Raw genomic sequence first — 41209 nt, forward strand, 5'->3', positions numbered from 1 at the left:
TATGTTAATTGTTTGGTAATATCGTATTGAGCGTGTAAAGTATACCTATTATGGTATCGTTTTGTTATTACTTTAAAGTAATAATGTATACTGTAATTTTGATGTATTAAACAATTTAGGATAAAACCGGTATTAAAACATTTAATGATTTTAATACCGGCTTTTGTTAATCTACAAACTATGTATGTTTAAAGTATTATTTTTTGAGACTGCGTATAAATAAACTCACTTGATGAAGAAGACTTAGCGCCTACTCGTATATACAAGTATTCATTGTCTAATAAATCATCAGGGATGGTTACTTCTACATCTTTTAAATCTCCAAGCGTAATATCTGAAACATCTACAGATATCTTATAATCATAATAATTGTCATCTAATAATATTTTACTTCTCAAATAGATATTTACTTCACTCAGGCTTGATGTAGAAACCACTTGCTTAATTTTAAAGCTTGTATTAACAGTACCAGACTGCACATTAAAGCTTTCATCACTTATAGTAAAATATGGTGTAACCGCTACATCATACTCAGTTGATCCGTTTACATTAATAACAAGCGTATCTGATGACTGAGACACCCATGGTGCTCCATCTATTCGTACCAATTTATATTCTCCTTTGAACAAATTAGCTGAATATGTACCATCTTGGGCAATATATACAGGAATACTTGTATGTAATTCATAACCGTCTTGATACAATGCAAATGTAGCTCCTTGTCCTCTAATACCAAGTGTTTCACCTTCATATACAACACTACCTGAAAGCATTGCATCTGGCTCATCATAATTATCCAATTCGCAGCCTACAAACACTTGTGTAAGCATCATTAAAGCCATTATATATACATATTTTATTTTCATAATCTTCTGTTCTAATTTTAATTAATGGAATGGATTCTTAACTAATAATGGATTATTACTTATATACGATTCGTATATCAAAGAATAATAGTTAGCCATCCGGAAATATCTAGGACTTAAGAAACGAGCAGGTACTACTTTTTTAAAGATATACTTATTGTTATTTTCATGCCCCGGACGAATTACGCGATAAGGGAATAAACCATGAACCACAGCGTCTTCATTATTCCAGTCATTATCCCATAACTGATCTGCAATTCTCCATCTTTTTACATCAAAGTAACGGTGGTTTTCAAATGCCAACTCTACTCTACGCTCATGTTGAATTGTTTCTATAGATAAACTGGTTAAACTATTTGCGGGGAAACCAGCTCTTTCACGTATAGCATTAATATAAGGCAAGGCTACACTTTCTTGTCCTAGCTCATAAGCTGCTTCTGTTGCGTTTAAATAAATTTCTCCTAATCTATAATAAGGCCACCAGTTATCTGCTGAAGTTACTCTAGTACTCGCACCAGATTCTTCACTTACAAATTTTCTAATATAAAAACCTGTATTACTTACATCTGGTTCATTATCCTTTGGTCCGTCAAAACCTGTCAAAATATCCCCATCCGTATAATAATCACCTAAATTGGAGCCATTTGTAAAGTCGTAACCACTTCCATTCCAAATAGCAACACCTGCTTGTATACTTACAGGCGTACTTTTAAAACTCGATCCTGGGTAAATAATGGTACCATATAAACGAGCATCTTTATTTGCAAAAATGTCATCGATATTCGTGTAGGTTATATAATCTCCGTTGGCATCTAAATTTTCTAAAGTTCCTTCTGAACCATCTAAATATTCAAAACTTTCGACCAAATTTAACGATGGCGAAATAGTAGAAGAAGACTCGTTGTCTTCAGTTAAACTCTTAGGAATATTGTCATATGCAAATCGGTGTACTTTTAAAGACAGTTCATAATCTTTAGCAAAAATGATTTCCTGGCTACTTTTAGACATTAACATCTCGTAGAAGTTAATTCCTTTATCAGGGTTTTCATTGTATAAAGCATACCCTCCATTATTAATTAATTCTTGCGATGCCTGTAACGACTTTGTATAATATCCATTTGCCATAGAAGCAGGAATACCTACTTCTTCTCCTGGTAACGTTATAGGAGATGACATTAAATTATTATATTTAGCCAAAGACCCTGCATATAGCATAGATCTACTTTCTAATGCTAATGCAGTATAGTAGTTTGCCCTTGTAGTACTTCCGTTATTCCCTTCTAAAACCGATTTAATATCTTCCATCTCACTATAGATGAAATCATATATCTCATACTCCTTAGATCTGGCTATTTGTAAATTAGAAACATCTCCATCATAATTATAAACAAGCTGTTCTGTTACCAATGGAACTCCTCCCATTCTTTTCACCATTTCAAAATATACAAAGGCTCTTATAAAACGAATCTCAGCATTATATAAGTTTTTTTCATCGTCTCCAAGCTCTGTACTGTATTGCTCTATATTATCTAAAGCAAGGTTTAAATCACGAACAAAATCATAATCCCAGTACGTACCGTAATTATTACTATAATCAAAATTATTTCTCCAGTTGGCATCCCAAGTACCAGACCACATAGCTTCATCTGTTTCACACATACCTCCTGTGTTAAATACTCCGTGCAACGAAGGTAACCTGTTGTAATAATTTGCAAGCAAGGATTTGATAAGTTGTGAATCGTTCCACAACTGATCATCGGTAATTATTGTTTCAGGATTTCTCTCTAACCAATCTTCATCATTACATGAAATTGTAAAAACAGATAAAACAATTGCTATATATATACTTATTTTTTTCATTGCTTATGAGTTTAAAAAGTTAAATTAAAACCAGTTAGTATGGTTCTTTGCTGCGGATAAACTACCGCTGCATTCGCTTCAATTTCAGGGTCAATCTCAAATTGTTTTACATTATCAAAAGATATTAGGTTAGACCCACTTACGTAAAGACGTATCTTTTGAATTTTAAGTTTTTTAGTAAATGAACTTGGTAATGTATAACCGAATTCAAGATTACGTACTCTTAAGTAGCGTACATTGTGTAACCAGAAATCACTATTTCGATCGTTTGGTCCAACGTTTCCTTTTCTAAGTGCAGGATAATATCCAGCCACCCACTCACTATTCGGATCATAAGGATCTTTTCTATGCCAACGGTCGGTTAACAGATATGCAGGTGAATTACCTCCTCCGTGGAATGGATTACGTAACTCATAATTTTGGAACCATGACTGCATTGCCCCTCCTGTAAAGTCTATATTTAAATCGAACCCTTTATAGTCAAGTCCAATGTTACCACCAAACGACATCATTGGAGACCATCCTGTTGGATATCCAATAGGTCTAACATCCATATTGTTAATAACACCATCACCATTTACATCTTTGTAAATAAAATCACCCGGTAATTGAGTGGTATTATTATGCCCATCATTATTAACAGCATGATTATTAATATCTTCCTGACTTTGGAAACGACCAACAACCTGATAACCCCACCAGATACCGCCCCAACGGTCTTCAGAAGAATTTGTATACTCATTATAAGAGTTCCCAAAACGTGGTTTATAAGAAGATATATTTCTATATCTTGAATAAGTAAAATTACCACTAATGGTATAGTTTAACTCTCCTATATTATTTTTATAAGTTAAAATAGCTTCTGCTCCGTTATAACCATTTTCTCCTAAATTTTCATTTGGCAAACTATAACCAACCTCATTTGGTAATAATACATCGTATCTAGATGCAGGTACACCAGTTCTTCTAACCCAGAAAACATCCCCTGTAAATGATAATTTATTATCAAATAAGCTTACATCTATACCAATGTTTGAATTGGTATTTTTAACCCATGTTAAATTATCAACGGGTAAATTTCTTGGTATAACCCCTGTATAGTATGTATCATCTAAAACGGCGCTACCACTACCCCAAGTATAACCACCTAAATAGTCCCATAAACCAATTCCTTGCTCAATACCTGTTTGCCCCATGGAGGCTCTTAATTTCAACTCGTTAACTACACCACTAAATTTTTCAAAAAATGGTTCTTCAGATATTCTCCATCCAGCAGAAGCTCCTGGGAAAAATCCCCAACGGTGTCCTGGTGGATATAAATAAGATCCGTCATAACGTCCTAATAATTCTAAGAAATACTTTTTCTTATAGTTATAATTTATTTTACCAATGTAACCAGCTCTTGCTTCATATTCCCAATAATCATAAAATGAGTTCATCTTATCAAACTCTAATAGCGAACTATAGTTATTTGAAGGATTAGTTCCCATTTGAAGATAGTTCTTATCATAGTCAGAACGTTCATAAGCCCCCATAACAGAGAATGAATGGTCTCCTATTTCTTTAGCATAATCAACTTGTAATTGATAAAACTTAGCTACTACTTCTCTTTCTGTTTGATAACGCCAACCAGAATCAGATCCTCCTGTACGATTATAAGAGTCACTAGCTTCGTTATATGAATACACATCGTACGTGTACTGGAATCCATCAAACTTGTTATTGGTATAATTATATGAAGCTGTTCCTTTAACATTTAAACCAAAATCAAAGCTATATTTGGCATACATGTTAATATTTATATTTCTATTGAGATTATCCTTATACCCTGCAATATCTCTATGGAATAAAGCCGGATTATAACCATAGTCACCTGTATTATTTATGTAATCTGTATTATCATTTGCATAAGGCCCAACCGTAGGTATATTTTTAAACATAGCCAAAATAGCACTAAAATAACCATCTCCTCCAGGAAGACCTACGTCCTCTGTTTTCTCTTGCCTAGCACTTATTTGGGTTCCTAGACTAAGCCTCTCAAGAATTTTCGCCTCTAAATTTACCTGAATGTTGGTACGATCATAACTAAAGTCTTCCATCATAGCGTCTTGTTTGGTATTAGCCAAAGACATATAATAGTTTACTATTTCTGAACCTCCTGTAACACTGGCATTAATATGTGATTGAGGAATATTTTTTCGTATGATCATATCATAGTAATCATATCCTTGATACCCAGGTTCTGTTCCTGCTTGCCATTTTGCTAACTCTTCTGGAGTGTAAACAGACGTAGGATCTTGTCCGCTATTCTGAGCAGCCTCTACAAGTCCACGAGTATATTGCGCCGCATTAGCTAACTTTGGAAAGCGTGTAAAATTTTGCCAGCCATAGTATCCGTTTACATTAATTCTTGCTTTTTTAGTTCCACTTCCTTTTTTTGTGGTTACTAATACAACACCGTTAGAAGCTCTAATACCGTAAACGGCTGCAGAAGCATCTTTTAATATCGTAATACTTTCAATATCTTCAATATTTAGCGAATTAAAGATATCGTTACCAGAAACATTTTGAGATTGTACCCAGTCTGTTCCGGTGGCACCACCATAAGGTATACCATCAATTACATATAAAGGGTTTCCTAAATTTCTAATTTCTACCGAAGCACCTCTACCGGGTCTAGCATCCTTAGCACGCACTGACACCCCTTGCATTTTTCCTGCTAAAGCACCAGCGGTTGTAGTAGATGCAGTTCTTACCAATGCTTCTGACTTCACTTCACTTACCGCACCAGTTACTTCTACTTTTTTCTGAGTACCATAACCAACAACAACCACCTCATCTAACTGAGAAAAATCTTCTTTAAGGGCTACATTTACTTCTACTCTACCTTCTAACGGTATTTCCTGTGTAATAAAACCTAAATAAATTATTTCTAAAGTTGCGTCTGCACTGCTAACTGTAATCGAAAAGTTACCGTCAAAATCTGTTACGGTTCCATTATCTGTTCCTTTTTCAACTATACTAGCCCCCATTAAAGGCATTTGGTCGGTAGCAGAAACAACTGTTCCTGTAATCTCCACCTCCTGAGGAGTTTTGATAATACCTGACTGTGAAACACTTACAACGTTTTCGCTTTTCTTAACAACAATTTGTCTGCCTCCTATTTTATAGCTTAATGGCAAATTTTTAAATGCCTCTTCTAAAACTTTATTAATCGTAGCTTCTTCTACTTTTAAAGAAATTTTATAATCATCTTTAACAATGTCATCACTATAAAAGAAAACGTATTCGCTTTTGTTTTGAATTTCCTCAAACAAAACGGTTAATGAAGCTTCTTTAAGGTCTATATTCAGTTTTTGAGAATATGACTCATTTGCAAAAACGGAACCGAGTCCTAATGTTATTAATATAAAAAATACTCTCATAAATATTATGATATATTTTTTGATACTAAGTTTCTCTTCCCATTTAGGGAAACTAATATCTTTTTTATTCATAAATTTGTTAATTGTTAATTAGTATTACTTATCCAATGTAGTATTAATGTATAGCCGAAAGATGCGCCAACATCTTTCGGTTTTTTATTGCTTACAAAGTATGTGTCATAGGCAAAAAAGTTTTTGGTTTAATTTTAAGTTATTCTATAATTATATTGTTTTCTTGTTTTGTATAAGTAAAGGTTGAAGATTCACTTATTATGTTAAGCACTTCTTCTATATTGGTTTTTAAATCTAAGTATCCTGAAAAAGTTTGCTGAAAACGATCCTTATTTCTAACCTCAATAGGCACATTGTAATATCTTGATAATCGTTTTAGTATGTATTCCATATCATCGTTCTTAAATACGATTAAACCTTTTCTCCATAAAAAATAATTGGAAACATTACCTTCTTTAGTACTTACCTGCTTTTCATCTTTGTTATAAGAAGCAATAGTACCCGGTGTTATAGTTACCGACTTTTTAGTATTTAAAATATTACCAGACTCATAATTAATTCTAACACTACCACTTTCTAACGCTGTTGTAACTGCCTTTTCATCTGAATAACAGCTTACATTAAAAACGGTACCCAAAACTTCAATCTCATGATTTTTAGCTTTTACCGTAAACGGATGTTGCTTATCGTGCGCCACATCAAAGGCAGCCTCCCCTTCTAAGTATACTATACGCTTATCTCCGCTAAAAGATGAAGGATACACTAATTTACTACCAGCGTTAAGCCAAATATGGGTTCCGTCGGCTAACTTAAGCTGTGTATGTCTGCCATATGGTACAACAACAGTATTCATCACTATAGCAGAATTCTTAGCCGTCTTTGAATTTCCTATTAAAACCATATTATCTGAATTATTGTAGACTATAATTGAATCTGATTTTGATACGGTAAGCACATCGTCTGATAAAACCAACTGTACTTCTTTAATGGTTCCTACTTTTGTAGTCTCTAACAATTTTACATACGAATCATCAAAACGCTGTGCATTTTTATAGACAGCGCCCGAAACTATAATTAGCACAGCTATAGCAGCTGCCCAATAAAGACGTTTAATTTTTCGTTTTCGCTTATAACGTTCAACAGAAGACATAATTCGCTTTTTGAGAAGCGTTTTATCTTTCTCCTGAAAATTATTAAGCAACTTTTTTTCAATATCTTTCATAATGAAACTATGTATAATCTCTAGGTCTTTTATATACAAAGTCAGCTTACGGAAATGTATAGACAAAAAAATGATGTTTTTTTAAAAAAACATCACATAAAAATAAAACTACATTAACGATAAGGTTTTCGTTTTACCAAATACTTAAAATAAATCCGATAAAAAGCACACAGATTTCTCGTAACGATTTTATACCTCTATATACTATGGTACGGGAAGTTTCTACTTTTATATCCATTATCTCGGCTATTTCTTCATAGGTTTTATTCTGCATAAATTTTAGAGTAATACCTTGTCGTTGCTTTTTAGGAAGTAATAATATTGCTTTAGACAGCTTATTTAAATTTTCATTAAAGACCTCTTGCTCTATAAGTGATTCTTCTGTAGATGTTTCACTTAAAAAATCGGTTTCAAGTTTAAAGGCAGGCGCTACTTGTAACTTTTTATATTCAGGATGTTTTAAGATTTTATTCTTTAAAGATCGTAACAGATAAAATTTAACATTAGAAGTATCACTTAGATTTGAATGATACTTATACAAGTCTAAAAACATATCGTGTATGCTATCTTGTACAATACTAGACTCACCTGTTACCTTACAACCAAATAAAAATAATTCATCAGCATACTTATCATATAGCTGACCTAGCGCAATGGTAGACCCTTTTTTAAGCTCTTGCCAAATAGTAATTTCTGATGTGTTGGTTGATTTCAATCCTGATTTTTTTTTAGCAATTCAACTTTATGTTATTATCATAAAACGTATTGTTAAAAACCAAATTTAATATTTTTTTAAATACAAAAATAGAAATATCATAATTTGATTGTTTTATTTTAATCTGTACCTAACCATATCTTACACCACAAAAAAACAAAGAGTAAAAGTGTACCCTTCATAAACAACTTACTAAATTATTGATTACCAGCATCATGCGTCGTAAGAAAGAGCCATCACAAGTAAACTACTTAGAGGAAAGCCAACGAAGCATTTAATAAGCATGGCATTTTTATTTAGAGACAAGTCTCGGAGCATTTAATCTCAATTATTGAGTAAAACATCAAATTGTTTTTTTTAAAGAGAAATTTTCCGAAGTATTTATACGTTCTACAATAAAGAAGAATATCATCTCTTTACTATTAAATTCTGGGATTCATGACCTGTTGCATACGCAACATAAAGCTTTTATCACCAACAGGTAATTGTTGTAATATTTTGTCATAGCGAATGGTACCCAAATCCCTTCCTTTCTTTATGTCTTTTATTAATAATCATCTAAAGAAAATATAGTAAGGATTGTAAAAATGGCAACACGAAAAGCAGGAATTCGCAAAAGCGTATCTCCTCATGTACTCCAACATAGTTTTGCTACACATTTATTAGAATCGAGAATTGATTTACGCCAAATTCAAGTAAAACAACAGAAATTTATACACATGTAACTACAAATACTTTTAAAAAAATTAAAAATCCGTTAGATTAGCACTATTACTATATATACGTTAGATGTAATTTCAAAAATAAATGAATGTGTATAAATCAATTTCATTACTGGCTTTAACTGTTTTAAGTTCCTGTCAAATAAATGATAATAAAGAAAAAACTGAACCCATAAATAAATACTCAATATTCAATGGGATTTATCAATCGGAAGCTGGAGTGGAATTTTCTGTAAATGCGAAAGATTCAATGTTGATTATAACTACAGACTCTGTGAATTTATATAAGTACTCTGACAATTGGGCTGATGAACGAATTCAAAAATGTAATTTTAAATCTATTGAACTAATCGAAGCAACCATAAATAATGACAGAAAAAAAATTGCACTTCTTTTTGGTGATTCACCTATTGCAATGGACGATTATGTAGAGCAATACTTAAGCATGCACAAAGAAGTTTTACTTACGTCTCCAAAGCCTGTTGAATGGAAAATAGAAAATACATTTTATGTTGATGAAATTTCAAATCACGGTCACGAATCAAATGGTTGGAGATGGACAACATATTGCAGAATCTATTGGGAGGATGGTAGAAATCAAATAGTGAGATATAATTGGCTACCTAAAACATATTTTATTGACGAGTGGGGCTTAGATAAACCTGTACCATTCAAAAGTCAAATGTTATTTAAACCCAGATTTCCTTTTCGTTCAAGAATTAATGTTTATGACCCTAAAACCAATACAACAAAACTATTGAGAAACATTGATAAACTAGATAGAGAAAGTGCCATTCCTGCAAGGTTTGTTTCATATAATACAGAAATAAATCAAACTGTATCTGTTCGATTTAGGGTTTTGGATAATGGTGAACATTATATGGAAATAGGTCCAATAGATGATAACTTATTAGTAAAAGCAAATAAAAAAACTACACCTAACAATTGTAGGTGTTGCACAACTCTTAAATAACCGTAAAAGATTAATGATACAAGTCGCTTTAGAGCGACTTTGTTGTTTTTAACGGTAGTGGATTTTCTAGTTTTGTGGTAGGCTTACAAGCGGTGTACGAACTTTTAGGAAGGCTTTCATGGCAATTGTAAGCAGGCGTGTGTTTCCCTGATTACTATTGGCTTTTTGGGTGGTGTATTTTAGGTATTTTTTGAGGTTGTAAGCCGTAGCACCAAATAACTACATTAAAAATCACTTTTTGTTTAACCCCGTTGAGTCGTCCTATGAGGGCACAATTGCATCTTACACTTTTAACCATAACCATACCGGATATGATCAGTGGATATATATTGAGCTAGTAATTTTGCTAAAAAATCAGAAAGCTCATATATACATACAGGCTTTCCTCAACACAATTAAGCTAACCAAAACTAATTGCTATATCCCGGATTTTGAACTAGGTTGCTATTAGTTTGTAAAATCGCATACGGAATGGGATATAATTCTTTGGTAGTATCTGACGCATCATGAGAAAACCAAGATTTGGAACTAAATACACCAAAACGAATCAAATCCTGTCTTCGGTGGCCTTCCTGACAAAATTCCCATCCCAATTCGTCTAAAAAACGACCATAGGTAATATCTGATCCGCCTTCATGAGTTTCCGCATAAGAATCTCTTCTTCCGTAATCATAGCTACTTCCTAAAGCCAATTCAGCATCTGTTACTTGTGCATACGCTGCATTGTCAAACGCACGCATTCTTACCTGCGTTACCAAATCTCCTGCACCGGGCTGACCGGAACGTAACAAAGCTTCTGCTTTCATCATCAGAATATCGGCATATCTAAATACCGGAAAATCATTACTAAGCCGGTTAGTAGCCCCAATTTTATATTCAAACTTACCCCATCGGTAGCCATCATCTTTATCAGATTCATCTATGGATGGTACGGCATTCGTGTAGTTAATACTCAGCAAATCCCCCGAAGAGCTGTATTGAGCACCATAGATATAATTTAATTCCAAACGATTATCAGAAGGGTCAAAACTATCAATAAACTGTGGAATGGCACATACTCCCCCCCAAGGAGCATTTGTAAAATCATAGGTAAGCTGGCTCTCCTGTGCAAGAGTCTGCATATGAAAATCAAAGGCATTCCAATCTGTTACATATTTTTCATCCATGGGCAGGGCAAAAATAAGTTCTGAAGAGTTTTCATTATCAGTAATAAAAACATTCTTCTGGGATGCCTCTAAAGCATAGTTCCCTGAGGTAATCACCTCATTGCATTGCTCAATACATTGCGCCCACATCGCGCTTCCTTTCCAAACCTCTGCATTTAAATACATCTTAGCCAAAAGTGTATGCCCTACCCATTTATTCATTCGTCCATAATAGGCTCCTGAAGGCTCTTCTGATAATAGACCTATATTGTCTGTTATTTCACTTACAATGAAATCAAAAACAGCTTCCCTTGTGGCCTGTTGCGGCAAACTGGTATCTGCATAATCGGTAACAATGGGTACATTCCCATACAAGTCCACCAAAATATAGTAATAGGAAGCTCTCAGTACTTTTAATTCTGCTACAACAGCATTTTTGATCTCATCTGTGGTAAAGGTAATAAGGTTGGTATCTATCTGATACAAAATTCTATTGACCGTGTTAATACCGTCAAAGGTACGTGCCCAACCCTGATATACCCCGTCATCATTACTGGTCCAAGTATGCTGATGCCATCTTTTATAAATGTATCCATCAATCCATCCAATCCCTATGCGGGCAGGAATCACATCCTGATCGGCTGATAGTTCTTGGGAACGTACCACCCCATTCCACAAAAGCATCGTTTTTCGCCACGGTACATAAGCGGCATTCACCAAGGCACTAATATCGGTTTCGGAGGTAGGCTGAAACTCTTCACTAACTACACTTCCGTAAGCATCGTCATATAAATCGGTGCATGCAGTAATACTTATTAGCACTACCATGCTTATTATCATATAAACTTTCTTTAGTTTCATCTTTACTAAGTATTACAATTAAAAATTAGCTTGAACTCCCAAAGTAAACGTTCTTACCGTAGGAAATTTTTGTCTGTAATCAATTCCTGGTGACAATCCTGAAGTATTCACTTCCGGATCCATTCCTTTATACCCAGTTATAATCAACGCATTATTGACAGATACGTACAGACGTAAGGAAGAAATAACACTGTCTTTTAAATCCTTAAAATTATATCCCAATACAATATTGTTGATTTTCCAGTAGTCTCCATCTTCCACATAGTAACTGTTAAACTCGGCCTGTACCTCAGTACTCAGGGTAGTTTTCCCAAATATCTTATCATTAACTGATATAAGCCTATTGTCCCGGTAACCATTTTGGGTTCCCTCAAAGTTCATACGAGATTCATTGATTACTTGAAAATTAAATGCTCCACGCATATTCACCGTTAAATCAAAGTTCTTGTACGTAAAGGTGTTATTGAATCCTGCAAACCATTTCGGAAGTCCATTTCCTAGGTAATGTCTGTCTTCTGGTGCATGGGTAAAATCATCATAGGCCACGCGGTTGCCCTCTTTATCTAGGTACACCCATTTTCCATCATCATCCACATCCACAACTTTAAATCCGTAGAAATTACCAATAGATTGTCCCACTTGAACACGATGTGAGGTGGTCCATTGGCCTTCATAAGAAACGGCTCCCGTATCAAAATAATCGTACTCGGTCTGAAAAGCACTACCATTCAGACTCTTTAACTTATTCGAATTGGTCGAATAAGTAAGGGTGGTTGTCCAACTAAAATTATCCGTGGTTACGGGCGTAGCATTAATTAAAACTTCCAATCCTTTGTTCACCATGTTTCCTCCATTAGCCATAATGGTTGGATACAAATATGGGGGGGTAGGTACGTTGTAAGAGTACAAGAGCCCCTTTACATCACGGTTATAAAAATCAATAGATCCTGAAACTTTGCCTCCCAGAGTTACAAAATCCAACCCGATATTGGTTTCCCGTTTCTCTTCCCATTTAAGATCCGGATTGGGATTCGAAGCCGGTATGATGGTTCTAATCCACTGTCCGTCCACATATACATAATCTCCATAGGTAAGTAATGCAGTACCTAAAAAGGAAGCCGAAGGTTGTGAACCGGTAACCCCGTAGCCTACTCTCAGTTTTAAATCATCAAAAACATGTTGATGCTCCATAAAGGCTTCATTGGTTATTTTCCAACCCAAGGAAACTGCCGGAAAGGTACCCCAAGCATTATTGGTTCCCCAGAGTTGGCTGGCTCCCTCATGTCGGACACTGGCCATTAGTAAGTATTTATCGGCATAGGCATAATTGACCCGTCCAAAGAAACTGATTAGATTGGTACGTAATTTACCGGACCCCATACCGGCAAATCCTTCCTGCAAAGCACTTCCAACTCCAATGTTGTTCCAAGTACCAAAGTAATCATCCTGAAAACCATAGTTATTCATATTGTACCACTCGCTTTCATTGGCTATATATCCATAACCTCCAAGCACCGTAAAACTGCTTTTATTCAGGGTTCTATCGTAAGTGGCAGTAAGTTCCATCTGTTTGGTGGTATTAAGATATCCTCCTATATACGAATACCCAGAATAGCCATCACGTATATTTGAAATATGATTTAAGGTTTCGGAATAACCACTGTTTCTAGGTTCTCTGGTTAATGAAAAATTCCCGTTTAGTGTCAAATCCTCTATCGGTTTGTAATTAATGGTACTGGTATACCGCATTTCGGTAGTTTTTACATCTCCGTCTGCTTCTTCAAGTAAGGAAAGTGGATTTACATAATCGAGTTTATTTAGGTTTTGGTACCAAGACCCGTCTTCATTACGTACCGGAGCGGTTGGATTGTACCGCAAGGATTGAAAATAGGCAAACTGATTAAAACTACCTCCCGCTTTGGTGGATGTGTAGCTATCATCGCGCCCCATCAATCCGAATTTAAACAACAGTTTGTCGTTAAACATCCGATGATTGATTTCCAATCGTCCTCGAAAGGTTTTATTATCAGATTTTAAAAACACTCCTTCTTGGATATTGTAGTTTAAATTAGCAATGTAATTGGTTTGCGTATTACCCCCCTGAAAACTTAGGTTATGTACATGGGTTATGGGAGTTCTACTTATTTGATCTAACCAATTGGTACTACTACCTTGATCAGCATCCGTATACAAAGCCCGAAACTGATCCGCATTTAAAAAATCAAGTTGACGAGCAATTTCTGAAGTACTGACAAATCCCGAATATTGCACCCGATTGATTTTACTCCCGGTAGCTTTTTTGGTTGTTATCAGAATCACCCCATTGGTTCCCCTTACTCCATAAATCGCAGCAGCCGATCCGTCTTTTAATACATCAATACTTTCAATATCCTGAGGTGCTAACGTATTGAGACTTCCGGGTACCCCATTGATCAACACCAACGGATCCGTATACGCTCCACTTAAGGTATTGTTACCTCTTAATTTAATAGCCGTAGTGGCTGTGGGATCTCCGCTGGAATTGGTCACCATAAGACCTGCTACTTTTCCCTGAATAAGCTGTCCGGCATCGCGTGACTGTCCCTGATTAAAACTTTCCGATTTCACACTCACTACGGCACTAGTTACATCACCGGCTTTTTGTTTTCCATACCCTACTACCACAACATCATCCAGTGTTTGCAGGTCATCTTCAAGCGCAATGGTTAGCGGATCATCACTATTGATGACGATTTCCTGAGTTTTAAACCCCATATAACTGATTACCAATAAGGAACCCTGAGGTACATCCAAAGAAAAATGACCATCCATATCTGTGGTGGTAGCAAGTTGCGTATCTTTTACATAAACGGATACTCCCGGTAATGGTATTCCGTCGGATTTAGCGGTGACGGTACCCGTAATAGTGATCTGTTGAAAATTCCTATTGATACTGGTATCCGCTGCCCATAGTGGCGGAGTCATACAAAATGCAACTCCCAATACAATAGAAACAACACAATGACATAGCTTCTGTTTGATTGTTAGATATTGTTTGTCCATAAAATTACTGTTTGATTAAAATTTAGTAATTACGAAAACGTATTCGTTATTTGGTAAAAAATTTTCTTCCTATGCTATTTCTTTAAGTTCTGCTCCGAAGCCCAATCGGAGCTTTGGGAGGTCTCTTAACAAATGAATTTCTATTCCATTTTAATGGTTACTTTCTTGCCTTTATAAACGATTTCTTTTTCTTTTCCATTGGGTAATCTAATGGAAAATGTTCGCTTGGTCAGCATCCCTTGGTAGTCCCCCTTTCTTTTGGAAATGGTCAGTTTACCATGCACATCATCCCATGAAAACACAATGGTACTAAAGGCCCCTTGTTCATAATTATAGGTATCAAATTCATCTTCATACAGGGTAAATGTCCCATCCATTCCAGGATACACACACAGGGTTAAATGATCCCAGCTTTTTTCAGTGGCATATTGCACATCAGGACCTATAGGTAGAATCGTTCCTGATTTTACATATACAGGAATAATATCCAAAGGTGTTGTTCGTTCAACCGTTTGCCCTCCCTCAAATTTTTCATTGTTCCAGAAATCATACCAATAGGTTCCTTCAGGCAAATAGGTTTTTTGAGATTGCACTTTACTAAAATCAGCTACCGAATTGCTAGCATCATTCGCTTTCACATACATCGAACGGGTTACAGGATGTATCAAAAGTGATTTCCCAAACATATATTCTTCTGTGTTATCCCAAACCTTTGAATCCTCAGGAAAATCCATAAACAGCGCACGCATCATACTCGAATTATATTCGGTAATGGCATAGGCACAACTATAGATATAAGGCAACAAAGCATAACGCAGTTTGATAAATTTTTCCTGCGTATCAAAAATAGGATCTCCTTTTTTGCCGAATTGATAAATCTCACGTGGTGCATCGGTTCCATGCGAGCGCATCATCGGAGAAAACGTCCCAAACTCCAACCAACGTGTATAAAGTTCACGATAATCCGCATTGTGTAGTGCATCTCTGTAATGGTGCAGAAAAAATCCACCAATATCACTATTCCAATACGGTATTCCGCTTAGTGAGAAGTTAAGCCCTGCCGGAATTTGATTTCTCAGGGTTTCCCAAGAAGCCTGTGTGTCTCCGGACCAAGTATTAGCTCCAAAGCGTTGTTGACCGGCAAAAGCAGAACGTGTTAGAATGAACACTCGTTTATCATCCGTGATAGCTCTTTGGTGGGTATATACACCTCCTACGGCCATCAGCGGAAAGGCATTTCTAACTTTGCGAAACGACCCTAAATAGGTTTCATTGGTATAATCTTCCGGCTTAATTTGAAGGTGATCCGGTTCGGTTGAATCCATCCACCAACCATCGATTCCTAAGGAGAATAGTCCTTTATTTAAATACTTCCAATAGATATCCCTAGCTTTGGGATTGTAAACATCATAGACCAAAACCCCGGAAGGATAGTCGGGATTAGGAGGCCATTTTTCAGACCCCGATTCCGGCCAGGTGGTAAAGTTCAATAACATATTTTCAGCCGCCAACTCCTTGTATTGCTTTGTCATCGGACCAAAGGACGACCATACGGATATCATCAGATGGGCATGTAAATCATGTACTTCCTTCACCATTTGATCCGGTGAGGGAAACCCCGGGTTAAGAAACTCCATGGCATTCCATAAATAATTGTTGCCCCAGTACCGCCAATCCTGTATGATTCCATCCAATGGTACTCCCAGTTTTCGATATTGCTTCACCACATCAATCAATTCATACTGACTTTTATAACGTTCTTTACTCTGCCAAAATCCGTAGGTCCACAAAGGAAATAGAGGTGCCTTTCCAGTAAGGGTACGCATTTGGGAAATCACTCCATCGGCATTTCCTCCATACATAACATAGTAATCTATAGCATCTCCTACATCCGATCTAAACGAAGTCTCTGCAGCATTATCCGTAAAATCTGTAGGCGCATAATTATCCCAGAACACCCCATAGCCTTTGAAAGATTGAAAAAACGGTACTACATCATCCAAATTGCTTTGTTCCAATCGGTAGGATTGGTTACGTTGATTGAGATTGCCTCGTTGATGTTGCCCCAATCCGTAAATAGGTTCATCGGCATCCAAATTAAAAGCTTGATAAACAGCATAGGTATCTTTTCCATTATCCTTCACCGGAGTAAACCCTATACCGGTGTTCTTTTCTGATAGTAAAGATGCTCCTGTACTTTTATAAAAACGTACAGTCCCCTCTGTTTTATTCAACTGTACCTTGAGGGTTTTGGAAGCGATTTCAAGAGCATCGGCACCGTCTGTTACCTTTAAGGTCACAGGCTGTGGCTTTAAAATTACCGAAAGGCTTTCCCTTTCGTACTGGTTTCCTTTTGGATACTTGATAATGCGAACAATTTCATTGGAATAAAATTTAATTTCAACGGTATTTTCCGCTAAAGTAGTGGTCAAACCTAAAGCTGTTTTTTGATACTCCTGAGCATATCCTAATAAGCAGATACACACCCCTAGTAACATGGTAATAAATGTACGTTTCATTTATAAATTGGTTATTTATTTAAGATTACTGAAATACTAAAACGTTATCGAGTATTCCTCTTGGTTTTATTTCCGAGTATAAAACTATGAGATATTACATCAAATCATTTGAACAAATGTTGAAAATAACTATAACATATGTTGCATCCAACTAACACATTGATAACAAGACGCTTACAGACACACAGGTAATCCTTTTAATAGTCTATGGTCAGTTAAACTCTCCATTGGAATGTGCTGAATAAAGGATATGTGATCTACAGGTTAGCCTGTAAACCAATTTTTAAGTGCTCAAAATAGCACAAAGTGCCTCCTTCTATCTATGGAATGCTTCCTGAAAATTTTTAAGAGAGTGGTCTTCCTAAGAAACCATTAAAAGTGCGAATGTTAACTAACCCGTTCCGCTCTAAATTGGCTAGGTGTTTTGCTATAGACCTCATGAAAACATTTGGTAAAATAGGATACCGAATTAAATCCGGTCTCTTCAGCAATTGCAGTAATGGAAGTGGAAGTTTGCAAAAGAAGTTCTGCCGCTTTTTTGAGTCGGATGTTTCGAATAAATGCAGTAGGCGACAAACCGGTCAGTGCTATTAACTTTCTATAGAGACCAGTTCGATCCATAAACATATCAGAGCTAAATTTTTCAACCGAATAGTCGGGATTCTTCAAATTATGATACACATGCACCAATGCCCTGTTCAATATACTTTTATCCAATGAATTGGTCGCTACGCGATCTGTTTCTACGATGGTAGCCTCCACAAAGGCTTTTCTTCTGCTACGGGTAAGCTCCAATAGCTTCTCAATTCGCATTCGAAGGACTTGAATATCGAAAGGCTTTACCAAATAGGCGTCTGCTCCGGATTCGTATCCCTCCAATCGGGCCTGATCAGAGGTTCTTCCGGTCAGTAAAATTACCGGAATATGGCTGATACTTACTTCGTTTCTCAAGGATTTACAAAACTCAGCACCAGTAAGTTCGGGCATCATGACATCACTAATGACTAGGTCCGGAGAATGTAGTAGGGTTTGCTCCAAAGCTTCCTGACCATTGCAACAAACAATCACATTGTAATGCATTCCCAATTCTGATTTCAAATAGTCTCGAAATCCGGCATTATCATCAGCAATCAATAGGGTTTCATTAGCTACAGCTTCCTTTTCAGACAGGTAGTGTTTGGGTGCTTCCTGCCCTACAGAAAGAGTTACGGTAAATGTAGTTCCCTTGCCTACGACACTTTTTATGTGAATCGTTCCGTGGTGTAATAAGGCATATTCTTTTACCATAAATAGTCCCAATCCACTTCCCGGTAAACTTCCTTTTTGATTTTTAGCCTGGTAAAAACGATCAAATATTTTCTGTTGTTCATTTGCATCAATTCCAATTCCCGTATCACTCACTTCCATGGTTAGCAACTTCTGACCTTTGTCCACGATTGCCTTTACGGTAATTTGTCCTCCTGAAGAAGTATATTTAAGCGCATTGGATAGTAAGTTTGCCACTATCCTACATACTTTTTGTCTATCTATAAAAATGGCTATTGCTTCTTGTGATACATCAATCTTGAAGCTGATTCCCTTTTGAAGAGCAAAGTCCCTATATTGTTCGGCCAGTTCTTCAATACACAACAAATTTTCATAAAATTGAAGTTGTAGGGTTTCTTTTCCCGAATCCAGCTTTTTGAAGGCTAATAATTGATTGACTACATCCAACAAAAGTTGTGCATTGTTATTAATCTGCAGCAGCTCTTTCTTCAATACCAGATCGTTTATTTTTAGAATTAAGGCTCTTAAGGGCGTAATCACCAAGGTCAAAGGCGTTCTTAATTCATGACTGATATTGGTAATAAACTCTGATTTTGCCACTTCAATGGCATGGTTCTGGGCATGTTGTCTTCTCAGCGCCATCTTTTTGTTAAAGTATACCACTGTTACCATTATCACTAGACCTCCCAGTAATACATACGCAGTATATGCCCAAGGTGTTTTCCAAAAAGGAGGTGCTATATATAGGTGCAAACTATCGGTAGTATCGGACCAGTTCATCCCATCAGCGCTTGCCTGCAGGTGAAAGTTATAATCTCCCGGAGGAATTCCTGTATAATTAGCCTCCCCATTCCCTAACATGGTTTTTTTCTCTCGCCAATCCTCATCAATACCCTCCAATTTAAAGCGGTAATAGGTTTGAAGCGGATTGATATAATTAAGTCCTGAAAAAGAAATGGTAAAGAAATTTTGATTGTAACGCAGTTCCACACTGTTGGTATAGGTAATTCCTAACTCTTGAATTCCAAGATCCTTGGATTTCCCAAAAATCTTTAGACTTAACAGAATCGGATGTAAATTCAACTGGTCATTTTTCTTACTTGTAGGCAGCATATTCATCCCTTCAATACCTCCGGCATACAAAACTCCCGCTGAGGTCAAAAAAACAGCGCGTTCAGCAAACGCATGATCAATAAGTCCGTTATAGGTATTAAAATTCTGAATTTCAAACACATACCCTGAATCCACTGCTTTTTTGTACAGATGGCTAATACCCATGGAAGTAGTCACCCAAAAGGAATGATCCTGATCTTCAATAATGGCTTTGATACTGTTATTAACCAATCCCTGATCTGTATGTATGGTATATAGCTTTTGCTCTTGCGTACTCCACAAGGTCAATCCATCATAGGTTCCCAACCAAAGATCGTTATCAGAATCGTTCAACAAACAGGTATATTTATGATTTACATACTGAAACATGGGAAAACGCTGAACTGCTTTACCCAATGGAAATTCAGGATGGGATGTATCCTTATCCAATAGAAAGGGGCCCGATTGTGACAATCCCATGAATTGTCCGTTATAAGTTAAGATTTGTTTCACATTCGAAATCTCCTTGGTAAGTTCAGTAATTACTACAACCGCTTCGGTTGGTGTAACCTGCCATATTCCCTGAGTCGCCGTTCCTACATACAGGGCTTGATCATCTCCTGAATACAGGCAGTTTACCGGTTCAGAAAAAACCTTTGTGATTACCGCCTCCGGAGTCATTCGGTATAACCCATCAGAAGTTCCTATCCAAATCATTCCTTTACGGTCTTTATACATACTGTTACACTCCATACCTGCTTTTAAAATCACAGGTTTAAAGAGTTTATGACCATTATGAGCTATTTGATAAAGTCCTTGGGAGGTTCCCACAACAAGGGTATGGCTGTCATATTCCTCAAAACAGTTGACCTGCATCTCCCCTGCCTCCACATCTTCAAAAAAGTCCTTTTCATAACGCTTAAAACGGAAGCGATTCGGATGATAATAAAATAATCCTTTGTTAAGGGTTCCAGCCCAAAACCCATCCTGGTTATCAAAATATATTGTACTGATTTCGGTGCGGATGTATTCTCCCTCTTTCAAGGGCATTTTCTCCATAAGATGTCCTGTGTGATCTCCTGCTTGAAAATACCGCAGCCCCTTACGGCAACTCATATAAAAATCTCCCTTTTTATTGGCTGCAAAACAATTCAGCCAATAGTCATTGGCTTCCAGCAGTACCTCCACCTGATGATTTTGGGTATCAAAACAAACCAGCTGTCCTTTATAATACCCTCCTCGGACAATATACAATTTGTTGTGCACCCAAGTTACATGCACCCAATTATTAAAGCCCATCTCCCTAGATACCAAACTGGTGTAAAATAATTCTTTACCAGACTTGGTATCAAATTCTCGAATCAAGCCGGATTTATAAATCAAATAGGTCTTAGCTGCAGAACTTACTACATCAAACAAGACATCCTGAGGATTACCTAACGGACGAACATCTTCTAAAAACGTAGTTACACCCGAGAGGTCATGAATTTTTCTAACCAAACTAAAGTCATGGGTTAATCCCCAGATATGCTCAGAAGGGTCTATATAAAGATCGATCAGCTCCTCTTCAAACCCTAGTTCTTGTAATAGGGTTGCAGGATCTATCATAGCCCTCTCCTTTTCTAAATTGACAATGGCTAATTTTCCCTGATTTTTAAACCATAGCCGGTTACCTTCCAGATAGGAATGATGAAACCCTGTGTAATTCTTTAACGATATGGTATTCGCATCATCTATGGGAATGGTTTTAAAACCGGAACCGTCATACAAATTAAGCATCCCTTCGGTGAAAACTCCCAGTCGACCATCTTTGAGTTGAATAATATTTCTGATTTTTTCTTCATTGAGCTGTTCGCGCCCTTCCACGGGAGAAAATACCAAGTTTTGCGTAAAGCCCATGGTGGCAATCAGCATCAGCAGTATATACAGCCACCCATACTTCTGATTACTCACCGGTACTTTCAATATTTTCATAACGTTTAAATTAGCCCTCAATTGCAATTATACGAAAAAAAACAACTGTAATTTTACGAATTATGCGATAAAAAACAACACAAAATATGAATTTGCTAACCTATTATAATCAATTTCTGCTGCTGGGGCTTAGAAACTACGATATGCAATTACATCATCAATTGCAAAACGAAAAAGACGCGTCAACTCTTAAAATTACATACGGTCAGTGAAATATCCAACAGTAATGATGCAAGACTGGGCTGATTACATAGATAGTAACCAATAATACAAATACTATTCTCGGTGCTTATCTAGTAATAAATGGATGCCTTCTACCTTCCATGCTGTAATTTTTGAACTCAATTTTACTGGTATAGTATAGCATCCACTTTTTACTCCAGCCCACCATGTGGATTTGCTGACAGGGATATATTTTTAGAATATGGGATAGTCTTACAAAACCGATTTCCGGTACAGTATTATGCTTCATTTGCTAGGTCCTTTATAATGGTTAGGTAGTGATTAGCACAAACATCATTCAGGTTCATTGAACCCATCCTAATTTAGGGGATTGATTTCCCCTGACGTGATGTCTGATGAAATTTTTGAATTTTAGTTGTGGGTCTGAACCACTATTATAGGTTCAACTTTTTGCTATAAAGTTTATTTGAGATTTGAGTTTTAAGCTGATTTGTACTGCTGTATTTTTGTATACAGCAATCCTATCTCAAAACACCAAAACGGTGTAAGAATTTAGATAGTTTAACATTGATGGGATAAGCTGGATGGTAGTATAATACTAGAAAGTTTTTATAACCGTATAGTAATTTTAAGGATTAATTTTATACGGATTGTTTAGAGCTTGGCTTCTTTAAATGCTTAGATGTCTTCTAAAATAGCGTTTCTGATTTTCGCAGCCTTTTGCTTGTTTGGTAAATTTTGACTGGGATTAGAATTCATCAATTACAAAGAAAGGTACAAAAAACGCAATTAATCTATACAATAAAATAAGATTACATGTATCTTTAGACTATAAAACACCCAATATGGTATATTTAAAAACAGCGTAAATCTATTTTTAACCTGTAGCCATATTTCAGGACTAAACATTTGAGAAACCAAAATAATATGAATAAAAAAATAAGTCTAAAAGACGCTATTTCTATCGGAATTGGTGGAATGGTTGGTGGTGGAATATTTGCGGTTTTAGGATTAGCAGTGTCATTGGCTAAAGGTGCAACACCTGTTGCCTTTTTATTCGCAGGCTTAATTGCTTTATTAACAGCATATTCTTACGCTAAACTTTCCAAAAAATATCCAGAAAATGGTGGAACTGTACGATTTGTGCATCAACAATATGGAAACGGAATTTTTGCGGGTGGAATTAATAACCTACTTTGGGTAAGTTATATTGTAATGTTAGCCCTTTATGCTTCGGCTTTTGGGGCTTATGGAGCAGAGATGATTTCTATAACCGGAAATAAAGAAATCGATACTCGGATTTTTCAAAGTGCAATTATACTAATTGCGCTATTCATCAACTACTTGAGTGTAAAACTTGTTGGCGAAATAGAGTCAATAGCTGTTGTTATAAAACTAATTATTTTAATTGGTTTTATTGGAGTTGGGTTTTATGGTTTTTCTTTACACCCAGAAAATCTTGGGCAATTGGCACCAAGTAATTGGGAAAATCCTATGTTAATACTTTCAGGAGGTATGGTTATTTTTGTTGCTTATGAAGGCTTTGAATTGATAGCCAACTCTATTTCCGATTTAAAAAACAAAGAGAAAAATACTGAAAAAGCATATTTTGGTGCAGTCGGTTTTGTTGTTATTTTGTATATCTTAATAGCTATTGTAACAGTAGGTGCGTTACCTTTTAAAGAAATTGCAAATGCCCAAGACTATGTTTTAGCGAAAGTAGCTGAACCAACATTAGGGCAAATCGGATTTACAATTATAACCATTACTGCATTGATTTCTACATTTTCGGCAATTAACGCAACCGTATTAGGAAGTGGAAGAATTAACTACGATATTGCTGAAGATAAAGAATTACCACAATATTTTACTCATAAATTTTGGGGTAAACCAATAGGCTTAATTATAACTGCAATTTTATCTATTACCTTGGTAAACTTATTTAATTTACAGAGTATATCGACTGCTGGAAGTGCTGGATTTCTTTTAATTTTTGCAATAGTCAATTTTATCGGTTTTAAAAGACATCAAGAATTAGAATCAAAAAAATGGATTCATTTATTAGCAACCATACTTTGTTCATTAGCATTTATGACTTTAATAATCCAACAATTTTCTGAAAACAAAATCGGAGTTTTAACTGCATTGGGAATTATTTTATTTTGTTTCTTATTAGAATATGCATACAAAAAAACTGTGCCCAACAATGGGTAGCTGTTGCACAACTCTTAAATAACCGTAAAAGATTAATGATACAAGTCGCTTTAGAGCGACTTTGTTGTTTTTATCGGTAGTGAATGTTTTAAAAGTGACAACTGCATGTAAAATTCAAGGATTACAACTCTTTCGATGATGAATCCATCTTTGTATTTTCTTACTCTTCAAAGCGTTGTTATTCATCATTTTTGACAAATAATTCAAGCCTTCGTATTGTCAAGTTCATCTCCATTTACTCTGAATATTGTCGCATGTTGAACTCCTTTTTCATCATTATAAGAAATTTTCATTTGCAAGCCTTGTATAATGTGAGGGACTTTAGGCTTTATCAATTTATCTGCCTCAGTTGAAACACCTTCAAATAGTTCTTCAAATTTAGCTCTTAAGCTTAAGTTAGCATAAGGCGGTAAATTAGGGAGCTTTTCGATCGAATTAAATTCTGTGCCTGCAATACGTTCTATCTTAATGTTAAATGCCGGGAACTGAGAATTATTATAAATTGCTATGTGAAAGTTCCAAACTAAATCCCACCAAATAATTGGTTGATTTTCTCCCAAAACAATAACATTTCCATACAACTCCCCATTTTTCTGACTATATCCTCTATTCCATCTCTGGCTATTTGACCATATAAGGTCAGCTTCTAAAAAAGGTCTTTCTTTGTTAAGTGTTATTCCTCTTAACTGATTATTCATTTCATCTTCTGCATCCTTTTTCCATTTATTCAAAAGAGCAACAGAAAATGTATTAGGGTCTTTATCTATAAGCGTTGCACAATTTGCACATAACCAAATACCATTATCGATATCTTTTCTTTGTCCTACACTTAAATTAGCATCATATCTAGGTCCACCGACTGATGCCGCTGTTATATGAGCCGCAATTCCTAATATAGAAGCCTTGTCTTTAATTGCATTTGGTCCCACAGTGTGTTTTCTACAGCCAGGGTTTGAACATAAATAGCCTACTCTTTTAGCAAGGATATCAACTGTTTTCTTTGTGAAATTATCTCTATTTAGTGCCATTTATATGTAAAAAATTAATTATAACGTTAATCTTTTACATATGAATATAAAATAAATACTTACAAAAATTTCTTTGTTAAATTTCATTATTTGTTTTGCTTTTAGTTTTTCAGATGCTACCCTACCACTTAGGAAGAATGGGGGACTATAAGTTCTTTTTTGGTATACCCCTACCTGAAATTATAGATCTAAAAACTATAAATGAATAGTTTTATAAATTATAAAAAAATAGATATTCTTACTTTGATTTGTATATCTGAATATTATTCGAGAATAAAAAAGTAAACTCTCTGATTAAGATATATTTGACTTCTTATTTAGTAGCAGGAACTGGACTCGAACCAGTTCGGGTTATGAGTTTAAACCAAAAAGTATGCTTCCATATTTTAATTATTTCAGAAAAAATCGGGCAATTTTCGGGCAATTCAGAAACAAGAAAGGCTTTACATTTCTGTAAAGCCTTGATTCTCTTGTGATCGCGACAGGATTACCTGCTATCTTTTAACCTTCTATTTGTCAGGTGTTTATCTTCTAAAAACTGTAAAAAATTGATGAACTGCACATTACAACCATCGATTAATACAAAATTATTCATTTTAGATTTAAATGAAAGTAATTAATTTGAAAATCTAAGATTAAATCAAGATAGATTTGATGCAGGAACTGTAACAGGAAAAGATGTTTTAGAAGCGCAAGTACTTTGGCAGCAAGCATATTCAGATGTTATAGATGCTAAGGCAAATTATAGAATAAGTGAAGCCAATTATAGAATAAACTATTGGAGATTTAAAATAGATACAATTTTAAAATTGATTGTTATTTAAGCAGCTAATATTAACTATACTAATAATAAAATAACTAGACTTAATTGCTTTTATGTAACCTTATTTAAGCTATTGTAATGATGCCATGTTAAAACTGAAAACAGCCGAGTTAGACTAACAACCTCTTGAGTTACTAATTACAGATTTATCTTCTAAAAAAAGATTACAGAAATCAAGATTATCCTTCTGGAATCAATTTGGTAGAAACGGTTAAAAAGACATTTCTATTTAAAAATTATTGTTTTTCACATAGATGAACGACGCCAAATGGCACGAAAAATAGTTAAGTATTTGGGTGTAAATGCTTTTGTGAGTAAAGGACGAAAAGGAATGAATAAGCTCAAAGAGCCGTTCAATAGTCAAACCTTAAAAATAGGCTGACGTATTGATTTTACTAATATTTCGGGTGATTTTTCAGTTAAAAAGGTGTTCCAAATGACCATATTTTAGTAAATTACGGAGTAAAACCTTGTCAAATGCGTGCAAAAGACAAATCTATATCCCAACTTAATTTTTTAGCTCCGACCTTGGCTGAACAGCTGAATCCCGGGCATCCACTATATCTTTTAGCCCATGAGATCGACTGGGGGTATTTTGAAGATGAGTTTTCCGTTTTGTATTCGGATAAGGGGCGTCCAGCCCATAGTATTCGCTTGATGACCTCGCTGTTATTGCTCAAATCGATCTACAACCTCTCAGATGAAAAGCTGGTGGAAGAACATTGGGAGATGAATGCGTATTTTCAATATTTCAGTGGAGAACAGCAGCAACACTGGGGACAGCCCTGTGCAGCCAGTGACTTGGTACACTTCCGGCAACGTATTGGAGAATCGGGGGTAGAAAAAATCCTGAAGCATTCGATAGATAAGCATGGTAAGGACGGGCAGGATCCTGATGTGAGTGTAGATAGCACTGCTCAGGAGAAGAACATCACCTATCCTACCGATGCCAAGTTGCATAAAAAGATTATAGACAAATGTGTAAAAAAGAAGCTATCGCCCTGCGCAGGAGCTATAAATACACGGCCAAACAACTGCTTCGGGATACCTACAATGGCACTCATCCTAAACGCCTGAAAAAAGCCGATGCGGCCAAGCGGAAGCTCAAGACCGTAGCCGGGCGCTTGGTCAGGGAGTTAGAGCGTAAACTTCCACCGGGAGACTTTGCCCGGGAACTAGAGCTCTTTAAAAAGGTACTGTCCCAACAAAAAGACAGCAAGGATAAGATTTACAGCCTGCACGAACCCCAAGTCTACTGTATGAGCAAAGGCAAAACCCATAAGAAATATGAATATGGCTGCAAGGCCTCTGTGGTATTGACACAAAAGACAGGGATTATTGTAGGAGCCATGACCTTTAAAACCAATGTGTATGATGGACATACCCTGGAAGAAGTGTTGCAACAGGCTCAAACCCTGACCGGGAAGTCCCTTAAAACAGCTACTGTGGACAGGGGATATCAGGGAAAACAACAAGTAGGGAACACCCAGATACTTCTTCCAAAGCCCCCATTAAAAAGGGACAGTGCGTATCAAAAACGAAAAAAACGCAAACATCATCGCAGAAGGGCAGCCATAGAACCCATTATCGGGCATCTGAAAGCAGATCATAGGGTAGCGAGAAACTTCTTGAAAGGACAAATGGGCGACAGTATCAATTTTATCATGGCCGCCGCCGGGTTTAACTTCAAGAAATTGATGGTAAAACTCCAACAGGCTAAAGGTTGGCTCTGTTTAGAAATCGATCTACACAATTACAACGGTTTTTTCTCCGTAGATATTACCAGACACAAACTAATGACCAAACCTATAACCCTTTTTTAAGGGTCAACTCAATAGACTTTTGAAGATCAAACTGATTGGATAGTGAATCATCATCACTTTATACCAGTGAAATAAGTTAAATGTCTTCCAGGTTTTCTCTACGCTTGTTCTTTATCTGTTTATAAAATGTTGGCGTTAGTCCGGTTATTTTCTTAAACTGGCTGGACAAGTGCCCCACACTACTATAATGAAGACGGTACGCAATTTCGGTAAGATTTAGTTCATCATACAACAATAACTCTTTCACCTTTTCTATTTTATGTATGATGATAAACTGCTGTAGGGTAATACCTTTCACTTCTGAAAAAAGGTTCGAAAGATAAATATAATCATATCCTATTTTTTCGCTGATATAATCAGAGTTGTTTACCTGAGGCAGTTCATCGGAAAAATGAATCATGTGTATAATAAGAGCTTTTATTTTCTCAATAAGAATACTTTTTTTATCCTCCATTAATTCAAGACCTGATCCCAGTAGATTACGATCCAGTTCACTACGTTGCATTGGTGTAATGGGTTTCAAAAGTTCTACCATTCCCAAATCTATAGATCGGTATTCTAAGCCTAACTTTTCAAGTTCAGACTTTACCATCATTTTACAACGAAGACTCACCATGTATTTTATATATAAAATCATAAATCATTTTTCCATTTAGGAACGTTTAAAAAGCCTTCATATCTTCTCAACTTCATCTCCTTAAAGATATTCAATCAGAATCATATAATGCTATTAATTAACAATACTATAAGTACTACACTAGCATAACCTAGGGGATTCATATCGGAAAATAAAATAACTCCCTGCTCCTTTAAATATGTAAAGACTATCTTTTTATCTGGAACTTTAAATCCTTTCGAAAGTTTACCTTTCGGTTTATCTCATTAGCTTGAGACTAATGTAATAAGCTATGCAAATCCCTATACTTCGAAAAGATATTCAATTTTTTCCTGATCCATCACGGGTAATTACCCGCTTTTTTTCCAACGGAGAGCTTCACACAAAAAGTTTACTTCAACGGGTGATGATGTTAGACGAGCCACAGGTACGGCTTATTTTAGAGCAAACATTGCGAGAATTTGCCGGACGACATCGCAACCTATTTGAAGTATTTCATAGGCATTGTGAACAAATCAACCCTATTATTGAGCGCTACGGAATACCTTACGACCAACTAACAGATCAGCGTAAAATGTTACTGGGAGCTTACTCCACCATGGAATATGCTGTTGAAGCTGCTGCACTTTTTAATCCTTCGATTGTAGAAGATCCAGATCAAACATTTTTGGAGGCAGGAGAAAAAAGAGTTATTTTATCGTTCCGGGCTACAGGAGAAGGGCATATTTCTTCAGTTGTCTTCCGAAGAGCTATTTTAGATAAAGAAAACAACCTACGAATAGTAAAGGTGGGAAAACATATTGAAATGGCCGAAATTATTCATAAGAATCTATACGATAAAAAACGGTTCATTACTAAAATGTCTGAAATGCATATTCCAGAAAAATACACTGCCGGATTTATGGAAACACTTCCTGAGAAATTCGAATACATGATGTTGTTAAATAGTATGGATCGAATGTTGGAAAAGGAGTTTGTAAGTGCTGAACAAAGAAAAGCCATTGTAGAGATTACCTGGCTTATCGATTCCTATTACGATGTACAATTTCAAGGAGATTCTGACTTAAGTGAGCGTGTTATTTTTCCCTTATCTGCTTCCGAGAAAAATGGTATTGAAGATGCCCGTTTTGTGCGATTGTATGATGAAGACGATCATTCCGTTAAAGTATATGCTACTTATACGGCTTTTAACGGACAGACCATCTTACCCAAATTACTAGCTACAAAAGATTTTTACACTTTCAGAATGATGCCCTTATTAGGAAATGGTGCACAAAATAAAAATTTAGCCTTATTCCCACGGAAAATTAATGGCAACTATGCCATGCTCGCCCGGGTAGATGGAATAAATAATTATATAATGTATTCTTCTAGAATAACGGTCTGGAATAATCCTATTTTACTACAGGAGCCGGAATTCCCTTGGGAACTAAACCATATGGGTAATTGTGGTTCTCCACTATGGACTCCTGAAGGATGGTTACTTATTACCCATGGTGTTGGTCCTATGCGACGTTATTGTATTGGGGTATCACTTTTAAGTCTAAGCGACCCTACTCAGGTCATTGGTCGATTAAAAGAACCTCTACTGGTTCCATTGGAAAGGGAACGAGAAGGATATGTCCCCAATGTAGTCTATTCCTGTGGTGCATTGATACATAATGATAGTTTGATATTACCTTATGCCATTTCCGATTATGCTTCCTCTTATGCCGTAATATCCCTACCGGTTTTGATGGAGGTCTTACGAAACAACCATTTGTAACTACCTCTCCCTTACCGGCCAAACATCATAAATTCTTCATGTGCTTGTAAAACGGTTAAATGAGACATTAAATAAGCCAGCGAACTTTCAGCTCCTTGGTTCCTGTTCACACCATAATTCTCAAAGCCGTCACAACATCCTTTGGTTTCAAAATCGTATAGACTCATGCGTAAATCGTTCTCTCCTAAAAACCACATAAAGGAGCTGAAAAGCAGATTCAGAAATGTTTTATCATGGGTACATATAAAAGCTTGGTGATACATTAAAACCATGGCCAGCGCATCAATAGGTTGTTGTGCAAAGATGGACCTTACTCCATCTTTAACAAACCAATCTTTATTTCCAATTACTGATAAGTATCCCTCTTTCATGGTATGACCAGTAAGAAAATCCATGGTAATAAAAGCTACCTTGGTAACATACAAATCATTTAAGTGTTGTGAAGCATGTAATAAAGAAAGTGGAAGTATAGCATTGTCATAGGCTAACAAATTTTCAAACCACTGCCAGTCTTCGGTATGGTGTTCATCATATTTTAAGGTTAGTTTTTTTGTTAAATTCCGTAAGCGTTCCGTCATCTCATCATCAGATGGATTTTTACTCAGGTAATAGCATATCCCAATAATGGTATTGGCAACACTCCTTATGGATTTCAAGTGTTCAAAATTTGGGGCAGCATCAAAAAAAAGCAATCTACCCGTCTGGTAATATGCATCGTTAGGTGAATTTCCTAATAAATATCCCAAAGCCCAAATGGTTCTTCCAAAAGAATCTTCGGATCCCACTTCATCGAGAAAACTCCGATTAAAACTTAAAAAATTCCGGAAAGTACCATCCTTATGCTGCATGTAATGAATATAACTGAGGTAAATGGGCATAAGTTCCAAAGCCTGCTCATCTTTATTTCGTTTATACGTCATTAATGCCATTAGTAAAGCCCGGGCATTGTCATCTAAACAATAACCTTCTTTTAAATTAGGAATACCAAATTTTGCGTGTTGAATAATGCCGGTATCATCAGTTAGTCTTTTGATATGGGTTAACGAAAATGGGGGTAACATCAAAGGATCTAGTGTAGTTTCTTTGGGGGTTATAAGCATTTCAGGTTGTTCCAAAATGCTCTGGCATAGGGCAGCGTATTGCTTTCCTATTTCCGTCCATATCAAATTCCGTCCGTATGCCATAGCTCTTTCCTGAATGTCTTCACATTCCTGAGGAGTATCCAACAAATGATTTAAAGTATCGGATAACATTTCTGTATTGTTAAAATCGAATAATACCCCCCTACCCTCTGCCAATAGTTCAGCGGCATGCCAGAAAGGTGTAGAAACTACTACACAACCTGCACCTAATGCATAGGATAAAGTACCACTGGTAATTTGAGCTTCATTTACATAGGGAGTCATATAAATATCGCAAGCCGCAAGATATTTAAATAGTTCTGTTTCTTCAATAAACTCATTTAAAAATACAACATGTTTACTGAGCTTTAGGCTTTTAATGAGCAATTGCAGGTAATTACGGTACTCTTCTCCGGAATGTCGCAATACATTCGGGTGTGTTTTACCAATAACAATGTATAATACCTCCGGATGACGTCTAATAATTTCCGGTAATGCTTTAATTACAATTTCCAGCCCTTTATTTCTTCCCATAAATCCAAAGGTCAACAGCACCTTATGGGCTTCCAGCTTAAAGTTTCTCTTGGAATGCATTCGGTCAAAATGAAGGTCGGGTACCCCATGTTCTATAACGGCTATTTTATGTTCCGGAACCTCATAGATGCTTTGCAGGAACTGAACCGCTTTTTGGGACATGACTACTAATTTAGCAGCCATTTTACAAATCTCCTTTAGTATGGCCCGTTCATTATAAGAGGGATTTTCTAGGATAGTATGTAGGGTAACAACCACCGGTACCTGCACACGATACAGCAACGGTAATATATACACTCCGTTTAATCCTCCAAAAATTCCGAATTCATGTTCCAGAATACACAGATCTGCACCACTGATATTAATAAAATCGGCAGCTTTCAGGTAGTCTGTCTGTTCTTCCTGCTCTATAATTAATTTAACCTCTTTCGGATAGTTATAAACAATGTGATGATCATTCATGGCTAACACCATCAGCTCATGTTCCGCCTGATCCGGTAAGGTGTTTCCGGCTATGGATTGCACTAAGTTTTGAGTAAATGTACCAATACCGCATTCCCGGGGAGGGTATGTACCCACAAAGGCTATTTTCATAAGATTTATATTTAAAAAAAGATCATCGCTGAACTCGACCGTTCAGCGATGATCACAACTAACTGTAACAGCCGATTGTATGTTTGAAATACGAATGGATACTATGAACAATCAGTATATTATTCTTTCTTTTTTTCATTCTTTTTTTCAGCCTTATCGGCACGTTTCTCCATCAAATCTTTCACTGCTTTTTTCTTATTGTTCTTTTCCGATTTCTTTTTATCTTTAGACATATAAAATATTTTTATAATTAATTGAGCCGCTCTGGCAAAAGGAAGGTACTCCCATTTAATGGGATGTATGCTATAGAATTAAATAATTATGTTACATAATTCACGGAAAAGTATAAAAATATACCCTACACGAACCTCACACAATAAGGTTTCTTCAATTCTTCACTCATAATCCTGTGGTATTCCATTTCATGTTTTACTTAATGAGTTATGAAGCTCATATAGTTACGTCAAAATTTAGAAGTCGTTAATATGATCAGGTTGTCAGGATGTAACACATCGCTATCATCTTCTGCTGTAATATATACTTTTACAGGATTATAAGAAGAGACAGTTTCTATAGAGGCTTTCATTTGTTTAGACATAAAGCCTGTTTTACTATTTAATTGTCCTAATTTTATGATTTCACTCTTATCGGTTAACATCCATGCTACATAACTTTTTTTAGGAGGTTGCAGCCTACTCACGTCCGCCAGATCCACCACATTAATATCTAGTACATAGTTGTTATTGTTATTTTTATCTGTATGTATTTTTACATAGCCCTTGGCAGCCGGAACAACAGATGACTCTTGGAATACTATTTTTTTGGCACATGATACAACCGATAACATAAGTATTGCGACTAAAACTGTTTGAAGAATTTTCTTTCCATTCCTCTTTTTTATATATGATTCCATAATTTCATTTAGTTTATTTGTTTTATTAAATATCACTTTTTCAAACCAGTAAAGCATTACAGTTATAAATTTCATTATTGCAGATTTTACAGTTGTATTGATTTTTGAATTTGAAGTGTAAAATCACTAAGATTACTACCAATAATCCTGCCCCTGTCCGGCTTCTCTTATTTCGTCAAAAAAAGGAGTTCTTTTTTGTTCAACACAAGCTACTGCATAAAGAAATAAGGCTGCACTCCAACTTTGCCAGTCCTGCCCCATTGGTTTACCATCCAAAGCCCCAATCCATTCATTAAAACCAAATTTAAGTTTCTCATTGTTGGCTCTTCTGTTAAGTTGGGCAAGCGCCAATAACTTTTCTTCAGCTAAAGCATATTTTTGATTTGCGACAAGTGCAGCCACATAGAAAGCACAAATAAAAGGCCAAACCCCACCATTGTGATAATTTCCCGGCATATTATACCTTTCATATCGCTGCAACCAATCATCATCCCCCGGTAAAATATACGGGAAAAAATTAGGAGGTAAATCGCCTCTAAGTTGATCATTTTCTCGGAGGTCAGACAACTGATCTTCTACCCACTGAATTGTTTTTTCTGCATCTTCAGCCGTTGAAATGCCTGCTAGAATGGCTAGAGAATTTCCCAATAAATCAAAACGATTACTGCTAAAATTTTTATAAGACCAGCAAGCATAATAGGGTTTGTTATTTATTTTTAAACCTTCATGCAAATTAAAATGATCCATACTTTTTTCCTTTAAGGTCAAATGATCCATCTCATTTCGGACACCCTGAGCTCTGTCTTTGTGTCCCAAGACAGCTAAATAACTATAGGACAAGGTATTTACGTATAGTCCATATCCATATATCCATTGTTCATCACGCCAATCACTTGTAGGTTGTTGGGCTATTAAATAACCATCAGAAGGGCTTTGGTATTCCATCCAAACCATTGCCTTTTCAACCGCTTTTTCCAAAAAATCAGGCTCATTAGTTAATTTTCTGTACACCCCTATAGCAAAAAGAAATAATGGGGTGGTATCACTTGCTCCTAAATCATTTTTGCTGTGTACCAATGAAGAAATATGACCATTTTTTGTTTGGTTCTCTGCAAGCGTTTCTAAAATCAGCTTCATACTGTCAACCAGTACCTTATTTCCAGTAACAGCTACACCTAATATGGAAAGTAGTAAATCCCGGGTATAAGGTTCGGGATATCCCCATCCTGCGGTGCGGGGCAATCCATCAAAAGGGCCATGCGTATTATGCAATAAAACTTCTAATGCAGCCTTCTTGGCCTGTTGGATTATTTGTCTATTTTCAATTTCCATATTTTTATAGGTTTGTTGCAAACTTCCATCTTTAGAAATTCACTTAGTATATTCGCAAAACTTTACTGTTATGAACTTGTCATTTCATGATGACCGGTTCATTGTAGATTTCACATACTTTTAATGTATTTGAAGCACAGAGGCCTGTATACTATTAAGTATAAAACTGTCTGTAACGGTACTCGATATCTTGGTTGTATCAAATGGTTTTATTTCCTAAAGATTAGATGTCCTTTCAATTTTTTTAGGTAATCCAAATTCTTGTGAGTTAATTTGTTTGCTTCAAAATTTAACAGCATTCTTATAAGGTATTAATTTCCATCTTAAAACCATCTAAAATCAATTCATCCCAAGCCTGTTCTGTAGAATATCCAGAAACCGTTTTGCCACTATTTTGTAATTAAAATTTTTCTCAACGTGCACTCTTCCGGCCTTTCCCATATGCTCACGCAGTAATGGATCAAACATGAGGGTGAGCAGATGGTCTGCTATATCTTGTACATCGGCACGATAATCAACGGTACGTGGTATATCAAAATGTACCTTATGATGTTCTGCAAAACCGGATTCCTGTCCTAAAATCACCTCTCCTACGGTTATTTTTTCGGCTACTTTTGCCAGAAAAGCTGTTTTTTCATGAATCAAGGTATCTAGCATTCCCATAGCATTGATACCAATAACAGGTTTTTCACAAGATCCTGCTTCTACCTGTGCCATTCCGAAACCTTCCAATCGGGAAGGAGCTGCATAAATGTCGCAGGCAGCTACTAAGTAAGGCATAAAATTGCGGGAAATGGTATTGGTGGCATAGGTTACGTTTTTTTCTATCCCTAGTTGGGTGGCTAGTTCAAGGTCTAGCAGATTTTGTACTTTGGTTCTGGGTTGTGGCCAAACCTTACAGACGTATTTCCAATCGGGTGCCTTAGCATCAATAAGCACCAATGCCTGCATTACTTCTCTGGCTCCTTTGGAAGCCGCATCTCCTCCAATGGTAAGAATCATCAGTTGATCCGGAGCAACACCTAAAGCTTCTCTGACAGCCATGATTTTAGGATCATCCTTTGCAAAAGGAATAAATGCATCGGTATCGCACCCTACCGGCAACACTTCAATAATCGAAGAATCAATACCGTCTCGTACATACATTTCTTTTACCCAATGTGATGTCACTAAAATAAGAGGTAATCTGTTTAACACTTCCTGATAATTGGCAATGTATCCATCTGCCACTAACCAAGGAACAGCCATTATACCGTAACGCTTGGGGTGAAGCACTAATTGCGGTGTATGACCCCAATAGCCTACCCCTACAACCATATCGGGTTTAAACCAGCGATAATACCATTCTTTCTCCTGAGCCGATTCAAAATGTGCCGCATGGACATCCACCCCTAACTCTTGAAGTCCCCGGTAGAGCAAATCTCCTTGGGTAGCTAATCCTCCGGGCGATGGAGGATAATCGTATAGCACCAGTACTTTCATGGGATGTATTTTTTAATTATAAATGATTAAATTGTGCCGCATTCCCGTCTTTATGAATCCATTCCATGGCATGCATGGTTGTTTTAAATTGCCAAAAGGCTTCTCTTCTGGGAGTAGTTCGTGCCTCAAAACTTTTAGAGGTAAAACCATAAATTCGGGTAATGATTCGATACTTACGTTTCCAGATCAGCGTATTCAACAATTGCTTTAAGGGAGCTCCTTCGGTAACGTCCGGTATATGGCTTCCATTTCCATCATTATAGGCAAACGTCCACAACTCCTTCGCTTTAATAACCCCATCACTCCACAGTTGAATCACGGCGCGGCTTACTTCCTCATGGCGCAAATGTCGGGTATATTCACCCGATGGATTATGAGTGATAATCAGATCAAAAGCTCTTTGCGGCACCAAGGTTTCTATTACCTCCTGAACTTTCTCCAATGCCAATGGGGTTTGTGCTGCATCATCATTTAAACTACCCATCGTTCCTTGAGCCCCCAACGCTTCTAATGCTTTATAAAACCTGGGGGCACGATCAGTATCAAAAGCGCGACAAAGGGAAACCACATACCAATCATCCTGAGGGTTGCTTAGGATGGTACCTCCACACCATAACGTTTCATCATCCGGGTGGGCTACAATTACCAAAATTGTTCGTTGGTTTAATCGTCTCTTTCGTTTTTCCATCTAACTGTATTATCAATTTTTTTTTTAGGTATGGGAAGCACGGTTCCGGCTAGTTCTCCGATTACATTGACCAGATCGCTTCCGGATGGCACTACAATTTTTGCATTGTTTTTCAGCGAGTTTTCAACGGTTTCCAATTTTCTTAGCAATTGTGCATTTCCTATAAAGTACGTATGCGCTGCTTCGTTTACCAGTTTAATTGCTTCTGCTTTTCCTTCAGCATGTAATATTTTAGAACGCTTATACCCTTCTGCCTTTTTAATTGCTGCCCGTTTAATTCCGTCAGCTACTGTTTCAGCGGCGGTGGCAGAATCTATAGCTGCAATCTTTTCATTTTCCGCTTTCACCACTTTATTCATGGTTTCTTGAACGTCCTTCGGAGGATCAATTTCCTTAAGTTCAGTACGTACTACCTGAATTCCCCAACTAATCGTTTCGTTATGCAGGGTTGTATACAATTCCGCATTTATTTTTCCGCGTTCACTATTGGCAGATTTTAATGTAAGGGTACCAATAATGTTTCTCAAGGTAGTTCTGGCAAGATTTACAATCTGATATCTATAATCATTTACGTTATATACAGCACCTTTTACACTCTCTTCATCATCCTTTATCCGGAAATAAACCTGTGCATCTACCCGGGCGTTTAAATTGTCATTGGTGATAATTTCTTGGGGTTCGGCATCTACCATTTGTTCGGTAATGTTCACTACAAACATACGGTCTACAATAGGGATAATCCAATGAAAACCCGGCTGTGCAAAATGATGGAACTTTCCCAATCGTTCAATAAGTCCCCGCTGGGTGGGTCTTATGATTTTTATTCCGATAAACAAAAAAACCATAACAGGTATTATAATATACATGTAAGTATACATAAGCATAAATTTTAAAAAGGTTTGTTATTCGTAATCACTTTTGAAAAGGCTTGAAATTATTTTACATAGAGTTTCAGCTCGCGCTCAAAGTAAACCTGCTCTTTTGCCTTATCATCTCCCTCTACGTTACAATAGTAGACTTTATTAGCATATATTCTCACGGTTAATGGTACCTGAGGTCTAATTACGGCGCAAACCCGATCGCCATCGTTATAACGTTTTGTTTTTCCTATCATATTTTCTTTTTTTAAGAGGTTATGTATACGAGTATATATAAGTATACTACTCTTTGATATCTGAATGAATTTCCAATCTTCTATTTATAAGAGTCTACTAAAAATTTCAACTAGTACTGTAAATATCCATTTAATAAAAATAGAAGGTGTTATATCTAAGAAGTTAAGATTTATATATTTAAGGGGGGATAGAAGCAGTATCCATATAACTTAAGTTCAACATTACTTAGAAGTAACACATGTAATATCTGCAACTATTAATTATAAATCTATAAGGTTCATTTCCTCTAATAGCTTCATTTTTACAGCTTACTATAAAAAAATAAAATTAGTCAATCTTCCACTTTACAAATTCCATTATATCCCTCCGTTAAACTATATTCCCCTCTACTGCTTAAGTTTAGTTGATTTTAGAAAAGAAAAATAACGTACCTACAACTACCATTGCTTATGTATATAAAACCTGGATATTCCCTCAAAATTATGCTTCTATGGACAAGAAGATATCTCTATTTCTTTTTCTTCTTATCAACCATTCCTGTAATACTCTATGATGTTTTGGGATTAAAGTGGTTATACCTCCCCTGGCTTCCTATTGGGCTAATAGGGACTTCTCTAGCATTCATCACCGGGTTTAAAAACAATGCTTCTTATGAAAGACTTTGGGAAGCCCGAAAAATATATGGAGGTATTGTTAATACATCTCGCCTGTTAGCCACGATGACCAATGATTTTATCACTAATGAATTTTCAAAAATAGAAATAAAAGACGATGACTTTTTCAAAATAAAAAAAGTAATCATTATGCGTCATATTGCCTGGATGACATCGCTACGCTATGCGCTCCGTACCAAAAAGCCTTGGGAAACTACCGTTATAAGCAAGTCCGATAAAGAACAAATGGCAGTCATTAAAGTCAAAGAGCACGAACATACCCTGCCGGAAGAACTTGAGGGCTATCTAAGTACTGAGAACCAAGAATTTGTTTTGCGCATGACCAATAAGCAAGCCGCCTGTCTAAACCTTCAATCCAAAAATTTTAAGGAGCTCAAATTAGCCGGATTCATAGATAACTTCCGACACATTGAATTCAACCGTATCATTGAACAACTCTTTACATTGCAGGGTCAAGCTGAACGAATTAAAAATTTTCCATACCCCAGACAGTTTGCTACATTAAATTTATTTTTTGCCTGGATTTTCATCATTCTGCTCCCATTTGGATTGATGCATGAATTTGATAAGGTGGGTATTACATTAGCTACCACTAAACATACCAATGCTATCTATCGCTTAATAGCCACTAATTTTGTTTGGATGACGGTTCCTGTCAGTATTATTATTTCTTGGGTTTTCATCTTAATGGAACGCGTTGGTGATGTGTCTGAAAATCCTTTTGAGGGTACCCGAAATGACGTTCCGATAACCACCATTTCAAGGGCTATAGAAATCGATATTCTAGAAATCATTGGTGAGAACACTCAACAAATACCAAAGCCTCATCCAAGTTACGGTGATACTGAAATGTAACCCAAAACAGAGTGATTTTGCACGTTCATTATTATGCTGCATAGTTAATAGTCTATTGGAACGCTACGATTTCTCTAAAAAGGCAGTCGTTACAGCATGCTAGTTAGAAACTGACCAAATGTTATTTGGGTCATACAACTATGCATTTTCAGCTTTTTCTAAATCCGGATTTTCAACTATCTTTGAAGCCTGATGAAGTATTGGATGCTCTATAAGGCTATGATTACCTTATTCGCTGCAACCGTTCCGTGTTGTGGCCTTATAGACCATTGCAGTGAGGATATTATATAAAGTAGTTATTCCTATAGAGATGAACATACAGCGTGTAGCAACTGTTCTCCTTTTTTTGCCTGTGGCAGTTGTTCAGGCTGTATCCTTCCTTCCGATACAATTAAAAATGAAATAGTTTTTATTATTACTACACGAAGACATTGAAAAAATGGAGAATTTATTGCCAAAAGAAATGGAAGAATTGGCGAATGCCCATATGACTTGGGCTGAAAAATTAGCAGAATCAGTGCATTTAATTTCAGGAGATGGGCTATAACAGAAAGACGTTTTGATTTCGGGCAAAAATTAGTATATGAAGCATGACCTGCCCCAAGACGTACGGCTATGATTCCATATACAGTTGTGCTATTTAAATTTCTCAATCACATTCTAAACTTATTTTTAGAAGACCGTAATCAGGTACGGAAAGCCATACGGTTTCTCCATCAATTTCTATATCATTAATGTATAAATTAGGGAAATTTTCAATTTCATTAGATAGTACAAACCATTTCTCTCCGTTATAAACTGATAATTCATATCCTAAATTAAATGCTGTTTCCACAGATGTAGCAACCCAAAGATTTCCATTACAATCAAACTCCATAGCGGTAACTCTATTTGTTGCTTCGCCAGAGTCTGCCGGATTATGGTCAATGAAATCATCGTTAATTAAATTTTGTATTCCTCCGTGAAGATGTACACTATTTAAATAAACAGCAGCATTAGTTCCCGACCATATACTTCCTAATGCATCATTTTTTATGGTTGTTATCCAATTGTAATTTAAATTTGAGTTATCTGTATTATAGACCTTTTCCTGCCCATCAGTACTTTTTTTCCAGATTCCACCTACACCATTTATCATTCAGTGTCTAGTCCATACCGTTCCATCTTCAGTAATATGAACATCATGTATAATTCCATTAGGAATATCACTATTATTAGGAGTATACAGATGCCAATTATTGTCTGTTTGATTGTATTTCATAAGACCGCCCTCCTGAGAATTTCCATTTCCAAACCATACATTATTAGTGTCATCTACAGCTATACATAATGCATTGTCTAAGATCATATCTGAGTTTGTTGAATTATATACAGTGAAGTCTTCTTTATATTTGAATACCCCATTTGCAGTTCCTCCCCAAACGAATCCGTCACTATCTGAATCTAGAGCCCAAATTATGTCATCAGGTATTGTAGAGTTTTCCGTAGTCAATTGGGTTACATATTCACCATCAATTTTTAGCAACCCATTACCGAAAGTGCCTACCCAAATTACTTTGTCCTCATCAATGTGAAGCGGAAAAGCGTTATCAATAGGTACTCCTCCAATTTCTGTAATCAGCTCCCAAGAGGTTATACCTAATAAATATTCTGTCTCTGGAATGTTATCTTCTTTAGTACAACTATTTAATACTACAAGAGATGATATTAAAAACAAGTATATAGCTTTCATAATTTATTCATTTTATAATGTAA

General features: G+C 36.2%; 25 protein-coding genes and 1 pseudogene. 7 read left to right on the top strand and 19 right to left on the bottom strand.

Annotated elements, in window-relative coordinates; translation table 11 throughout:
* Positions 1-188: 188 nt before the first annotated feature.
* The 5 genes from NBRC110019_RS14860 to NBRC110019_RS14880 form a co-directional block, all read right to left on the bottom strand.
* Positions 189-866, bottom strand: coding sequence for a DUF3823 domain-containing protein (locus tag NBRC110019_RS14860; RefSeq protein ID WP_281756166.1), 678 nt, complete (start codon positions 864-866; stop codon positions 189-191).
* Positions 867-887: 21 nt separating this feature from the next.
* Entirely contained in the window at positions 888-2726 is a 1839-nt protein-coding gene (locus NBRC110019_RS14865; protein WP_281756168.1) for a RagB/SusD family nutrient uptake outer membrane protein, read from the bottom strand.
* Positions 2727-2737: 11 nt separating this feature from the next.
* Positions 2738-6151 carry a TonB-dependent receptor gene (locus NBRC110019_RS14870; RefSeq protein WP_281756170.1) on the bottom strand — a complete coding sequence of 1138 codons (3414 nt, stop codon included), beginning with the start codon at positions 6149-6151 and terminating at the stop codon, positions 2738-2740.
* A gap of 211 nt (positions 6152-6362) precedes the next feature.
* Positions 6363-7385, bottom strand: a complete 1023-nt coding sequence (locus tag NBRC110019_RS14875) for a FecR family protein (RefSeq protein ID WP_281756171.1) — start codon at positions 7383-7385, stop codon at positions 6363-6365.
* Positions 7386-7518: 133 nt separating this feature from the next.
* Positions 7519-8100, bottom strand: coding sequence for an RNA polymerase sigma factor (locus NBRC110019_RS14880; protein WP_281756173.1), 582 nt, complete (start codon positions 8098-8100; stop codon positions 7519-7521).
* 557 nt (positions 8101-8657) lie between these two features.
* On the opposite strand from NBRC110019_RS14880, the pseudogene NBRC110019_RS14885 reads away from it, so the two are divergent.
* Positions 8658-8866: pseudogene (locus tag NBRC110019_RS14885) on the top strand (tyrosine-type recombinase/integrase); the annotation flags it as partial.
* Positions 8867-8907: 41 nt separating this feature from the next.
* Complete coding sequence (locus tag NBRC110019_RS14890; RefSeq protein WP_281756174.1) at positions 8908-9795, top strand: hypothetical protein; 888 nt, start codon at positions 8908-8910, stop codon at positions 9793-9795.
* A gap of 410 nt (positions 9796-10205) precedes the next feature.
* Here the strand turns inward: NBRC110019_RS14890 and NBRC110019_RS14895 are convergent, their stop codons facing one another.
* The 4 genes from NBRC110019_RS14895 to NBRC110019_RS14910 all read right to left on the bottom strand — a co-directional run bounded on the left by NBRC110019_RS14895 (position 10206) and on the right by NBRC110019_RS14910 (position 20596).
* A complete protein-coding gene (locus tag NBRC110019_RS14895) occupies positions 10206-11801 on the bottom strand; it encodes a RagB/SusD family nutrient uptake outer membrane protein (RefSeq protein WP_281756176.1) in 1596 nt (531 codons plus the stop codon).
* Positions 11802-11819: 18 nt separating this feature from the next.
* Positions 11820-14843 carry a SusC/RagA family TonB-linked outer membrane protein gene (locus tag NBRC110019_RS14900; protein ID WP_281756177.1) on the bottom strand — a complete coding sequence of 1008 codons (3024 nt, stop codon included), beginning with the start codon at positions 14841-14843 and terminating at the stop codon, positions 11820-11822.
* 140 nt (positions 14844-14983) lie between these two features.
* A complete protein-coding gene (locus tag NBRC110019_RS14905; protein WP_281756179.1) occupies positions 14984-17362 on the bottom strand; it encodes a glycoside hydrolase family 31 protein in 2379 nt (792 codons plus the stop codon).
* A gap of 387 nt (positions 17363-17749) precedes the next feature.
* On the bottom strand, positions 17750-20596 hold the full coding sequence (locus NBRC110019_RS14910; RefSeq protein ID WP_281756181.1) for a hybrid sensor histidine kinase/response regulator transcription factor: 2847 nt from the start codon (positions 20594-20596) through the stop codon (positions 17750-17752).
* 2208 nt (positions 20597-22804) lie between these two features.
* On the opposite strand from NBRC110019_RS14910, the gene NBRC110019_RS14915 reads away from it, so the two are divergent.
* Positions 22805-24091, top strand: a complete 1287-nt coding sequence (locus NBRC110019_RS14915; protein WP_281756183.1) for an APC family permease — start codon at positions 22805-22807, stop codon at positions 24089-24091.
* Positions 24092-24294: 203 nt separating this feature from the next.
* On the opposite strand, the gene NBRC110019_RS14920 is transcribed toward NBRC110019_RS14915, so the two are convergent.
* The gene (locus NBRC110019_RS14920; protein WP_281756185.1) at positions 24295-25020 is read right to left on the bottom strand and encodes a hypothetical protein; all 726 of its coding nucleotides are present in this window, start codon (positions 25018-25020) and stop codon (positions 24295-24297) included.
* A 1399-nt stretch (positions 25021-26419) separates the two neighbouring features.
* Between NBRC110019_RS14920 and NBRC110019_RS14930 the strand changes: the two genes are divergently transcribed.
* Together NBRC110019_RS14930 and NBRC110019_RS14935 are read left to right on the top strand one after the other, a co-directional pair.
* Entirely contained in the window at positions 26420-27019 is a 600-nt protein-coding gene (locus NBRC110019_RS14930) for a transposase (RefSeq protein ID WP_281756187.1), read from the top strand.
* Complete coding sequence (locus NBRC110019_RS14935) at positions 26920-27765, top strand: transposase (RefSeq protein ID WP_281756189.1); 846 nt, start codon at positions 26920-26922, stop codon at positions 27763-27765. The genes NBRC110019_RS14930 and NBRC110019_RS14935 overlap by 100 nt, the downstream gene beginning before the upstream one ends.
* A gap of 76 nt (positions 27766-27841) precedes the next feature.
* On the opposite strand, the gene NBRC110019_RS14940 is transcribed toward NBRC110019_RS14935, so the two are convergent.
* Positions 27842-28402, bottom strand: a complete 561-nt coding sequence (locus NBRC110019_RS14940) for a helix-turn-helix domain-containing protein (protein ID WP_281756191.1) — start codon at positions 28400-28402, stop codon at positions 27842-27844.
* Positions 28403-28673: 271 nt separating this feature from the next.
* Between NBRC110019_RS14940 and NBRC110019_RS14945 the strand changes: the two genes are divergently transcribed.
* Positions 28674-30146 carry a glycoside hydrolase family 130 protein gene (locus tag NBRC110019_RS14945; RefSeq protein WP_281756193.1) on the top strand — a complete coding sequence of 491 codons (1473 nt, stop codon included), beginning with the start codon at positions 28674-28676 and terminating at the stop codon, positions 30144-30146.
* An 11-nt stretch (positions 30147-30157) separates the two neighbouring features.
* On the opposite strand, the gene NBRC110019_RS14950 is transcribed toward NBRC110019_RS14945, so the two are convergent.
* From NBRC110019_RS14950 to NBRC110019_RS14975, 6 genes are all read right to left on the bottom strand, one after another.
* Positions 30158-32395, bottom strand: coding sequence for a glycosyltransferase family 4 protein (locus NBRC110019_RS14950; RefSeq protein WP_281756194.1), 2238 nt, complete (start codon positions 32393-32395; stop codon positions 30158-30160).
* A 463-nt stretch (positions 32396-32858) separates the two neighbouring features.
* Positions 32859-33383, bottom strand: coding sequence for a hypothetical protein (locus NBRC110019_RS14955; RefSeq protein WP_281756196.1), 525 nt, complete (start codon positions 33381-33383; stop codon positions 32859-32861).
* 60 nt (positions 33384-33443) lie between these two features.
* The gene (locus NBRC110019_RS14960; protein WP_281756198.1) at positions 33444-34640 is read right to left on the bottom strand and encodes a glycoside hydrolase 100 family protein; all 1197 of its coding nucleotides are present in this window, start codon (positions 34638-34640) and stop codon (positions 33444-33446) included.
* 339 nt (positions 34641-34979) lie between these two features.
* Positions 34980-36122, bottom strand: a complete 1143-nt coding sequence (locus NBRC110019_RS14965; RefSeq protein ID WP_281756200.1) for a glycosyltransferase family 4 protein — start codon at positions 36120-36122, stop codon at positions 34980-34982.
* A gap of 16 nt (positions 36123-36138) precedes the next feature.
* Positions 36139-36810, bottom strand: a complete 672-nt coding sequence (locus tag NBRC110019_RS14970; protein WP_281756202.1) for a PIG-L deacetylase family protein — start codon at positions 36808-36810, stop codon at positions 36139-36141.
* A complete protein-coding gene (locus NBRC110019_RS14975; RefSeq protein WP_281756204.1) occupies positions 36786-37688 on the bottom strand; it encodes an SPFH domain-containing protein in 903 nt (300 codons plus the stop codon). The genes NBRC110019_RS14970 and NBRC110019_RS14975 overlap by 25 nt, the downstream gene beginning before the upstream one ends.
* A gap of 719 nt (positions 37689-38407) precedes the next feature.
* On the opposite strand from NBRC110019_RS14975, the gene NBRC110019_RS14980 reads away from it, so the two are divergent.
* Entirely contained in the window at positions 38408-39454 is a 1047-nt protein-coding gene (locus NBRC110019_RS14980; protein WP_281756206.1) for a bestrophin family protein, read from the top strand.
* 649 nt (positions 39455-40103) lie between these two features.
* Here NBRC110019_RS14980 and NBRC110019_RS14985 read toward each other — a convergent pair.
* Both NBRC110019_RS14985 and NBRC110019_RS14990 read right to left on the bottom strand, forming a co-directional pair.
* Positions 40104-40592 carry a hypothetical protein gene (locus NBRC110019_RS14985; RefSeq protein WP_281756208.1) on the bottom strand — a complete coding sequence of 163 codons (489 nt, stop codon included), beginning with the start codon at positions 40590-40592 and terminating at the stop codon, positions 40104-40106.
* Entirely contained in the window at positions 40593-41186 is a 594-nt protein-coding gene (locus NBRC110019_RS14990; RefSeq protein ID WP_281756210.1) for a hypothetical protein, read from the bottom strand.
* Positions 41187-41209 lie beyond the last annotated feature (23 nt).

This window comes from Neptunitalea chrysea (assembly GCF_027924145.1).
Classification (GTDB): Bacteria; Bacteroidota; Bacteroidia; order Flavobacteriales; family Flavobacteriaceae; genus Neptunitalea; species Neptunitalea chrysea.

Bases quoted from the DNA above. Each gene is read 5' to 3' on its own strand.
- NBRC110019_RS14975 (WP_281756204.1), bottom strand. From the start codon at position 37,688: ATGTATACTTACATGTATATTATAATACCTGTTATGGTTTTTTTGTTT.
- NBRC110019_RS14915 (WP_281756183.1), top strand. From the start codon at position 22,805: ATGAATAAAAAAATAAGTCTAAAAGACGCTATTTCTATCGGAATTGGT.
- NBRC110019_RS14980 (WP_281756206.1), top strand. From the start codon at position 38,408: ATGCTTCTATGGACAAGAAGATATCTCTATTTCTTTTTCTTCTTATCA.
- NBRC110019_RS14930 (WP_281756187.1), top strand. From the start codon at position 26,420: ATGCGTGCAAAAGACAAATCTATATCCCAACTTAATTTTTTAGCTCCG.
- NBRC110019_RS14970 (WP_281756202.1), bottom strand. From the start codon at position 36,810: ATGGAAAAACGAAAGAGACGATTAAACCAACGAACAATTTTGGTAATT.
- NBRC110019_RS14965 (WP_281756200.1), bottom strand. From the start codon at position 36,122: ATGAAAGTACTGGTGCTATACGATTATCCTCCATCGCCCGGAGGATTA.
- NBRC110019_RS14990 (WP_281756210.1), bottom strand. From the start codon at position 41,186: ATGAAAGCTATATACTTGTTTTTAATATCATCTCTTGTAGTATTAAAT.
- NBRC110019_RS14890 (WP_281756174.1), top strand. From the start codon at position 8,908: ATGAATGTGTATAAATCAATTTCATTACTGGCTTTAACTGTTTTAAGT.
- NBRC110019_RS14875 (WP_281756171.1), bottom strand. From the start codon at position 7,385: ATGAAAGATATTGAAAAAAAGTTGCTTAATAATTTTCAGGAGAAAGAT.
- NBRC110019_RS14860 (WP_281756166.1), bottom strand. From the start codon at position 866: ATGAAAATAAAATATGTATATATAATGGCTTTAATGATGCTTACACAA.
- NBRC110019_RS14910 (WP_281756181.1), bottom strand. From the start codon at position 20,596: ATGCAGGTCAACTGTTTTGAGGAATATGACAGCCATACCCTTGTTGTG.
- NBRC110019_RS14870 (WP_281756170.1), bottom strand. From the start codon at position 6,151: ATGAGAGTATTTTTTATATTAATAACATTAGGACTCGGTTCCGTTTTT.
- NBRC110019_RS14960 (WP_281756198.1), bottom strand. From the start codon at position 34,640: ATGGAAATTGAAAATAGACAAATAATCCAACAGGCCAAGAAGGCTGCA.
- NBRC110019_RS14905 (WP_281756179.1), bottom strand. From the start codon at position 17,362: ATGAAACGTACATTTATTACCATGTTACTAGGGGTGTGTATCTGCTTA.
- NBRC110019_RS14945 (WP_281756193.1), top strand. From the start codon at position 28,674: ATGCAAATCCCTATACTTCGAAAAGATATTCAATTTTTTCCTGATCCA.
- NBRC110019_RS14950 (WP_281756194.1), bottom strand. From the start codon at position 32,395: ATGAAAATAGCCTTTGTGGGTACATACCCTCCCCGGGAATGCGGTATT.
- NBRC110019_RS14935 (WP_281756189.1), top strand. From the start codon at position 26,920: ATGTGTAAAAAAGAAGCTATCGCCCTGCGCAGGAGCTATAAATACACG.
- NBRC110019_RS14955 (WP_281756196.1), bottom strand. From the start codon at position 33,383: ATGAAATTTATAACTGTAATGCTTTACTGGTTTGAAAAAGTGATATTT.
- NBRC110019_RS14900 (WP_281756177.1), bottom strand. From the start codon at position 14,843: ATGGACAAACAATATCTAACAATCAAACAGAAGCTATGTCATTGTGTT.
- NBRC110019_RS14940 (WP_281756191.1), bottom strand. From the start codon at position 28,402: ATGATTTTATATATAAAATACATGGTGAGTCTTCGTTGTAAAATGATG.
- NBRC110019_RS14985 (WP_281756208.1), bottom strand. From the start codon at position 40,592: ATGATAAATGGTGTAGGTGGAATCTGGAAAAAAAGTACTGATGGGCAG.
- NBRC110019_RS14865 (WP_281756168.1), bottom strand. From the start codon at position 2,726: ATGAAAAAAATAAGTATATATATAGCAATTGTTTTATCTGTTTTTACA.
- NBRC110019_RS14895 (WP_281756176.1), bottom strand. From the start codon at position 11,801: ATGAAACTAAAGAAAGTTTATATGATAATAAGCATGGTAGTGCTAATA.